Raw genomic sequence first — 57,671 nt, forward strand, 5'->3', positions numbered from 1 at the left:
CGCCCCCCCGCCGCGGCGGCGGTTTGGGGGGGGGGTGGGGGGGGGGGGGGGGGGGGGGCCCCCCCCCCCCCCCCCCCCCGCGGCTCAGGGGTGGGTCAGGCGGCGGTGCAGGTGGTCGCGGACGGGGAGTTGACCGTCAGGCCCTGGGAGGTGACCGTGACGTTGCCGTCGCCGCTGGTGCTGGTGCTGACCAGCACGCAGTAGGTGCCGGTGGTCGTGCCGCTGCCGGCGGTGACGACGTTGCCGGGGCTGAGCTTGCCGGTGGTGACCGTGACCGGCGTGGCCGCGGTGGTGGCCACGGTCCAGGTGCCACCAGCGGTCGCGCCGCTGACGGACAGGGCGGACGAGCCGTCGACGTAGTAGGCGGCCAGCTCCTTGGAGATGACGCTGGCGTCGGACTTGGCCGACGTGAGGCGCGCCTTGGCGCGCTGCGACAGGAACACCGGCACTGCGATCGCCGCGAGGATGCCGATGATGATCATGACGACGAGGAGCTCGATCAGGGTGAAGCCCTGGTCCTTCTCCTCCATGGACTTGCGGATGCGAGCCATCATGGCCGGCTCCCCCTTCTCGAGACCTGGACCCGCGGCACCCGCGAGCCTCCTTGCCCTTCCGGTATCGACAGCGCGGTGGGGGGCTTGACGCGCGGGGAGGGTGCTCACCCGGACGGCGCAGGGCGCCCACCACGCACGGTGAGCGCCCTGCGGTTCCGGTCGCGCAGCGTCAGTTGATGAGCGTGAACACCGAGAAGATGGGCATGTAGAGCGCGATGATCATGGCGCCGATGACGCTGCCGAGGACGGCGATCATGAGCGGCTCGATGAGGCTCGTCAGCGCGTCAGCGGTCGCCTCGACCTCCTGGTCGTAGAACTGCGAGACCTTCTCGAGCATGGTGTCGAGCGCCCCGGTGTCCTCGCCCACGGCCAGCATCTGCGCCACCATCGGCGGGAAGACCGCGTGGGAGGTCAGGGGTCCGGCCATGGAGTCGCCGCGCCGCACGCTCTCCTGCAGCGCCACCCCGGCGCGCTCGAGGACGACGTTGCCCGCCGTGGAGCCGACGATCTCCAGGGCCTGGAGGATGGGCACCCCCGAGCGCATCATCATCCCGAGGTTGCGGGTGAACCTCGACAGCGCGATCTTGGTGAAGAGGGGCCCGAAGACCGGCACCCGCAGCTTCAGCGGGTCGACGACGGCGCGCAGGCGGGCGTGGTGGCGGTAGCGGCCCCAGGCGGCGGCACCCACCACCGCGAGCACCAGCAGCCCCGGTGCGGTGAACCGCAGCCCGTCGGAGAGCACCACGAGGATCCGGGTCGGCAGGGGCAGCTCGCCGCCGAGGCTGGAGAACATGTCCGCGAAGATCGGGACGATGAAGAGCAGCATCCCCACCACCGCGACGATCGCGATGACGAAGACGACCACCGGGTAGGTCATCGCCGACTTGATCTTGGCGCGGAGCTTGACCTCGGCCTCGAAGTTGTCGGCCACCTGCAGCAGGACGGCCTCCAGGAAGCCGCCGACCTCGCCGGCGCGGGTCATGTTGACCATGAGCGGGGGGAAGGCCCGCGGGTGCTTGGCCATGGCCACCGACAGCGACGAGCCGCCCTGCACGTCGGTGGTGACGGTGGCGAGCACCTTGGCCAGGGCCTTGTTCTGCGTCTGCTCGGCGAGGATGGTCAGCGCCCGCAGCAGCGACAAGCCTGAGCTGATCATGGTGGCGAACTGCCGGGACATCACCGCGAGGTCCTTGAGGGGCACGCGGTCGCTGCCGGGCATCCGGATCTCGCGGTTGAGGCCCACTCCCGCCTGCTTGATGCTCAGCGGCGCGGACCCCTGCGCCCGCAGCCGGCTGACCAGCGCGGACTCGTCGGCGGCCTCCATCTTGCCGCTGACGAGCTTGCCGCTGGCGTCGCGGACGGTGTACTCGAACAGCGTCGAGGTGGCCATCAGAACGACCTGACCAGGCGGGCGAAGTCCTCGGGGCTGTGCGCCTTGTCGGCCGCCTCGGCGCGCGTGACCCGCCCGCGGCGCACGAGGTCGGCCAGGTGCTGGTCGAGGGTGTGCATGCCGTGGGCGCCGCCGGCCTGCATCGCCGAGTAGATCTGGTGGGTCTTGCCCTCGCGGATGAGGTTGCGGATCGCGGGGGTCGCGATCATCACCTCGGTGGCGACGGCGCGGCCCTTGCCGTCGGCGGTCTTGCACAGCGTCTGGCAGACCACGCCCTGGATCGCCCCGGCCAGCTGCGCGCGGACCTGCTCCTGCTGCTCGGCGGGGAAGACGTCGACGATGCGGTCGATGGTCTGGGCGGCGTCCTGGGTATGCAGGGTGGCGAAGACCAGGTGGCCGGTCTCGGCGGCGGTCAGGGCCACCGAGATGGTCTCGAGGTCGCGCAGCTCGCCGACGAGGATGATGTCGGGGTCCTGGCGCAGGACGTGCTTGAGGGCCGCGGCGAAGGAGTGGGTGTCCTCGCCCACCTCGCGCTGGTTGACCAGGCACTTCTTGTGCCGGTGGAGGAACTCGATGGGGTCCTCGACGGTCATGATGTGGTCGCTGCGGGTGGAGTTGGCCAGGTCGACCAGCGCCGCCAGGGTCGTGGACTTGCCCGAGCCGGTGGGGCCGGTCACCAGCACCAGGCCGCGCGGCAGGCCCGCGAAGTGCGCCACCGCCGGCGGGATGCCGAGGGCGTCCAGCGGCTTGATCTCCGCTGGGATGACGCGGAAGGCCGCGCCCAGCGACTCGCGCTGGCGGTAGACGTTGACGCGGAAGCGGCCCCGGCCGGGCACGGAGTGGGCGAAGTCGAGCTCGAGGTCCTCCTCGAAGCGCACCCGCTGCTTCTGGGTGAGCATCCCGTACAGGCTGCGCTGCAGGACCGCGCCGCTGAGGACCTCGAAGCCCTGCAGCGGGCGCAGCCCGCCGTGCAGGCGGACCGTGGGCGGCGCCCCGGCCGTCAGGTGCAGGTCGGAGGCGCCGGAGTCGAGCATCGCCAGGAGGACGGCGGTGATGTCGAGGGTGGCGCCCTCGTCGACCGCGCCGCCGGTGCGGGCCACGCGGGCGTCGTCGTGCGCGCCGGAGGGGGGCAGCTGGGAGGGCACCCCGGGGTGCCCGGCCCCGGGGGGCGGCAGCAGCGGGTCGTCCTGCAGCAGGGAGGACGGCTCCCACGGCGCCGCGGGGGTCGCCGGGTCGTCGGCCGCGCTCCAGGTCACCCCGAAGTCGTCGTCCGCACCGCTCCAGCTGCCCATGCGGCCCTCCCGCTCACGCACCGAGGGCGCAGCCCTCCCGTCCTGCGTCCCATCGGCGCGCCGGGCGGTGGGCTTGAGGGGCTCGAGGGCGTCGTCGGGAGCGGGCGGGGCGCCGGCTCAGCGGCTGACGAGGGCGTGGGGGGACGGTGAGCCGCCGCCGCGGCAGCGGTCGTCACCGGCGGCGTCGCCGTCGGCGTCGGCGTCGTCGGCGGCGGCCATGGCCGCCTCACCGGCGGCGCGCAGGACGTCCAGCGGCGCGGTGCGGCCGGTCATGAGCTCGACCTGGCGCTCGGCCTGGTGCACGAGCATGGCGAAGCCGCCCACCGCGGGCGCCCCGGCGGCCGCCCAGGCGCGGGCGAGGGCGGTCGGCCACGGCGCGTACACGACGTCGAGCAGCGCCCCCGCCGGCGCCCGGCCACCGGCCGCGTCCGCCGCGAGGGCCGCGGCGACGGCGTCGGCGGCACCGGCCGGCGCGGTGGAGACGACCACGTCGCAGCCGGCGAGCTCGCGGGCCACCGCCGCGGCGTCGGTCCAGGGCCGCAGGTGCACCTGCACGCCGAGGCGGTGCCCGACCTCGACCAGGGCCCTGGCGCGCCCCACGGAGCGGACCACGGCCAGCGGCTCGGGGACGCCCAGCTGCGCGAGGGCCGCCACGGCCGAGGCCGCCGTGGCCCCGCCGCCCAGCACCGCCGCCGTCCGGGCGCGCGCGACGCCGGCCTCGCCGAGGGCGGCGACCACGCCGTGCACGTCGGTGTTCTCCCCGCGCCAGGCCCCGGGGGCCCCGGGCTGCGGCACCAGGGTGTTGACGGCGCCCACCGCCAGCGCGAGCTCGGAGGCGCTGGCGACCAGCGGCAGCACCGCCTGCTTCAGCGGCATGGTCAGCGAGACGCCGGCCCACCGCCCGTCCAGCGCGGCGACCGCCGCCGGCAGCGCCTCGGTGCCGACCTCGCGCCGCTCGTAGGTCCAGTCCAGCCCGAGCTCGCGGTAGGCGGCCCGGTGCAGCGCCGGGGACAGGGAGTGGGCGATCGGCGAGCCCCAGACGGCGGCCTTCACGCTCAGCCCTGGGGGTTGGCGCGCAGCCAGGCCTGGAACTCGGCGACGTTGCGCTGGTGCTCGGCGTAGGTGGCGGCGAACTTCGTCTCCCCCGTGCTGGGGTCGGTCACCACGAAGTAGAGCCAGTCGCCGGCGGCGGGCTGCAGCGCAGCCCGCATGGCGTCCTCCCCGGGGGAGGAGATCGGCCCCGGCGGCAGCCCGGGGTAGAGGTAGGTGTTGTACGGCGAGGTGTTCGCGCGGTCCTCGGCGGTGGTGGTCAGCCCGGTCTTGCCGGTGGCGTAGTTCACCGTGGTGTCGAACTGCAGCGGCTGCCCCGCGGCCACGCGGTTCTCGATCACCCGGGCGACCTTGGCCATGTCCTCGGCGTTGGCGCCCTCCTTCTGCACCAGGCTCGCCTCGGTCATGAGGCGGTGGCGCTCGGCCGGGTCGGCGGGGAAGCCGACGTCGTCCATGGCCCGCTGGGTGCGCTGCACCATCGCCTGCATCTGCTCCAGGGCGGTGGTGCCGGGGTCGAAGGTGTAGGTCGCGGGGAACAGGTAGCCCTCCACGGCGCCCTGCGCGTCAGCGGGCAGGCCGAGCTGGGGGTCCTGGGCGGCGCCCTCGTAGTCGCTGGCGGGCAGGCCGGTGGCCTCCGACAGGCGCTGGTAGATCTGGGAGGCGGTGTAGCCCTCGGGCACCTGCACCCGGAAGGAGGTGCGCGCCTCGGGGTCGAGCAGCATCGCGATGGCCGCCGCCCCCGACATCTCCTGGCGCAGCTCGTAGGTGCCGGGCTGGATGCTCGAGGCGCGGGGCTCGTCCGCGGCCGCCGCGACGAACGCCCCCGGCGTCTTCACCACGCCGGCCTCGGCCAGCACGGAGGCGATGGTGCGGCCCGAGGCGCCCGCGGGGATGGTGACCGTCACCGCTCCGCTGCCGGCGCCCTCGTAGTCGCCGCTGTCGGTGACGGAGGCGACCAGGGACCTGACCTGGCCGCCGACCAGCACCGCCGAGGCGCCGAAGAGGACGGCGCACACGGCCAGCACGGCCAGCGCGACCCGCCGGCGGCGCTGGCGGCGGCGGTCGCGGTCACCGCGCTCGGCGTGCCGCTTCGAGGACCTCGAGCCCCCGCCCGCGCCGTCCCCGGAGGACGAGCGGGACTCCGGGGTCCCCGGCAGGTCCTCCAGCGACAAGCCAGCCATCGACGCGCACAGCCCCTTCCCCCCGCCTCCGGCCTCAGCCGGGAGCGGGCCCGGGGTCGACGGTCGACCCCGGTGGCCGGCCCGAGGCGCGCTCCGCGTCCAGGGCCGTCTGCAGGATGAGCACCGCCGCGACCTGGTCGACCACCTCGCGGTGGCGACGGCCGGGCCGCCCGGAGGCCGCCAGCGCCTGGTGGGCGCTGACAGTGCTCAACCGCTCGTCCACGAGCCGCACCGGCACCGGCGCGACCCTGCCTGCCAGGTCAGCAGCGTAGTCACGGACGGCCGCCGCCGCTGGTCCTTCCCGTCCCGACAGCGACACCGGCAGGCCGACGACGACCTCCACGGCCTCCCTGTCAGCGACCTCCGTGACGATGCGTCGCAGGTCAGAGCCCTGCGTGCGGTCCCGCCGCAGCGTCTCCACCGGGGAGGCGACGAGGCCGGACGGGTCGCACGCGGCGAGCCCGACGCGCACCGACCCGACGTCCACGCCGAGCCGGACGCCCCTCCTCACGAGCGCCTCACGAGCGCCTCACGCCGCGCCGACCGCCTGGGCGACGGCGGAGCGCACGGCGTCGAGGGCGGCGGGCAGGGCCTGCGCGTCGGTGCCGCCGCCCTGGGCGACGTCGTCCTTGCCCCCGCCGCCGCCGCCGAGCGCGGTGGCGGCCACGCGCACCAGGGCGCCCGCCCTGAGCCCGGCGGCGCGGGCCGCGGGGCTGGTGGCGATGACGACGACGGGGCGGCCCTTGGCCACGCCGCCCACGGCGACGACCGCGGCGGACTCCCCCAGGCGCCCGCGCACGTCGAGCGCGAGGGTGCGCAGGTCGTCGGCGGAGGCCACCTCCCCGGCGCCGGTGGCCACCAGCCGCACCGCGTCGGCGGCGGAGCCGCCCACCAGCTCCGCTCCCGCGGCGAGCGCGCCAGCACCGGCCAGCACCTCCTTGGCGCGGGCGGCGGCGATGGTGCGGTCGGCCTCCCTGAGCTGGTCCAGCAGGGCGGAGACGCGGTCGGGCAGCTCCTCGGAGCGCACCTTGAGCAGGCCGGTCAGCTGGCTCACCAGCGCGGACTCGCGGGCGAGGTGGGCGTGCGCGTCGGGCCCGACCAGGGCCTCCACGCGACGCGTGCCGGAGCCGATGGACTGCTCCCCGAGCAGCGCGACGACGCCCAGCTGCCCGGTGCGCTCCACGTGGGTGCCGCCGCACAGCTCCTTGGACCACTCCCCGATGCCGACCATGCGCACGCGGTCGCCGTACTTGTCCCCGAAGAAGGCCAGCGCTCCGGCGCGGCGCGCCGACTCCGGGTCGGTGACCGTGGTGGTCACGGGCAGGTCGTCGGCGAGGAAGGTGTTCACCTCGGCCTCGACGTCGGACAGCTGCGCCGGCGAGGGCGCCGACAGCGCCGTGTAGTCGAAGCGCAGGCGGCCCGGGGCGTTCTCCGAGCCGGCCTGGCGGGTCCCGTCCGGGCCCAGGGCGTCGCGCAGGCCCTGGTGGACCAGGTGCGTGGCGGTGTGGGCGCGGGCCACGGCCAGGCGGCGCCCGGCGTCGACCACGGCCTCGACCGGGTCGCCGACGGCCACCTCACCGGACACGACGGTCGCGTGGTGGACGTTGAGGCCCGGGATCGGCCGCTGCACGTCGCTGACCTCGACCACGGCGCGGGTGCCGGTCGGGCCGGTGACCGTGAGCCGCCCGCGGTCGGCCAGCTGGCCGCCGCTCTCGGCGTAGAAGGGCGTCCTGTCGAGCACCAGCTCGACGTCGTCGCCGGCCAGGGCCACCGGCACGCTGGCGCCGTCGCGCAGGAGCCCCACCACGCGGCCCTCCGCGGACAGCACCTCGTAGCCGAGGAAGTCCACGTCGCGGCCCAGGGCGTCGGCGACCTCGCGGTAGCCGGCGGTGTCCGTGCGGCCGGCGCGCTTGGCGCGCGCGTCCTCGCGGGCGCGGGTGCGCTGCTCGGTCATGAGGCGGCGGAAGCCGTCGGCGTCCACGTCGACGCCCTGCTCGGCGGCCATCTCCAGGGTGAGGTCGATGGGGAAGCCGAAGGTGTCGTGCAGCTCGAAGGCGCGCTCGCCCGAGAGCCGGGGCGCGGACCCGCTGGCCGCGGAGCTCTTCTTCGCCTGCGACACCGCGGTGTCGAGGATCGTCGTGCCGGCCGCGAGGGTGCGCCGGAAGGCGTCCTCCTCGGCGTAGGCGACGGCGCTGGTGCGGCCGAAGCCGTCGCGCAGCTCGGGGTAGGCCGGGGCCATGGCCTCCATGGAGACCGGCAGCAGCTCGGGCAGCGTGGGCGCGTCGACGCCGAGCAGGCGCATGGCGCGCACCGCGCGGCGGATGATGCGGCGCAGCACGTAGCCGCCGGCCTCGTTGGACGGCGTGACGCCGTCGCCCATGAGCATGAGGCCGGACCTGACGTGGTCGGCCACCACGCGCAGGCGGACGTCGGCCTCGTGGTCGGCGCCGTAGCGCACGCCGGCGAGGTCGGCGGCGCGGTGCAGCACCGGGGCCACCTGGTCGATCTCGTAGAGGTTGTCGACGCCCTGCAGCAGGTAGGCCACGCGCTCCAGGCCCATGCCGGTGTCGATGTTCTGCTTGGGCAGCGGCCCGGTGACCGTGAACTCCTCCTTGGAGCGCACGTCGGCCAGCTGGTGCTGCATGAAGACCAGGTTCCAGATCTCCAGGTAGCGGTCCTCGTCGACGACGGGACCGCCCTCGCGGCCGAACTCCGGGCCGCGGTCGACGTAGATCTCGCTGCACGGGCCGCCGGGGCCCGGGGCGCCGGTGTGCCAGTAGTTGTCCTTGCGGCCGCGGCGCTGGATGCGCTCGGCCGGCAGGCCCGCGACGCGCCGCCACAGGGCGTGCGCCTCGTCGTCGTCCTCGTAGACGGTGACCCAGATCTTCTCGGGGTCGAACCCGTACCCGCCGGCGGACTGCGGGGAGGTGACCAGCTCCCACGCGTAGGTGATCGCCCCCTCCTTGAAGTAGTCGCCGAAGGAGAAGTTGCCGTTCATCTGGAAGAACGTGCCGTGGCGCGTGGTCTTGCCGACCTCGTCGATGTCCAGGGTGCGCACGCACTTCTGCACGCTGGTGGCGCGGCTGTACGGCGGCGTCTGCTGGCCGGTGAGGTAGGGGATGAACGGCACCATGCCGGCCACCGTGAACAGCAGGGCCGGGTCGGGGCTGATCAGCGAGGCGCTGGGCACCACGGTGTGGCCGCGGGCCTCGAAGAAGTCGAGCCAGCGCCGGCGGATCTCGGCGGTCTCCACGGGTCCCCTCCTGGGGTGGTCTGTGCGAGGTCGGGGTGCGGGGGGTGCAGCGCGCGGGCGGGCGTCAGCCGGCGTGCTGCCCGCGGCGGGGCGCGGTCGGGTTCTCGAGCAGGTCGCGGACGGTGGCCTCGTCGATGGTGCCGGTGTCCACGCCCAGGGCGATGCGCAGCTGCTCCTCGCGCTCGGCGGCGCCGGAGCGCACGTCGGCCGCGAAGTCGCGCAGGCCGTCGGCGAAGCCGGACCAGCCGCCCTCGGACGTGCTCACCGTGCGGACGGCCTGCACCGCGCCCACCGCGGCGGCGACCGCGCCGAGCCCCACGAGCACCAGCTTGCCCACGGCTCAGGCCCCCTGGCGGGCGGCGGCCCGCCGGCCGGCGCGGCGACCGGCCACGGCCTGGCGCACCCCGTAGGTGAAGGCGGCGGCGCGGACCACCGGCGAGCCGAGGGTGGCCGCGAACAGCGCCGTCAGCGCCGAGACGTTGGTGCTCACCTGGGCGGCGTTGGTCGTGATCGTGTCGATCTTCTCCATCTGCTCGTTCGCCTGGCCCACCGTGGTGGTCACCTCGGCGATGAGCGGGACGGTGGAGTCCGACACCCCCTTGATCGCGGTGCGGGCCTCGTCGAGCACCTGCCCCAGCTTGAGGATCGGGCGCGCGAGCAGCGCGACCAGGACGACGAAGGCGAGGGCCGCGACGAGCCCCGCGACATCTCCGACGGACAAGGGGACTCCTGAGCTCTGAGGCGGCCGGCGATCGGCAGGTGCCCGGCGACCCTACCGCGCACCTCCGAGCGGGTGGCCGGGCCGACCTGCCGCTCAAGGTCCCCCGCCCCGCGCACCGATGTCCGGCAGGTGCACCTTCTGGCCGCCGAGCAGTCACCCCGGCTGCGCGCGCGAGTGGTCGCCGCGGTCGCCGCGGCCATCGTCTGCCTGCACCTGGGACACCTCGCGGTGGCCGCCGGTGCGCACGTCAGCATCCGCAGCGGCGTGGTCGTCGCCAGCGCCGCGGTGTGGGCGGTGGTCCTGCTCGTCGCGGTGGCCGCCCCCCGCGGCCTCAGCTCAGCGGCTGCAGCTGCGCTGCACGTCGTCGGGGCGGTGGCGGTCACCGCCGACGCGGTGTGGTCCGAGTCCCCCGGCCACGACGTCATCGTGACCGCCGGCCTGGTCAGCCTCGCCATCAGCGCCGGGGCCCTCAGCTCCGCGCGCGCCTCGGTGGTGGCAGGTTCCGCGCTGATGCTGTGCCAGGGCACCCTCGTCCTCAGCCAGCAGGGCACCGGCCCGCTGGGCTGGTACGTGGCGGTCTCGACGGTGGCGGTGACGGCCGCGGCCTGCTGGGTGTCGGCCTCCGCGCGGGAGGCCTGGCGATCGGCGCTCGCCGACGAGGCCACCAGGGCCCTGTCCGATCCCCTGACGGGTCTGCTCAACCGGCGGGGGATGGTCGCGCACTTCCCCGCGCTGCGGGCGGCGGCGCCCTCCGGTGACCGCGTGGCAGTGGTGCTGCTCGACGTCGACGCGTTCAAGGCCGTCAACGACGCCCTCGGTCACGACGCCGGTGACCAGGTGCTGGTGGCGGTCGCGGAAGTGCTGCGGGGCGCCGTCCGCGGCGGGGACCTGGCCGTGCGCCTCGGCGGTGAGGAGATGGCCTGGGTCGGCGCGTGGCCGACCGCCGAGGACGCGACGGCCGCCGCCGAGCGCCTGCGCGCTGCCGTCGCCTCCGCGCGGGTGCCCGGTGTCGAGGCGGTCACCGTCAGCGCCGGCGTGGCCGTCGCCGGTCCCGAGCCGAGCGCCTCGGCGCCGACCACCGACGCCGACCTGCTGTCGCGGCTGCTGGTGCGGGCGGACCGTGCCATGTACGCGGCCAAGGCCGCGGGACGGGACAGGGTGGAGGTCGCCGCCGCCACCGAGGGCGTGAGTGCCGCCGCACCGACCGCGGCCGCCTCGGTGCACGGAGCGGCCGCAGGCCTCGCGGGCGCCTGACGGTCGCCGGACCCGCACCACGGCAGAGCCCCCGCCCCGCAGGTGCGGGACGGGGGCTCCACGGTGGCCGCCTGCGCGGTCGGCGCCGGCGGCGCGCAGGATCAGCGGGCGTAGAACTCCACGACGCGGGAGACCTCGCAGGTCACGGGGACCTCCTCGCGGGTGGGGCGGCGCGCCAGGCGCACCTTGAGGTCGGCCAGCTGCACCTCGAGGTAGCCGGGCAGCGTGGGCAGCACGTCGCGGTGGGCGCCGGCGGCGGCCACCTGGAACGGCGTGGTCTGCGCGCTCTTGGCGTGCACCGAGATGATCTGGCCCGGGCTCACGCGGTAGGACGGGCGGTCCACGCGCTGGCCGTCGACCAGGATGTGGCGGTGCACGACCAGCTGGCGGGCCTGGGCGATGGTGCGGGCCAGGCCCGAGCGCAGGACGAGGGCGTCCAGGCGCATCTCGAGCAGCTCGATCAGCACGTCACCGGTGCGGCCCTGCGAGCGGCGGGCCTCCTCGAAGGTGTTGCGCAGCTGCGCCTCGCGGATGCCGTACTGCGCGCGCAGCAGCTGCTTCTGGCGCAGGCCCAGGGAGTACTCGGACTCGGTGCGGCGGCGGGCGCGGCCGTGCTCGCCCGGCGGGTAGGGGCGGACCTCGAAGTAGCGCGCGGCCTTCGGCGTGAGCGGCACCCCGAGGGCGCGGGACAGGCGGACCTGGCGGCGGTTGCGGTTGGAGTGGGACACGAGCGGGTGACTCCGATCTCGGGGCGGGCACTCGCGGTCGGCGACCCCACCTCTCGGACCGGGTGGGACGACCAGCGAACGACGGCGGCCTCCCCCCGAGCGGCGGCTGCCGGACCGGGGTGACCACGAGGCGCGGGCGACAGAGCGCGCTGCACCAGCGGACAAGACTACCGCAGGTCTACCGGCCCCTGAGCAGCGCGCGGATCCGCTGGAGGCGCTCGCCGATGCCCCGCTCGGCACCGCGGTCGGTGGGCCGGTAGTACTCGCGGTCGGCGAGGTCGTCGGGGGCGTACTGCTGGGAGGCGACCGCGTGCGGGGCCTCGTGGGCGTAGACGTACCCCCGGCCGTGACCGATCTTCTGGGCCCCTGCGTAGTGGGCGTCACGCAGGTGCGGTGGCACCGGCCCGCCGCGACCGGAGCGGACGTCGGCGACGGCGGCGTCGATCCCCAGGTAGGCGGCGTTGCTCTTGGGGGCGGTGGCCAGGTGCACGACGGCCTGCGCCAGCACGATCCGCGCCTCGGGCATGCCGATGAGCTGCACCGCCTGGGCGGCGGCCACCGCCGTCTGCAGGGCGCTGGGGTCGGCCATGCCGACGTCCTCGCTGGCCGAGATGACCAGCCGGCGGGCCACGAAGCGCGGGTCCTCCCCCGCCTCGAGCATGCGGGCGAGGTAGTGCAGGGCGGCGTCGACGTCGGAGCCGCGCAGGCTCTTGATCAGCGCGCTGGCGACGTCGTAGTGCTGGTCGCCGCCGCGGTCGTACCTGACGGCGGCGATGTCGACGGCGCGCTCGGCCGCCGCGAGGTCGACCCGGGCCGGCTCGCCGTCCGCGCCTGCTGCGGCGTCCAGCGCGAGCCCGGCCGCCGCCTCCAGCGCCGTCAGCGCCCGGCGGGCGTCACCGCCGGCCAGGCGCACGAGGTGGGCCAGGGCGTCGTCGTCGAGGGCCACCTGGCCGGCCAGGCCGCGCTGGTCGGCCACCGCCCGCAGCAGCAGGGCGCGCACGTCGTCGTCGGTGAGCGGTGCCAGGCGCAGCAGCAGAGAGCGGCTGAGCAGCGGTGAGACCACCGAGAAGCTGGGGTTCTCCGTGGTGGCGGCGATGAGCACCACCCAGCGCTCCTCCACGCCGGGCAGCAGCGCGTCCTGCTGGGCCTTGGTGAACCGGTGGATCTCGTCGAGGAAGAGGACGGTCCGCCGGTCGTGGAGGTCGCGGGCGGTCTTGGCGGCGTCGAGGACGCGGCGCACGTCCTTGACGCCCGCGGTGACGGCGCTGAGCTCCTCGAAGCGCCACCCCGTTCCGCGTGCCACCACGTGCGCCAGGGTCGTCTTGCCCGTCCCCGGCGGGCCCCACAGGAGCACCGACGCCGGACCGGCGCGGCCGTCACCGCCCTCCACGAGGCGGCGCAGCGGCGCGCCGGGGGTGAGCAGGTGCTGCTGGCCGGCCACCTCGTCGAGGGTGCGGGGGCGCATCCGCACGGCAAGCGGGGCGCGCACGGAGCGCGCCGACGGCGCAGCCCCGCGCCCGCCGGCGCCGTCCTCGTCGTCGTCCTCCCCGAGGCCGCCGCTGAACAGGTCGGCCGTCATCTCAGCGGACGTGCTCCTTCAGGAACGCCACGGCGGCGGACCAGGCGGCCGTCGCCGAGGCCTCGTCGTAGGAGGGGCGCTCGTCGTTGACGAAGGCGTGGTCGGCCTCGTAGAAGCGGACGTCGGCCTGGACGCCCGACTGCTGGCGGATCTTCGCGGCGGTGGCCTCGACGGCCTCGCGGGTGATCCGGTCGCGGGTGGCGTAGTGGCCCTGCACGGCGGCGCGCAAGCCGGAGTAGTCGGTGGCCTCGACGTCGGGCAGGCCGTAGAACGGCACGGCTGCGCTGACGCGCTCGCCCTGCTGCGCGGCGAGGGTCAGCACGAAGGCCCCGCCCATGCAGAAGCCGACGACGCCGACGGTGCTCGAGGTGACCTCGGGCATGTCGAGCAGGTGGTCGACGGCGCCGGCCAGGTCGCGCGCCGCGCGGTCGACGGGGAGCTCCTGCACGAGGCGCGCCGCCTCGGCGCCGTCGTGGGTGGTGGCGCCCCCGTACAGGTCGGGCGCCAGCGCCACGAAGCCCTCCGCCGCGAAGCGCCGGGTCAGGTCCGCGATGTGCGGGGTGAGGCCCCACCACTCCTGGACGACCACGAGGCCCGGACCGGAGCCGGCTCCGTCGGGTCCGGGCAGCTGCAGGTAGCCGTGGGCCGTGCCGTCACCGCTGGGGAACTCGACGTTCTGCTCGCTCACGCCGCCCATCCCAGCACGCCCCGCCGACGGCGCGCTCGGCACGATACGGACGTAGCGTGAGGTGGTGACGCAGCATGCGGCCCCGTCGCCGTCCGTCCTCCACACCCCTCCCGCCGACCTGCCCACCACGCTGGGGGCCCTGCGCAGCAGCGGGCTCCCCCAGGCGCAGCCCCGCTCGGTCAAGGCCGAGCTGCGCGAGAACCTCCTGGCGCGCATGCGCTCCGGGCAGGACCGCTTCCCCGGCGTCGTCGGCTTCGACGACACCGTGCTGCCCGAGGTGGAGCGCGCGCTGCTCGCCGGGCACGACCTCGTGCTCCTCGGCGAGCGCGGCCAGGGCAAGACCCGCCTCATCCGCTCCCTGGTCGCCCTCCTGGACGAGTGGACCCCCGTCATCGAGGGCTCCGAGCTGGGCGAGCACCCCCTGGAGCCGATCACGCCGGCCTCCGTGCGCCGCGTCGCCGAGCTCGGCGACGACCTGCCGGTCACCTGGCGGCACCGCTCCGAGCGCTACGCCGAGAAGCTCGCGACGCCGGACACCTCCGTCGGCGACCTGATCGGCGACGTCGACCCCGTCCGCATCGCCGAGGGCCGCACGCTGGGCGACCCCGACACCATCCACTACGGCCTCGTGCCCCGCACCCACCGCGGGATCTTCGCCGTCAACGAGCTGCCCGACCTCGCCGAGCGCATCCAGGTCTCGCTGCTCAACGTGCTCGAGGAGCGCGACGTGCAGGTGCGCGGCTACACGCTGCGGCTGCCGCTCGACGTCCTCGTGGTGGCCAGCGCCAACCCCGAGGACTACACCAACCGCGGCCGCATCATCACGCCGCTGAAGGACAGGTTCGGGGCGGAGGTGCGCACGCACTACCCCCTCGACGTCGACCTCGAGGTGCAGCTGGTCGCCCAGGAGGCCCGGCTGGTGGCCGACGTGCCGCGCCACCTGCTGGAGGTCGTGGCCCGCTTCACGCGGGCGGTGCGCGAGTCGCCCGCCGTCGACGCCCGCTCGGGCGTCTCGGCCCGCTTCGCCGTCGCAGCGGCCGAGACGCTGTCGGGCGCGGCCCTGCGGCGCGCGGCGCTCACCGGCGACGAGCCGGTGGCCCGCGTCGGTGACGCCTACGGCGTCGTGCCCACGCTGCGCGGCAAGGTGGAGTTCGAGTCCGGCGAGGAGGGCCGCGAGGAGGAGGTGCTCGTGCACCTGCTGCGCACGGCCGTCGCGGAGGTCTTCCGCGCGCGACTGGGCGGTGCGGACCTGTCGGGCTTCACCTCCCTGGTCGCCGAGGGCGGCACGGTCTTCACCGGGGAGCTGGTGAGCAGCGCCGAGCTGCTGGAGCAGGTCGGCCGCGTCGACGGGCTGGCCAAGGTCCTCTCCCGGCTCGGCCTGCCGGAGGCCCCGACCCCCGGGCAGGCCGCGGCGGGGGTGGAGATGGTCCTGGAGGGCCTGCACCTCACGCGCCGGCTGGCCAAGGACGTCGAGGCCAGCAGCGACGGCCACGGCGACCGCGCCGTCTACGGCGGCTGACAGACCCACCAGGACGACGACGACGCGCCACGGCCCGCTCGAGCGGCTGCGCGGTGCCGGGTTCATCTCCAGGACCTTCCAGAGTCGGCCCTGACTCGCAGGTCCTTTCACCGACAGAGAGTTCGGGCCAACTTTGGAAGCACTTCCACCACGGCCGGCCGGGCTGGCGAGGTGGGTGGACGAGGGAGGGCAGCGCGATGAGCAGGGCCTACCGGTACGGCGCGTGGGACGGCGGGGCGGACCCGCTCGCCCCTCCCTACGACGTGCGCGCCGCCGTCGACGCCATCGGGCGCGACGTCATGCAGGGCCGCTCGCTCCAGGAGGCCCTGCGCGACCTGCTGCGGAACGGGCTGGAGGACGAGCGGGGGCGCCGGGAGGGCCTCGACGCCCTGCGCGAGCGGGTGCGGCGCCGCCGCGAGCAGCTGCGCTCCTCCGGGGACCTGTCCGGGTCGCTGCAGCAGGCGCGCGAGAAGCTCGAGCAGGCGCTGACCACCGAGCGCGCGGCGCTGGACCAGAAGGCCGCCGAGGCTGCCGAGCGCGAGTCGGCCGGTGAGGAGGGCGCCGGCGCCGACGCGACCGAGGCGGCCCTCGCCCACGCCCAGCTCGACGCGCTCCCCCGCCGCACCGCCGCGGCCGTGCGGGAGCTCGCCGACTACGAGTGGACCTCGACGGCCGCGCAGCAGACCTACCAGGAGCTCCTCGACGACCTGCGCCAGCAGGCGCTGCGCGCGCAGATCCCCGGGCTCGGGCAGGTGGGCCAGCAGGGCGAGGGCGGCGAAGGGGGTCAGCAGGGCCAGTCGATGGAGGGCGTCAAGGAGCTCCTCGGGGACCTCAACGCCCTCCTCGCGGCGCACGAGCGCGGCGACGACACCACTGACCAGTTCGCCGAGTTCATGGCGAAGCACGGCGAGGCCTTCCCCGAGGACCCGAAGGACGTCGACGAGCTGCTCGACGCCCTCGCCCAGCGCGCCGCAGCCATGCAGCGGCTCATGCGCTCGCTGTCCAAGGAGGAGCGCAGCCAGCTGCAGCAGCTCATGGCGCAGGCCATGGCCGACGCCGGGCTGGAGGCCGAGGTCAGCGCGCTCAACCAGCACCTGCAGGACCTGCGCCCCGGCGCCTTCGTGCGCGGCCGGGGGCGGGAGTCCTTCAACGGCTCACAGCCGCTCGGGATGGACGACGCCACCGGCGCCCTGGCAGAGCTGGCGGACCTCGACGACCTCGACGACCAGCTCGCGATGGACGGTCCGGGACAGGGACTGGACGACGTCGACGTCGAGGCGGTCGAGCGCCAGCTCGGCACCGGTGCGGCGAACCAGCTGCGGCGCTTGGCCGAACTGGAGCGTGAGCTCAAGCGGCAGGGCTGGCTGACCGGCCCGGCGAGCCAGCTGCAGCTGTCGCCCAAGGCGCTGCGACGGCTCGGCCAGACCGCGCTGCGCCGCGTCTTCGCCGACCTGGAGTCGACCCGCAGGGGCAGCCACGACGAGCGCTCCGCCGGTGCGGCCGGCGAGGCCACGGGCACGTGGCGCGAGTGGCAGTTCGGCGACGAGCAGCCGCTGGACGCCGTCGCCACGGTGCGCCGGGCCGTGATGCGCTCCGCGGCGACGCGCTCGCCGTCGTCGTCCTCCGAGAGGCGCGGGGTGCGGCTGCTGCCGGAGGACTTCGCGGTGGCCGAGACCGAGCGGCGCTCCAGCGCGGCGGTGGCGCTGTGCGTGGACCTGTCGTGGTCGATGTACGCCGAGGATCGCTGGGCGCCGATGAAGCAGACCGCCATGGCGCTGGCGCACCTCGTGGCGACGCAGCACCCCCACGACGCGTTCGAGATCATCGGCTTCGACAGGACGGCGCGGACCATGTCCACCGCGGAGCTGGCGGCCGTCGAGCCGGCGTGGATCCAAGGGACCAACCTCCAGCACGCGCTGGCGCTGGCGCGCCGTCACGTCTCGCGGCACCCGGACGCCCAGCCGGTGGTCCTGGTGGTCACCGACGGTGAGCCGACCGCGCACCTCGACGACGGCGGCGAGGCGTGGTTCGACTGGCCGACGTCCCCGGAGACGCTGCGCCGCACCGTCGCGGAGGTCGACGCGATGACGCGCTCCCGCGTGGCGATCAACACGTTCCTGCTGGGCGAGGACCCGGGGCTGCGGCGCTTCGCCGACGCGATGGCGCGGCGCAACGGCGGGCGGGTGTTCGCGCCGTCGCTGGACCGGCTCGGGGAGTTCGTGGTGTCGGACTACCTGCGCACGAGGAACGGCGGCTCAGGCGGCCGGTCGAGCAGTGCGTCCCGGAGCCGCCGCGCCTCCTGACCCTCGTGATCATGGGCGATCGGCCCCAAGTCCAGGTGGCCGATCGCCCATGATCACGGACGGGGAGGGGGTCAGGGCGCGGGGGGCGCCTTCGGCTCGGGCTTCTTCGGGGGGCCGTCGATGCCGGCCTCGGCGCGCTGCGCCGCCGTGATCGGCGCCGGGGCCGCGGTCAGCGGGTCGTAGCCGCCACCGGACTTGGGGAAGGCGATGACCTCGCGGATCGAGTCCGAGCGGGTCAGCAGCGCGACGATGCGGTCCCACCCGAAGGCGATGCCCCCGTGCGGCGGGGCGCCGTAGCCGAACGCGTCCAGGAGGAAGCCGAACTTCTCCTGCGCGTCCTCCGGGGAGATGCCCATGACGCGGAACACCCGCTCCTGGACGTCGCGGCGGTGGATGCGGATGCTGCCGCCGCCGATCTCGTTGCCGTTGCAGACGATGTCGTAGGCGTACGCCAGCGCCTCTCCCGGCGCCTCGGGCGAGCTGTCGAAGGTGTCGAGGTGCTCGGGCTTGGGCGAGGTGAAGGCGTGGTGCACCGCCGTCCACGCGCCGGCGCCGACGGCGACGTCGCCGGCGGCCACGGCGGCCTCGGCCGGCTCGAACAGCGGCGCATCGACCACCCAGACGAACGCCCACTGCGACTCGTCGACGAGCCCGCACCGGCGGCCGATCTCCAGGCGGGTGGCGCCGAGCAGCGAGCGGGCTCCCGAGGCGGGGCCGGCGGCGAAGAACACGCAGTCGCCCGGGACGGCTCCGACCTTGGCGGCCAGGCCCGCGCGCTCGGTCTCGGACAGGTTCTTGGCCACCGGGCCCGACAGCTCCCCGTCCTCGCCCACCAGCACGTAGGCCAGGCCGCGGTGCCCGCGCTGCTTGGCGAACTCCTGCCAGGCGTCGAGCTGCTTGCGGGGCTGCGAGGCGCCGCCGGGCATGACCACGGCACCGACGTACGGCGCCTGGAACACGCGGAAGGGTGTCTCGGCGAAGTAGGAGGTGCAGTCGACGAGCTCCACCCCGAAGCGCAGGTCGGGCTTGTCCGAGCCGTAGCGGGCCATCGCGTCGCGGTAGGTCATCCGCGGGATCGGCGTGTCGAGGGTGTGCCCGATGAGCGACCACAGGCCGACGAGCACCTTCTCGGCCAGCGCGATGACGTCGTCCTGCTCGACGAAGGCCATCTCGACGTCGAGCTGGGTGAACTCCGGCTGCCGGTCGGCGCGGAAGTCCTCGTCGCGGTAGCAGCGGGCGATCTGGAAGTACTTCTCGACCCCGGCGACCATGAGCAGCTGCTTGAACAGCTGCGGGCTCTGCGGCAGGGCGTACCAGGAGCCGGGCGCGAGGCGCGCGGGCACGAGGAAGTCGCGGGCGCCCTCGGGGGTGGAGCGCGTCAGCGTGGGCGTCTCCACCTCCGTGAACCCGTCGGCGAGGAGCACGTCGCGGGCCACGCGGTTGGCCTCGCTGCGCAGCTTCAGGGCGGCGGCGGGGGCGGGCCGGCGCAGGTCGAGGTAGCGGTGGCGCAGGCGCACCTCCTCACCGGGGGCGTTCACCTGCTCGCCAGCTGCCTCGATCGGGAAGGGCAGCGGCGCGGCCTCGTTCAGGACGGTCAGCTGCTCGGCGACCACCTCGACGTCGCCGGTGGGCAGCGCGGGGTTCTCGTTGCCGACCGGGCGCAGGCGCACGGCGCCGGTGACCTGCACGACGAACTCGCTGCGCAGCGCGTGCGCGCCGGAGGAGGCCAGCAGCTCGTCGCGGACCACCACCTGCACCACGCCGGAGGCGTCGCGCAGGTCGAGGAAGGCCACACCGCCGTGGTCTCGGCGTCGGCCCACCCACCCGGCGAGGGTGACCTGCTCGCCGTCGTGGGCGGCGCGCAGGGTTCCTGCGGAGTGGCTGCGGAGCACGCGGTGTACCGACCTTCCAGTCTGGGGAGTCGCTCAGGGCAGAGCCCCGGCGAGCCTAGTCGCCGCCGCGGCGCGCCGTCAGGCGCGGACTCCGGCGGCGGACCGCACCGGGCCCGGTGGTCAGCGACGGCGTGCCGCTGGCCGCTGGGCCTGCGCCGCGACCACGGCCAGGCCGAGCCCGGTGGTGAAGGCCAGCACGTGGCCGGCGCCCGTGAAGTCGGGGTCGGCGCGGAGCAGCACCGCCAGCGCCGCGAGGGCCGCGGCCACGTAGAGCCAGCGCCACCAGCGCGGCAGGCAGGCCGCGAGCAGGCCCGCCACCCCCGCCAGCGCGTAGCTCACCCCGACGTCCGGGGCGGTGGTGACGCTGCGCGACACGACGCCCTGCCGCACTCCCGCGGCGAGGAACGTGGCGACCACGAGCGTCGCGCCGACGTGGCCGAACAGGGCCGCGACCGCGGTGGACAGGCGCCCGATCCGGCGGCTGCACACGGTCATGACCACCACGAGGGGCACGAGCAGCAGGACCTCGCCGGAGCTCTGCACCACGAAGGCGCTCAGCAGCAGCACCGCGGCGGGGTCGTGGCGGAGGTTCTCGATGTTGGTGCTGGCCGCGAGCACCGCCCGCTGGTGGACGGCCTCCGGCAGGAGCGCCAGGACGACGGCCACCGCCAGCACCAGGCCGGCGTAGACCAGCGCCAGCTCGCTCCCCCGCGCCCAGCGCGCCCACCGGGGCCACCCGTGTCGGGGCGCGCCCGCCGGCGGGGACGGACCGGCAGCGCCGTCCTCCCCCGCCGACAGGACGCCCGGGCCGCTCACGGCCCTGTCACGGGGTGGTCACCAGCTCGCGTGCACGTGCTCGCGGATGCGCTCGTCGTAGATGCGCTCGAAGGCGGCCAGCACGTCGTCACCCAGGGGCGCCACCGAGGCGGCCGCGGCGTTGGCGCTCGCCTGGCCGGGGTTGCGCGCACCCGGGATGGCCGCCGTCACGCCGGTCTGGTCGAGGATCCACCGCAGCGCCAGCTGCGCCGTGGTGACGCCGTCACCGGCCTCGGAGGCCAGCGCCGCCACCTCGCGGGCAGCAGCCACCCCCACGTCGTAGGGCACGCCGGAGAAGGTCTCGCCCTTGTCGAACTGCTCGCCGTTGCGGTTGAAGCTCCGGTGGTCGTCCTCGCCGAACTGCGTGCTCTCGTCGTACTTGCCGGTGAGCAGCCCGGACGCCAGCGGCACGCGCGCGAGGATCCCCACGCCCGCCTCGGCGGCCGCGGGCAGCACGCGCTCGAGCGGCTTGCGGCGGAAGGCGTTGAGGATGATCTGCACGCTGGCCACGCCCGGCCGCGCGATGGCGGTCAGCGCCTCCTCCACCGTCTCCACCGAGACGCCGTACGCGGCGATCGCACCGTCGGCGACGAGCTGGTCGAGGGCGTCGAAGACGGCGTCGTCGGAGTAGACCGGCGTCGGCGGGCAGTGCAGCTGGACCAGGTCGAGCCGGTCGACGCCGAGGTTCTTCCGCGAGCGGTCCGTCCACGCCCGGAAGTTCGCGGCGGTGTACGCCGCCGGCTCGTGGGGGTCCGCCCGGCGGCCGCACTTGGTGGCCACGAAGGGCCGGTCGGCCTCGGGCAGCTCGCGCAGGAAGGCCCCGATGAGCTGCTCGCTGCGACCGTCGCCGTAGACGTCGGCGGTGTCGAACAGGGTGGTGCCGCTCTCCAGCGCCGCGTGCAGCGTCGCGGTGGCGTCGGCGTCGCTGACGTCGCCCCAGCCGCCGCCGATCTGCCAGCACCCCAGCCCGACCACGCCGACCTGCGCCCCCGTGCGCCCGAGCGTCCTCGTCTCCATGTCCGTCATGCTCCGCACGCTAGTTGGCCGCCGCTGTGAGCGCTCTCAGAGGGCCCTGGGGACGTCGCCTCCTCCCCGGCCACGATCACGCAGCTGCGCGCCACAACACCGCGGGGTCACCGGCGCGCCAGGCTCCGCGCTGTGGACATGAAGCTCGAGCTGGTGCCGCTGCCCGTCTCCGACGTCGACGCCGCCAAGGCCTTCTACGCCGGCCGCCTCGGCTTCAGCGTCGACGTCGACGTCACCCCCGCACCGGGCGTCCGCGTCGTGCAGGTGACGCCGCCCGGGTCGGCCTGCTCGATCGGGTTCGGCACCGGTCTGCCCGTGTACGAGGGCCAGCCCGGCTCGGTGCGCGGCCTGCACCTCGTCGTCGCCGACGTCGAGGCCGCCCGGGCCGAGCTGCTTGGCCGCGGGGTGGAGGTCGGAGAGGTCATCGACGCCGGCGGGGGCGTGCTCTACGCCGGCCTGCAGGACCCGGACGGCAACTCCCTGGTGCTCCAGCAGATGCCCTGGCGCACCGGCGACGCCTTCTGAGGGCTGACCGAGTCACCCCGATCCCCTAGGACCCCCAGGACCCCCAGGACCGGGGTCCCTCGCGCCGCGGTGACGCACCGGTGCCGTCTGCTGCACGTTCCGGACCTGGCCCTTGTCGGGGCCCTGCCACCCGCGACCCGCTGAGAAGGGCCGACTCCGGAAGGTCCACGCCGCCCGGCCGCCCGGGCGCGAGCCCCGGGTCAGCGGGCGGTGGGGACCGCGGGAGCGGCGACCTCGTCGACGGGGGCGGCGAACTGCGCCTCGTACAGGCGCGCGTACGCGCCGCCCGCCGCCAGCAGCTCGGCGTGCGTGCCCTGCTCCACCAGCCGGCCCGCCTCCATGACGAGGATGAGGTCGGCGTCACGGATGGTCGAGAGGCGGTGGGCGATGACGAACGCCGTCCTGTCCCGCCGCAGCTCGGCCATCGCCCGCTGCACGAGCAGCTCGGTGCGGGTGTCCACCGAGCTGGTGGCCTCGTCGAGGATGAGGAGCTTCGGCCGGCGCAGGAAGGCGCGGGCGATGGTCAGCAGCTGCCGCTCCCCCGCGGAGAGGTTGGAGGCCTCGTCGTCGATGACGGTGTCGTACCCGGCCGGCAGCGACCTCACGAACCTGTCCGCGAGCGCGTCGCGGGCGGCCTGCTCGACCTCGGCCTCGGTCGCGTCGGGGCGTCCGTAGCGGATGTTGTCGCGGATGGTGCCGCCGAACAGCCACGTGTCCTGCAGGACCATGCCCGTGGCGGCCCGCAGGGCGGAGCGGGGCAGGTCGCGCACGTCGACGCCGTCGAGCAGGATGCGGCCGCCGTCGACCTCGTAGAAGCGCATGACGAGGTTGACCAGCGTCGTCTTGCCGGCGCCGGTGGGCCCGACGATGGCCACGGTCTGGCCGGGCTCGGCGACCAGGGAGAGGTCCTCGATGAGCGGCGTGGACGGGTCGTAGCTGAACCGGACGTGCTCGAGCTCGAGCCGGCCGGGCCCGTCGACCACGGCGGCCCCCGCGTCCGCGGAGCCGGCGCGGTCCGGGGTCTGCTCCTCGGCGTCGAGCAGCTCGAAGACCCGCTCGGCGCTGGCCACGCCGGACTGCAGGAGGTTGGCCATCGACCCCAGCTGCGCGAGGGGCTGGGTGAACTGGCGCGAGTACTGGACGAAGGCCTGCACGTCGCCGATGCGCATCTGCCCGCCGGCGACCATGAGGCCGCCCACGACGGCGATGCCCACGTAGACGAGGTTCCCCACGAACGTCAGCGCCGGCATGATCAGCCCGGAGACGAACTGCGCGCCGAAGGCGGCGTCGTGCAGCTGGCCGTTGGTCACCGCGAAGCGGTCGGCCACCTCCCGGCGCCGCCCGAAGACCTTGACCAGGGCGTGCCCGGTGAAAGCCTCCTCGACCTGGGCGTTCAGCTCCCCGGTGCGCGCCCACTGCGCCGCGAAGAGCCCCTGGGAGCGCTTGGCGATGAGGCCCGTGACCACCACGGTCAGCGGGATCGTCACCAGCGCCACGAGCGCGAGGACCGGCGAGATCCACACCATCATGACGACCACGCCGACCACGGTCAGCAGGGACGTCACGAGCTGGCTCAGGGTCTGCTGGACCGTCTGGGAGACGTTGTCGATGTCGTTGGTGACGCGGCTGAGCAGCTCGCCGCGCGGCGTGCGGTCCAGGTGCGACAGCGGCAGCGCGTTGATCTTGCGCTCGACGTCCTCGCGCAGGCGGTGGACGGTCCGCTGGGTGACGCCGGCCAGCACGTACCCCTGCAGCCAGCCGAGCACGGCCGAGGCCAGGTACAGCCCGAGGACGAGCAGCAGCAGGGCGCCCAGCCTGGGGAAGTCGACGCCCTGGCCGGGGGTGAAGTCGACGGTGCGCAGGAAGTCGACCTCGGAGGCGCTCCCCGTGGCCGCCAGCTGGGCGAGCACCGCCTCGCGAGTGGTCCCGGCCGGGAAGCGCGCGCCGACGGCTCCGGCCACCACGACGTCGGTGGCCGTCCCGAGCAGCTTCGGGCCGGCCACGGCGAGGGCCACCGAGGCCGCGCCGACGACGACGACGAGCGCGATCCACGCCCGCTCCGGCCGCAGGCGGCCCAGGAGGCGCCTCGTGCTGGGCCAGAAGTCCTTGGACTTCTCGGTGGGCATCGCCATGCCCATGGGCCCGCCGCCGCCCATGGGCCCCCGGCGCTGGGGAGGGACCGGCCGCGCCGACGCTGAGGAGCTCATGCGACGGCCTCCGCGGCGGAGAGCTGGCTGGTGACGATCTCGGAGTACTCCGGGGAGGTCTCGAGGAGCTCGGCGTGCGTCCCGCGGGCGACCACCCTGCCGTGCTCGAGCACGAGGATCTGGTCGGCCGAGACGACCGTCGCCACGCGCTGGGCGACGACGACGCGCGTCGCCCCCCGCACGCCGTCGGCGGCGTCGAGCGCGGCGCGCAGCCGGGCGTCGGTGGCGGTGTCCAGGGCGCTGAACGCGTCGTCGAAGACGTAGACGGCCGGTCTCTTCACCAGGGCGCGGGCGATGGCGAGGCGCTGGCGCTGCCCGCCGGAGACGCTCGTGCCGCCCTGGGTGACGGGCTCGGCGAGCTGGCCGGGCATCGCGCGCACGAAGTCGGCGGCCTGCGCGACCTCGAGGGCCTCCCACAGCTCGGCGTCGGTGGCGTCGGGGCGCCCGAAGCGCAGGTTGGAGGCGATGGTGCCGGCGAACAGCAGTGCTCGCTGCGGCACCAGCCCGATGCGGTCCCACAGCACGTCCGGGTCGAGCCGGCGCACGTCCACGCCGTCCACGAGCACCTGCCCGCCGGTGGCGTCGAAGAGGCGGGGCAGCAGGTTGACCAGCGTCGTCTTGCCGCCTCCGGTGGACCCGACCACCGCCGTCGTCGTCCCCGGGGCGGCGGTGAAGGAGACCTCGTGCAGCACCGGCTCCTCGGCGCCGGGGTAGCAGAACGTGGCGGCGCGCAGCTCGACGGTGCCGCGCAGCGCGGGGTCGAGGTCGGCCTCGCGGACGGCCTCGGCCGCGGACGGCGGCACGACGGACGGCTGGGCCTCGAGCACCTCGCCGATGCGGTCGGCGGAGACGGCGGCGCGCGGCAGGAGGAACGCCAGCATCGTCGTCATCATCACGGCCATGAGGATCTGCACCAGGTAGCTGAGGAACGCCGTGAGCTGCCCGACCTGCAGGTCGCCGTCGGCGATGCGGTGGGCGCCGAACCACACCACGGCCACGCTCGAGGCGTTCATGACGAGCATGACGGTGGGGAACATGAGCGCCATCAGCCGCCCGGCCCGCAGCGCGGTAGCGGTCAGGTCGGAGCTGGCAGCGGCGAAGCGCTGCTCCTCCACCGGCTCGCGCACGAAGGCGCGCACCACGCGGACGCCGGTCAGCTGCTCGCGCAGCACCCGGTTCACGGCGTCGAGGCGGACCTGCATGAGCCGGAACTGCGGCACCATCCGCGCGACGATCGCGCCCACCGCCCCGAGCAGCACCGGGACGGCGACGACGAGCACCCACGCCATGCCGACGTCCTGCTGCAGCGCCAGCACCACGCCCCCGACGGCGGTGATGGGGCTGGCGACGAGCAGGGTCGCGCCCATGAGCACGAGCATCTGCACCTGCTGGACGTCGTTGGTGGTGCGCGTGATGAGGCTGGCCGCGCCGAAGCGCCCCACCTCCCGCTCGGACAGCGCCGCCACGTGCTCGAAGACGGCCGCGCGCACGTCGCGCCCGAAGCCCGTGGCCGCCCGTGCGCCGAGCCACACGGCGACGACGGTGGTCACCACCTGCCCGAGCGCCACCAGGAGCATCCACAGGCCCGTGACCAGCACGTATCGGGTGTTCCCGGTGACCACGCCGCGGTCGATGATGTCGGCGTTGAGCGTCGGCAGGTACAGCGACGCGAGGGTCTGGGCGGTCTGGAAGACGACCACCCCCACCAGCAGCGGCCAGTACGGCTCGAGGTAGCGCCGCAGGAGCCTGACGAGCACCGAGCACCTCCACGGACGTCGGGGACGGGCCCGGCACCTCGGCCCGTTGCCCCGGCGAACGAGGCTAGGGCGCGGCCCTGACCGCCGCCAGGAGTTTCCGCTGTGGGCGACCGCCCACCCCTCCGCGATCGTGGTCCCCCGCGAGCGGGAGGTGCCCCCAGATCGGCCACCTCGCAGTGTCGGGTCGAGCCGCAGCGTCAGGCCGTCGAGGCCGGATCCGGCCTTGGCGGCCTGACAGTGCGCGAGAGCCTGACGGTGACGGCCCGGAGGTCACCGGGTCGCGGCCAGGACACGGGGGCGCCCGCGGCCTAGCCTCGTGGTGACGGCGCGGTCTGGAGCCCGGCGGACCCCGCGCCGCTGCCGGCAGGAGCGACCCCGTGACCCCCGACGAGCCCGCCACCGCGACCTTCATCGGCAACGCCACCGTGCTGCTGCGGTGGGGGCCGTTCACGCTGCTGACCGACCCCAACTTCCTGCACCGCGGAGAGCTGGCCTGGCTCGGCCACGGGCTGGTGAGCCGGCGGCTCACCGAGCCGGCGCTCGGCGTGGACGACCTCCCGGACCTCGACGCGGTGCTGCTCTCCCACCTGCACGGCGACCACTGGGACCGCCGCGCCCGCCGCGGCCTGGACCGGGGCCTGCCGGTCATCACGACGCCGCACGCGGCGCGCCGGCTGCAGGGCCGTGCCGGCTTCCGCCGCGCCGAGGGCCTGCGCACCGGGGAGCAGCGGGTGCTCACCAAGGAGGGGGTCACCGCCGCGGTGACCTCGCTGCCAGGGGCGCACGCCACGGGCGCCCTGGCCCGGCTCCTGCCGCCGGTGATGGGCTCCCTGGTGGAGCTCGCGGGCCCGGACGGGCGCGTCCAGGTGAGGGTCTACGTCACCGGCGACACGCTGCTGGTCGACGCGGTGCGCGCCCTGGCCGCCCGGCTGCGGGAGGGCGACGGGGTCGACGCGGCGCTGGTGCACCTGGGCGGCACCACGCTGCCCGGCGGGGCCGTGGTGACCCTGGGCGCCGAGGACGGCGCCGAGCTGGTCGACCTGGTGCGCCCCCGCCGCGTCGTCCCGGTCCACCACAGCGACTACGGCGTCTTCAGGTCTCCCCTGGCCGCCTTCGACGCGGCGGTGGAGCGCCGCGGCCTGCGCCACCTCGTGCAGCACGTGGCCCCCGGCGGCACGGTCGTCCTGCCCGGACGCCGCTGACCGCGGCCGGCGGGCCGCTACGGTCGGCCCGTGGAGCTGGGCGGGCACGCAGGGACGCTGCTGGCGGTGGCCGGCGGCCTCGTCGCGGCGCTGGTCGTGTGCTGGCTGGTGCTGGTCGCCGTCCTGTGGCGGGTCTCGCGGGGGCGCACCGGCTGGCGCGAGGCGCTGCGCCTGCTGCCCGACCTGCTGCGCCTGGTGCGCCGCCTGGCGGCCGACCGCAGCCTGCCGCGCGGCGTGCGCGTGCGGCTGTGGCTGCTGCTGGGCTACCTCGCGCTGCCGTTCGACCTCGTCCCCGACGTCCTGCCGGTGATCGGCTGGGCCGACGACGTCGTCGCCGTCGCCCTCGTGCTGCGCTCGGTGGTGCGCCGCGCCGGCCCGCAGGCCCTGGAGCGGCACTGGCCGGGCAGCCCCGAGGGGCTCGCGGCCGTGCGCGCCGTCTGCGGCCTGTCCCCCGCCTGATCAGGCGTCGACCACCAGAGCGCCCGCCGCCCAGCGCTCGACCACGAGCGCGGCGACCTCCTCCGGGCGCGGCGGCGGGTCGCGCAGCACGTGCCGCTCCGGCAGGCCGCCCACGGCCGCGGAGAACTCCCCGTGCATGCGCGCCGTGGCCTCCGCGTCGGTGAAGCCGTGCCCGGTGCGCGAGGCCACCTGCCGCGAGGTGCGCTCCAGGTCGGGGAGGAGGACGGCGAGGTGCAGCTCCCCCGGCACGCGAAGCCCCTGCCGGGCGGCCGAGGCGGCGAAGGCCGGCAGGAACCACGGCCCCACCACCCCGTCGTAGACCACCGGGCAGCCACCGGCCGCGAGCGCCCCGGCGGCCGCGGCAGCGGCGGTGGTGGTGGTGGTGTTCTGGGCGTGCGCCTCGGGCAGCCAGGGCGGCACGGCCCCGCGCGCCCAGAAGGCGAAGAAGGCGTCACCGGGCACGAGGGCCGCCACGTCGAGGCCGGCGACCACCAGCGCGGCGACGGTGCTCTTGCCCGCCCCGGGCGGTCCGCTGGTCACCAGGAGGTCCGCCACCCGCCGCACCCTGCCGCACGGCGGGCGGGGTCCACCAGGCGTGCGTAGCGTCGTGCCCCCAGGCGACCGGGACACCAGGAGGAGACCGTGGCGGGACCAGAGGACCTGCGGGGCGGGGCCGGGCAGCTGCCCGGCGAGCCCGCCGACCGGGCGGGACAGCGGGTGGAGCGCGGCGACGGCATCGACGCGCGCACCGGCGGGACGTACGCCGACGAGGTCGACGTCGCCCAGGAGCGGGCTGACGCCTTCCTGGACGGCCAGGACGACGCGACCGGCGGCGAACCGCGCCGGTGACGCCCTAGGCGCCCACGACGACCGACGGGCGCAGGTCGGCCTCGGGCGGCAGCCAGCTGGCCGGGTCGGCCGCCACCTGCTCGCCGGAGCGGATGTCCTTGACCTCGTGCGACCCGTCGTCCTGGGGGAACCAGACGAACGGCACGCCGCGGCGGTCCGCGAAGCGGATCTGCCTGCCGAACTTCGCCGCCGTCGGCGAGACCTCCGTGGGCACGCCGCGGGCGCGCAGCTGCTGGGCCACGCGGTCGGCCTCCCGGCGTCGCGCCTCGTCGGCGACGGCGACGACGACGGCCGTCGGGGTCGGGCGGCTGGCGCGCACCTCACCGCGCTGCAGCAGCGGGGTGATCGCCCGCGTGACGCCGAGGCTGATGCCGACACCGGGGTAGACGTCGCGGCCGTCGTCGGCCAGGGCGTCGTAGCGCCCGCCCGAGCAGATCGACCCCAGCGACTCCCAGCCGCGCATGCGCGTCTCGTAGACGGTGCCGGTGTAGTAGTCCAGGCCGCGGGCCACCGAGAGGTCGGCCACCACGGCCACGCGGTCAGCGGGCAGGTCGTCCACGGCGGTGAGCACCGCCAGCAGCTCCTCCACGCCCTGGTCGAGCAGCTCGTGGGTGACGCCGAGGGCCCGCACCGCCTGGACCAGGTCGCCGGCGCCGGCGCGCACCTGCGCCAGGCCGAGCGCGCCGTCGGCCTGGGCCTGCGTCAGCCCCGCCTGCGCGAGCAGGTCCGCGACGCCGCGGGCGCCGACCTTGTCGAGCTTGTCGACGGCGCGCATCGTCGCCCCGATCGAGCCGGTGAGGACGTCTCCCTCCAGACCGAGCCCCCGGTAGAAGCCCTCCACCAGGCGCCGGTTGTTGACCTGCAGGGTCACGCCCGGCAGCGGCAGGCGGGCCAGGGCCTCCCCCATGACGCGCGCCATGTCGGCGTCGTGGTGGACGGCGAGGGTGCCGCGGTCGACCACGTCGATGTCGGCCTGGGTGAACTCGCGGTAGCGGCCCTCCTGCGGGCGCTCGCCGCGCCAGACCTTCTGCACCTGGTAGCGGCGGAAGGGGAACTGCAGGTGGCCGGCGTTCTCGGTGACGTAGCGCGCGAAGGGCACGGTGAGGTCGAAGTGGAGCGCCAGGTCGTCGCCCCGCTCCCCCGCCCCGCCCGCGTCCGCGGCGGTGTCCGCGAGGCGGCGGACGCCGTAGACCTCCTTGTCGATCTCCCCCTTGCGCAGCAGCACCGACAGCGGCTCCACCGCGCGGGTCTCGATGCTGGAGAAGCCGTGCAGCTCGAACACCTCGCGCAGCACGTCGAGCACGTGCTGCTCGACCAGGCGGGCCTGGGGCAGCAGCTCGGGGAAGCCGGACAGCGGGGTGGGGCGGGCCACGGGGGTCTCCAGACTCAGCGGGGGCAGGTGTCAGCGCGGCAGGAACGGGTTGGTCGCGCGCTCGCGGCCGATGGTGGTGACGGGCCCGTGGCCGGGCAGCACGAGCCGCTCGTCGGGCATCGGGAGCACCACCTCGCGCAGGGAGCGCTCCATGGCGGCGGGGTCGCCGCCGGGCAGGTCGCAGCGGCCGATGCTCCCGGCGAAGAGCACGTCGCCGGCGAGCAGGGTCGACGTCGTCGTCCCCACCACCCGCTCGGCGCCCGCGAGCGCGCCGGAGAGCACGTCGGGCACCCCCTCCAGGCTCAGCACGGCCGAGCCCTCGGTGTGGCCGGGGGCGTGCTGCACGCGCAGGGAGAGCCCGGCGACCTCGAGCACCTGGTCGGCGACGAGCTCGCGGACGTCGTCCGGCTCCTCCCAGCGCGCCGAGGGGCCGAACTGCTGCTCGAGCATCGCCCGCAGCGGTGCCGACAGGCTCGCGAGGGGGTCGGTGAGGCGGTAGCGGTCCTCGCCGTGCACCAGCGCGGGGACCCCACCGCTGCCGCTGGCGCCGGAGCGGCAGACGGGGGTCACCGACCACACGTGGTCGGCGTGCCCGTGGGTCAGGACGACGGCGGCGGGCCGCAGCCGGTGCTCGGCCAGCTCCGCGCGCAGCCGGTCCAGCACGTCGAAGCCGGGGTCGACCACCACGCACTCGGCGCCCGGGCCGGTCGCGAGCACCCAGCAGTTGGTGCCCATGACGGTGTCCGGGATCGCAGCGGCCAGCACGCGGGGAGCCTAGCCAGCCCCCCGCGCGGGGCCGCGCCGTAGACTCCCCCGGGCCCGTTCGTCCAGCGGGATCGCAGACGACCCGGCTCACGACGAGGCCGCAGGAGGTGGGGGCGGCGTGACACCCAGCAAGAGCGAGCGCGAGCGCGACTACGAGCGGCGCCGCCACGAGGCCTGGCAGCGCCGTCAGGCGGCCCGGGCCGCGGAGCGCCGGCGTCGCCGGAACACCGCCCTGGCGGCGGCCCTCGTGCTGGTCGTGGTGGCGGGCATCGCCGCCGTGGCCTTCTCCAGCTTCCGCCCCTCCGCCGACCCGGTGGCCGGCGGCGACGGCGCCAGCCCGGCGGTGAGCGCCTCGCTGCCGGCTGACGCCTGCCCGCCGCCCACCTCGTCGCCCACGGTGACGCCCTCGGAGGGCGGCACCGCGCCGGACCCGTCGGTGGCGCAGGCCCGGACGTGGACGGGCACCATCGACACCTCGTGCGGGCCGATCGGCGTGGAGCTCGACGGCGCCGCAGCCCCGCAGGCCGTCGCCTCCTTCGTCACGCTCGCGCAGCAGGGCTTCTTCGGCGGGACGCCGTGCCACCGCCTGACGACGGCGGGCATCTACGTGCTGCAGTGCGGTGACCCCACCGGCACCGGCACGGGTGGCCCCGGCTACACCTTCGGGCCGGTGGAGAACGCCCCGTCGGACGACGTCTACCCGGCGGGCACCATCGCCATGGCCCGCCAGGGCGGCAACGGTGACAGCCAGGGCAGCCAGTTCTTCCTCGTGTACCAGGACTCGACCATCCCGTCGGACTCGGCGGGCGGCTACACGGTCTTCGGCCGCATCACCAGCGGCCTGGACGTCGTGCAGCGGGTGGCCGACGCCGGCGTCGGAGGGACCTCCTCCGGCAGTACTGATGGAACCCCGACCACCCCGATCAGCATCGAGCAGGTGACCCTCCAGTGAGCGACCAGACGACCCCCACCCCCGCCGCAGGCGAGGAGGCCGGAGACGCCGTGACCGAGCCCACCACCACCGCCGAGCGCACCGAGGTGAGCGAGGTCCCCGGCTCGACCGGGTCCGGCGAGGTGGCCGACGTGGCAGAGGCCCTCCGCGAGGCGGCGGACCGCGAGGACGCCGAGGCGGCGTCGTCCGACCCGACGGCCGACGCGCCGGCCGAGGCCGCACCCGGCACCACCGAGGACGCCGACGCACCCGCCGAGGCTCCTGAGGCCCCCGCCCAGGTCGCTGAAGCACCCGCCGAGGGCGCTGAGGCACCCGCCGGGGCGACGGCCGACGGCGCTCCCGCCGAGACGGCCGACCAGCCCGCTGCCGCCGGCGAGGCCGCCGCCCCCGCCGCACCGGCGACGCCCGGGCCCGGGACGGCCCGCCCCCGCCCGGCCCCCAAGCCGCGCCGCGCACCCCGCCCGCACGCGCCGACCACCCGGCCTGCCGTCCGCCCGCCGTCGGACCCGACGCCGTGGGGCCGGATGGACGCCGAGGGCGTCGTCTGGGTCCGCACCGCCGAGGGCGAGCGCCAGGTCGGCACCGTCGTCGACGCCTCCGAGGCGGACGCGCTCGCGCACTACGGCCGCGAGTTCGACGTCCTCGTGGCCCAGGTCGACATCGCCGAGCAGCGCCTCATGTCCGCCGAGGTGGCGCCGGGGGAGGTCGTCGGCCAGCTGCGCGCCCTGCGCAGCTCCCTGGCCGACGTGCAGGCCGTGGGCGACCTCGAGGGCCTGGCCCAGCGCACCCGCGACCTGGAGGCCGTCGCTGCCGCGCGCCGCGAGGAGGCCGACGCCGCGCGCGCCGCCGCCCGCGAGGCGGGGCTCGCGGCGCGCACGGCGATCGTGGAGGAGGCCGAGCAGATCGCGGCCACCGACCCCGAGCGCATGCAGTGGCGCCCCAGCGGAGACCGGCTGCGCGAGCTGCTCGACGCCTGGAAGGACGCCCAGCGCGCCCAGCGCCTGGACAAGAAGTCCGAGGACGAGCTGTGGAAGCGCTTCAGCGCCGCCCGCACGAGCTTCGACAGGGCCCGCCGCACCTACTTCTCGGCCCTGGAGGACCGCAACTCCGAGGCCAAGCAGGCCAAGGAGCGCATCGTCACCGAGGCGGAGGAGCTGTCGACCTCCACCGCGTGGGGGCCCACGTCCACCGCCTACCGCCAGCTCATGGACCGGTGGAAGGCCGCGCCCCGCGGGTCGCGCAAGGACGACGACGCGCTGTGGGCGCGCTTCCGCGCGGCGCAGGACGCCTTCTTCGCGGCCCGCACCGCGGCCAACGAGGCCGAGGACGAGTCCTTCCGCGGCAACCTCGTGGTCAAGGAGGAGCTGCTGGTCGAGGCCGAGAAGCTCGTGCCCGTCACCGACCACCGCTCCGCCCGCCGCGCCCTGCGCGGGATCCAGGAGCGCTGGGACGCCGCCGGCAAGGTGCCGCGCGCCGACCTCCAGCGCGTCGAGAAGCGCCTGCGCGCGGTGGAGCAGGCGGTCAGCGACGCCGAGCGGGCCACCTGGAAGCGCACCAACCCCGAGGTCAAGGCCCGCGCCGACAGCGCCGTGGAGCAGCTGGAGCGCGCGGTCGCCGGCCTGGAGGCCGACCTCGAGGCCGCCCGCGCCAAGGGCGACGCCCGCGCCGAGGAGCAGGCGCGCGCCGCGCTGGAGGCGCGGCGCCTGTGGCTGGACGCCGCGCGCCGCACCGCGCAGGAGGCCTCCGGCTGACGCGTCGCGCCGTCCACGGGCAGCGGGCCGCCGGGCGCGCGGCCTGTGGACGGCGCCAGCGCGGCGGCGCGCCGTCCGGGCAGGCTGGGCGGGTGGTCTCCCCCGCGCTGTCCTGGCTGCTGGGCCCGCCCGCGCCCGGTGGCTGCCCGGCGCCAGCGCTGCCGGGGCTGGCGCCCAGCGACCTAGCGGCCCTCGTGGCCGAGGGCGTCCTGGTCGCCGTGGCCGACGGCCACCTGCCCGCCGACACCGCCGCCTCCCCGACCGCCCGCGCCGCCTTCCTGGCCGAGCGCCTGGAGCCCGGTGACGTCGTCGCCGGCGCGGCGTCGCTGTGGCTGCGGGGAGCGGTCGACGCGCTCGTCGTCGTCGACGTCGTCGTCGGCGCCGCCCGCTCCGGCGGGTCGCGGCGCGACCCCGCCTGGCGGCGCACCCGCACCGCGCGCCTGCCCGCCTCCCACGTGGAGGTGGTGTGCGGCGTCGCGGTGACCACCCTGGACCGCACGGCCACCGACGTCGCCCTGTGGCACCCCGCCCACGAGGCGGCCCCGCTGCTGCGGGCGGCGGTCGCCGCCGGGGCGGACCCGGCCTCGGCGCTGGAGCTGCTGGCGGCGGGCCGCCGCCCCGGGCAGCGCGCCGGACGCCGCCAGCTGCGGCGGCTGCCGGGTGCGCGCCGCCCTGCGGAGGCGGTGGTGGCGCTGGCGTCAGGCCTGCCGGCTGCCCGTGACGCGGTAGGCGTCGAAGACGCCGTCGACCCTGCGCACCGCGTTGATCACGTGGCCGAGGTGGGTGGCGTCGGCCATCTCGAAGGTGAACCTCGAGACGGCCACCCGGTCGCGGGAGGTGGTGACCTGCGCGGAGAGGATGTTGACGTGGCTGTCGGAGAGCACCCGCGTCACGTCCGAGAGCAGGCGGGACCTGTCCAGGGCCTCGACCTGGATCTGGACGAGGAAGACGCTGGCGGAGCTGACGTCCCACTCGACCTCGACGATCCGGTCGGGCTCGGCGCGCAGGCCCACCACGTTGCCGCAGTCCTCCCGGTGCACCGAGACGCCGGCGCCGCGGGTCACGAAGCCGACGATCGGGTCACCGGGCACGGGCGTGCAGCAGCGGGCGAGCTTGACCCACACGTCGTCGACGCCCTTGACCACCACGCCCGGGTCACCGGTGCGCGGGCGGCGCACGGCCGGTGAGGGGGTGGTCACCTCGGCCAGGTCCTCGGTGGCGCCCTCCTCCCCGCCCAGGGCGGTGACGAGCCTCTCCACGACGGACTGGGCCGAGACGTGGCCCTCGCCCACGGCGGCGTACAGGGCGGAGACGTCGGCGTAGCGCATCTCGCTGGCCAGGCCGACCATCGCCTCGTGGCTCATGAGCCGCTGGATCGGCAGGTGCTGCTTGCGCATCGCCTTGGCGATGGCGTCCTTGCCCTGCTCGATGGCCTCCTCGCGGCGCTCCTTGGAGAACCAGGCGCGGATCTTGTTGCGGGCGCGGGGGCTCTTGACGAAGGTCAGCCAGTCGCGGCTGGGCCCGGCGCCCTCCACGCGGGAGGTGAAGATCTCCACGACGTCGCCGTTGTCGAGCTGGCTCTCCAGCGGCACGAGGCGCCCGTTGACGCGCGCGCCCATGGTGCGGTGCCCGACCTCGGTGTGGACGGCGTAGGCGAAGTCGACCGGCGTGGAGCCCGCGGGCAGGCCCATGACCTCGCCCTTGGGCGTGAAGACGAAGACCTCCTGCGCGTTGATCTCGAAGCGCAGGCTGTCGAGGAACTCCCCCGGGTCGGCCGTCTCGGACTGCCAGTCGACCAGCTGGCGCAGCCAGGACATGTCCTCGAGGTTGCCCTTGCCGGTCGGGCCGACCCCGCGGACGGCGGCGTCCTTGTACTTCCAGTGCGCGGCCACGCCGTACTCGGCGCGGCGGTGCATGTCGTGCGTGCGGATCTGGATCTCCACGGCCTTGCCCTCGGGCCCCACGACCGTCGTGTGCAGCGACTGGTACATGTTGAACTTGGGCATGGCGATGTAGTCCTTGAACCGGCCCGGCACCGGGTTCCAGCGGGCGTGCAGAGCCCCGAGGACGGCGTAGCAGTCGCGGACCGTGTCGACCAGCACGCGCAGGCCGACGAGGTCGTAGATGTCCGTGAAGTCGTGACCCCTGACGATCATCTTCTGGTAGACGGAGTAGTAGTGCTTGGGCCGGCCGGAGACCGTGGCGCGGATCTTGGCGGCGCGCAGGTCGGCGCTGACCTGCTCGCGGACCGTGGCCAGGTACTCCTCGCGCGCGGGGGTGCGCTCGGCGACGAGGCGCACGACCTCCTCGTGCATGCGCGGGTAGAGGGTGGCGAAGGAGAGGTCCTCCAGCTCCCACTTGATGGTGTTCATGCCCAGGCGGTGGGCCAGCGGGGCGTAGATCTCCAGGGTCTCGCGGGCCTTCTTCTCCGCCGAGGCCGCCGGGACGAACTTCCACGTGCGGGCGTTGTGGAGCCGGTCCGCCAGCTTGATGACCAGCACCCGGATGTCCTTGGCCATCGCCACGACCATCTTGCGCACGGTCTCGGCCTGGGCGGCGTCGCCGTAGGTGACCTTGTCGAGCTTGGTGACGCCGTCGACGAGGTCGGCGACCTCGTCGCCGAACTCCCGGCGCAGCTCGGCCAGGGCGTAGCCGGTGTCCTCGACGGTGTCGTGCAGGAGCGCCGCCGCGAGCGTGGGAGGGGTCATGCCCAGCTCGGCGAGGATGGTCGCCACGGCCACGGGGTGGGTGATGTAGGGGTCGCCGCTCTTGCGGCGCTGGCCGCGGTGGGCCTTCTCGGCCACGGCGTAGGCCCGTTCGAGCACCCCGGTGTCAGCGCGCGGGTGGTTGGCGCGCACCGCCGTGAGCAGCGGCTCCAGGGCCGCCGGGGTGGTCGGCTGCCGGGTGCCCAGGCGGGCCAGGCGGCGGCGGATGCCGTTGCCGGGGGGCGGGCCCTCGGCGTCGCCCGGTGACGGTGCCGGCGGGGCGGGGGCCGGGGCGGGGACCGCCGGGGGCGCGGTGGTCGGGGCCCCGCCGGGGCCCGCGGCCGGGGCGGCGCCGCCTGCGCTCACGGCTGACGACGACTGCGCTGTCTGGTCCACCACACCTCCCGGGCCCGCTGGGTGCGCCGAGTCTACGGCGAGGGGTGCAACGCCCCCGGGCTCCGTCTCAGTCCCGCCCCCCACGGACCGCGACCGGGCGCCCGACTGCGGTTCGAGGGGGCCCCTCAACCGCAACCGGGCGCCCGGTTGCTGCTCGAGCGGGCCCTGGACCGCAACCGAGCGCCCCGTTGCGGTTCGTCCTCCCCTCGCACTTTCCGCGGCAAGTGCGGGTGAGGAGTGGCTGGGAGGCGCACTTTCCGCGGCACGTGCGGGTGAGGAGTGGCTGGGAGGCGCACTTTCCGCTGCGGGTGCGGGTGAGGAGGGCGACGACGACGGGCCTCACGTGGCCGGGTCACGACGCCCGGGGCGGCGCCGCGGCGGGGACGCCGGGGGCCCGAGCTACGGCGTCTGCAGCACCGAGGTGACCGGCGCCCCGCCGAGCGCGCGGGCGAGCGCGGCGCGCCCGTCGAGCGCGGCGATCTCCAGCAGGAAGACCGCGCCCGCGACCTCACCGCCGAGACGCCCGACGAGCGTGCAGGCGGCGGCGGCGGTCCCGCCGGTGGCCAGCACGTCGTCGATGACGAGCACCCGCGCACCCGCGGGGACGGCGTCCTCGTGGGCCTCGATGGACGCCTCCCCGTACTCCAGGGAGTAGTCCTGCCTGACGGTGCGCCAGGGCAGCTTGCCGGCCTTGCGCAGCGGGACGAAGCCCGCGCCCAGCGCCAGGGCGAGCGGCGCACCGAGCACGAACCCCCGTGCCTCGACCCCGGCGACGAGGTCGACCCGGCCGCCCGGCAGCGCCCGCGCCGCCTCCGCCAGGGCCCCGGTGGCCCGCGCCAGCGCGGCGGCGTCGGCGAGCAGGGGCGTGATGTCCCAGAAGGTGATGCCGGGCGCCGGGTGGTCCGGCACCGCGCGCAGCAGCGGCAGCAGACCGGCTGCGCCGTCGTCGGGTGCCGCGGCCCGGTGGGTGGCGCGGTGCTCGGTGCTCATCGGCTGCTCCTCGACGGTCTCACCGGCGGCGGCCACCGGGGCGGCGCGGCTGGCTGCGCTGCCCCCCGGACGGGCCGCGGGCGGCCCGGGCGCCGGACGGGCGCTCGAGCACCGCGGTGCTCGTGCCCCCGCCACCGCCCTCGGCCGACGTCGCCGCCGCTCCCGCGGCCACCGCAGGGGTGGAGCCCGTGGTGGGCACGGCGGCGCCGCTGCGGCGGGCCAGCACCCGCTCGCGCTGGCGGGCGATGTCGGGCTCGCGCTCGCGCAGCTGCACGTACAGCGGCGGCGCGAGGAACACCGAGGAGTAGGTGCCGGCCAGGATGCCGACGAACAGCGCCAGGGAGATGTCGCGCAGCGTGCCCGCCCCGAGCAGCAGGGCTCCGATGAAGAGGATGGAGGCCACCGGCAGCAGCGCCACCACGGAGGTGTTGATCGAACGCACGAGCGTCTGGTTGACCGCGAGGTTGGCGGCCTCGGCGAAGGTCCTCGAGCTGCTCGAGAGCACGTGCTCGGTGTTCTCCCGGAGCTTGTCGAACACCACCACGGTGTCGTAGAGGGAGTACCCGAGGATGGTCAGGAAGCCGATGACCGTCGCCGGGGTGACCTCGAAGCCCGACAGGGAGTAGACCCCCGCGGTGATGACCACGTCGTGGACGAGCGCCACCAGCGCCGCCACGGACATCTTCCAGGTGCGGAAGTACAGCGCCAGGACCACCGTGACGAGCACGATGAAGATCCCCAGGCCGGTGAGGGCGTTGGTCGTGACGTCGCGGCCCCAGCTGGGGCCCACGAAGGAGTCGGTCACGTTGGCGCGCGACACGCCGTAGCCCTGCGCCAGGGCGTCGGCGACGGCGTCGGTCTGCTGCTCGGTGAGCTGCTCGGTCTGCACGCGCACGGCGTCGTCGCCGACGGTGGAGATGCGCGGCGGCTCGCCGGTGGGCACCACGGAGCGCACCGCGGCCTCGGCCGGGGCCTGCTCGGTGGTGGCCACGTCGGAGATGCGGAACTCCGACCCGCCGCGGAACTCGATGCCCGCGTTCAAGCCGCGCGTGAGCAGCAGCACCACGGACACGCCGACGACGAGGAGGGCGACCAGGTACCAGGTGCGGCGGGTGCGCATGACGTCGATGCCGCGCCTGCCGGAGTACAGGTCGTTGCCGAGACGGGAGAAGGACGGCATGTCAGCGCTCCTCGGTCGTGGTGCCGGAGGCGCCTGGGCCGCCAGGCCCGCCGCTGTCGTCACCGGCGCTGCGGCGGCGGGCGGCCTCGGCGGCGCGCCGCTCGGCGATGGTCGCCCGGCCGCCGGAGCCGGAGGTCACCGGCTCGCGGCGCTGCGCGCCCTGCTCCTCGGGTGCGTCCAGGCCGCTGCCCGCCGCCTGCTCCTCGGGGGCGCTGCCCCGGGAGCGCTGGGAGCGCGGCGTCCTCTCGACGGGGGTGCGCACCCGTCCGCGGCCGGCGTAGGCGGGCGCGCGCCCGAGCCGCTCGGCGTCGAAGCCGGACAGGCGGTGGCCGGTGGCGAAGAACCGGCGGCGGGCGAGCAGCACCAGCACCGGGTGCGTGAAGAGCACCACGACGAGCAGGTCGATGACGGTCGTCAGGCCCAGGATGAAGGCGAAGCCCTTCACACCGCCGACGGCCAGGACGTACAGCACCGCCGCGGCCAGGAAGTTCACGACGTCGGAGATGATGATCGTCCGGCGCGCCCGCGCCCAGCCCGTCTCGACCGCCGAGGTCAGCGACCTGCCCTCGCGGACCTCGTCGCGGACGCGCTCGAAGAAGACGATGAAGGAGTCGGCGGTGATGCCGATCGAGACGATGAAGCCGGCGACGCCGGCCAGGCTCAGGCGGTAGCCCTGGTACCAGCCCAGGAGCACCGTGAGCAGGTAGGAGATGCCGGCGGCCAGCACCAGGCTGGCCACGGTGACCAGCCCGAGCGCCCGGTACTGCGCCAGGGAGTACAGCACCACGAGCACCAGGCCGATGGCGCCGGCGAGCAGGCCGCGCTCGAGCTGCTCGGAGCCCAGCACCGCGGAGATCCTGTCGACGCTCTGCGTCTCGAAGGAGATCGGCAGCGCGCCGAACTTCAGCTGGTTCGCCAGCGTGGTGGCCGAGTCCTGCGTGAAGGAGCCGCTGATCTCGGCGTTGCCGTCGGTGATGGGGCTGTTGACGGCCGGGGCGGAGACCACGGTGCCGTCCAGCACGATGGCGAACTGGTTCTGCGGGCTCTGCAGCCCGAACAGCCGGGTGGTGGTGGCGCCGAAGGCCTCAGCGCCGCGGCTGTCGAAGCTGAGGTTGACCACCCACTCGTTGGTCGTGGCGCCGGTGCTGGTGGTGCGCAGCCCCGCCGTCGCGTCGTCGATGTCGGTGCCCTCGACCTCGACCGGGCCGAGGATGTACTTGGCAGCGCCGTCGGTGTCGCAGGTGACGACCGGGCCGTCGGCGACGTCGTCGAGCTGCTGGCCCACCGCCACGGGGTTGGAGCAGTCGAGCGCCTGGAACTGCGCGTACAGCTCCGGGGTGATCTGCGCGAGGTCGCTGGGGCTGGTCGGGCTGGGCGCCGGCGTGGCGGCAGCAGCCGGGTCGGTCGCGGCAGCAGCCGGGTCGGTCGCGGCAGCAGCCGGGTCGGTGGGAGCCGGTGCGGCACCGGACAGCAGCGCGCCGGGCAGGCGGCTGCCCTGCGTGCCGTCGGTGGCGGGTGCGCCGGTCACGGACTCCGTGGCGGCGGGGGCGGCCGGGCTGGCCGCCGGGTCTGCTCCATCGGTGGGGGCCGCGTCGGTCGCACCGGGGGTCGCCCCGTCGGTCGGAGCCGCGTCGGTGGGGGCCGCGTCGGTCGCACCGGGCGTCGCCCCGTCCGTGGGTGCGGGGGCGGCGGCGCCGGCGGCCTGCACGAAGAGCACGGGGCGGAAGCGCATCTGCGCCGACTGGGAGACCAGCTCGACGGCACCGGCCTGCTCGGCGGGGTCGCCGGGGAGGCTGACGACGATGTTGTTGCCGCCGCTGCTGGTGATCTCGGCCTCGGTGAGGCCCGAGGAGTCGACGCGCTGGCGGATGATCGTGATCGCGTCGGCGATGGTCTGCGGCGTGATCTCGTCGGCGCTCTCACCGCCCCGCAGCTGCGGGGTCAGGATGATCTGCGTGCCGCCGGCCAGGTCGAGGGCCAGCTTGGGCGTCCAGGTGGCGTTGCTGAACTGCACCGCCGACGCGAGGCCGGCGACGAGGACGACGACCACGGTCGTCAGCCAGAGCAGGGAGCGCCGGGCGCGGGACGTGGAGGAGCGGGAGCGTGCCAACGGGGTCTCTTCCGGACGGAGGCCGGCCCGGGGGTCGGCGGTGGGCGGCGCGGGCGCCGCGCGGGATCAGCGGTCGCGGCGCTCCGGCGCCTCGGCGGAGGTGCCCGCGGCGCCGGGGGCGGTGCCACCGTCGGCCGGCGGCAGCGCCGAGGGCTCGGTGGTCGAGGTGGTGGTCGACGAGGTGCTCGTGGTGCTGAGGGTCCCCGCGCCACCGGTGGCGCCGTCGCCGGCGACGGCGGTCGTGGGCTCGACGACGCGGGCGACCGCCGCGCGGGCCCACGTCATCCTCACGCCGGGCGCCGGCTCGAGGTCGACGGTGGTGTCACCGACCTCGACGACCGTGCCGTACAGGCCCGAGGCCGTCATGACGCGCTGGCCGACGGCCAGGGAGGCCTGCAGGTCGGAGACCGCCCGCTGCTGCTTGCGTCCGCGCAGGACGAGCCAGAGCAGCAGGGCGATCGGGATGAGCAGGATCACGGCGTCCATCGGCAGCGACCCTACCTGCCGTCGCTGGGCCCATCCGGCGTTCGGCCAGAGTGCTCCGGCGAGCGGCCGCTGCCCGGCTCGCCCAACTCCAGCTGACCGGGCAGCCCGCCCGGGCGGGCCACGGGCGGCTCCAGGCCCAGGTGGCGCCACGCGGCGTCGGTGGCCACGCGCCCCCGCGGCGTGCGCCCGATCATGCCCTCGCGCACGAGGAAGGGCTCGACCACGGTCTCGACCGTCTCGGCCTCCTCACCCACGGAGACGGCCAGCGTGGACAGCCCGACGGGGCCGCCGCCGAAGGTGCGGCACAGCGCGCGCAGCACGGCCCTGTCGATGCGGTCCAGGCCGAGCGGGTCGACCTCGTAGACCTCCAGCGCGGCGCGCGCCGACGCCTCGTCGACCACGGCGGTGCCACCGCTGGCCCCGCTGCCCCTCACCAGCGACCAGTCGCGCACCCGGCGCAGCAGCCGGTTGGCGATGCGCGGCGTGCCGCGCGAGCGCCGCGCGACCTCGGCAGCCCCCTCGCTGGTCAGCGCCACCCCGAGGAGGGAGGCGGAGCGGTGCAGCACCCGCTGCAGCTCGGCAGCGGAGTAGAAGTCGAGGTGGGCGGTGAAGCCGAACCTGTCGCGCAGCGGCGCCGGCAGCAGCCCGGCCCGGGTGGTGGCGCCGACCAGGGTGAAGGGGGGCAGGTCGAGCGGGATGGCCGTCGCGCCCGGGCCCTTGCCGACGACGACGTCGACGCGGAAGTCCTCCATGGCCACGTACAGCAGCTCCTCGGCGGGGCGGGCGATGCGGTGCACCTCGTCGACGAAGAGGACGTCGCCCTCCTCCAGGGAGGTGAGCACCGCGGCGAGGTCACCGGCGTGCTGGATGGCGGGGCCCGAGGTGATGCGCAGGTTGGTGCCCAGCTCCGCCGCGATGATCATGGACAGGGTGGTCTTGCCGAGCCCGGGGGGCCCGGACAGCAGGACGTGGTCGGGCGCGCGACCGCGGGCGCGGGCTGACTCGAGCACGATCGAGAGCTGGTCGCGCACCACCTGCTGCCCCACGAAGTCCTGCAGGCGCTTGGGGCGCAGGGCGCTCTCGGCCGCGCGCTCGGTCTCGTCCGCGCCCGGCTCGACCAGGCGGACGCCGAGGGCCCCCTCGTCGGGGGCGGGTCCCTGGCCCGACAGCTCGCGCGAGGCGTCGGCCATCAGTGCCGCCCCAGGTGGCGCAGCGCCGCGCGCAGCGTGCCGGCCAGGTCACCGGCGTCCTCGGCGCCTCCCCCGGCGCCCGGGCCGTCGGCCGCGGGGGCGGTCACGGCGGCGACCGCGTCCTCGGCCTGCTTGGCGCTGAAGCCGAAGCCGACCAGGGCCTCGACCACCGGGGAGGGCGCCGGCCTGGCGGCTGCCGGGGCCGGGGCGGCGGCCGCGCCGCGGCCGGGGCGCGGAGCGGGCACCTCGCCGCTGGGCGCGCCGATGCGGTCGGCCAGGTCGAGCACCATCCGCTGCGCGCCCTTCTGCCCGATGCCGGGCACGCGCTTGAGGGCCACGAGGTCCTCCGCCGCCACGGCGACGCGCAGCTCCTCCGGGGAGTGCACGGCCAGCACGGCCAGCGCCAGGCGGGGCCCCACGCCGGTCACCGACTGCAGGACCTCGAAGACCTCCCGCTCGTCGGCCTCGGCGAAGCCGAACAGCGTCAGGGAGTCCTCCCGGACGACGAGGCTGGTGTGCAGCAGGGCCTCCGCGCCGCGGCGCAGGTCGGCGAGGGTGCGGGGGGTGGTGTGCACGAGCATGCCGACCCCCCCGACCTCCACGACCACGCCGTCCAGGCGCAGGGACAGCACCGTGCCGCGCACCGACGCGATCACGACTGGGCCACCGAGGACGTCACCGGTGCAGCCTCGCACGCACCACCGACAGGGCTCCGGGACCCACCGGTCGCGGCCGGCCCGGCCGCGGGCGCGTCGTGAGCGCACCCCACGGTCCGTGACACGGCGTCATCGACCGTCACCCGGACGGGCGTGCGGCGTGCGAGGCTGGTCGCGTGCGCGTCATGGGGGTCGACCCGGGCCTCACCCGCTGCGGGTGGGGCGTGGTCGACGGGCTGCCCGGGCGCCGCGCGAAGCTGGTGGCCGTGGGCGTGGTGCGCACCGAGCCCGAGCTGCCGCTGGCGCAGCGGCTGCTGCAGGTCGCGGACGGGCTGACCGCCGTCCTGCGGGAGTGCCTGCCGGACGCGGTGGCCGTGGAGCGGGTCTTCGCCCGCAACGACGTCTCGACGATCATGGGGACGGCGCAGGCCAGCGGCATCGCCATGATGCTGGCGGCCCAGCACGGCCTCCCGGTGGCCACCCACACGCCGAGCGAGGTCAAGGCCGCCGTCACGGGCAACGGCCGCGCCGACAAGGCGCAGGTCACGCTGATGGTCACGCGGATCCTCGGGCTCGCGCAGGCCCCCAGGCCGGCCGACGCCGCGGACGGGCTGGCGCTGGCGGTCTGCCACCTGTGGCGCGGGGGCCCGACGGCCCTGGCCGCCGGCCAGGACACCGCCTACCACGCCGACCCGCTGGCCTCCGTGGCCGGCTCGGCCGGGGCCCCGACGGCCGCGCAGACGGCGTGGGCCCGCGCCGCCGCAGCGGCACGGGCCCAGCCGAAGGAGTGGAAGGTCCCCGCGAAGACGCGGTGACGCCTCAGGCGTCCTCGAGGACGCCGTCCGGCACGTCGAGGTTGGCGTAGACGTTCTGCACGTCGTCGAGGTCGTCGAGCGCGTCGATGAGCTTGAGCACCGAGCGGGCCTGGTCGCCGTCGAGCGGCACCTGCATCGAGGGCACGAACTGCGCCTCTGCGGAGTCGTACTCGATGCCGGCCTCCTGCAGCGCGGTGCGCACGGCCACGAGGTCGGTCGCTTCGGAGACCACCTCGAAGGAGTCGCCCACGCGGTTGACCTCCTCGGCGCCGGCGTCCAGGACGGCGCCGAGCACCTCGTCCTCGTCGTGGCCCTCGGCGGGGACCTCCACGACGCCCTTGCGGGAGAACAGGTAGGCCACGCTGCCCGGGTCGGCCATGGTGCCGCCGTTGCGGGTGAACGCCACGCGCACGTCGGAGGCCGCGCGGTTGCGGTTGTCCGTCAGGCACTCGACCAGCACGGCCACGCCGTGGGCGGCGTACCCCTCGTACATGATCGTCTGGTAGTCGGCCCCGCCGGTCTCCTGGCCGGAACCGCGCTTGACCGCCCTGTCGATGTTGTCGTTGGGCACCGAGTTCTTCTTCGCCTTCTGGATGGCGTCGTAGAGCGTCGGGTTGCCGGCCGGGTCGCCGCCGCCGGTGCGGGCCGCGACCTCGATGTTCTTGATGAGCTTGGCGAAGGCCGAGCTGCGCTTGGCGTCCTTGACGGCCTTCTGGTGCTTGGTGGTCGCCCACTTGGAGTGGCCCGACATCGCACACCTCCTCGGGGCTCGCTGGTCAGGTCAGGTCAGCCGCCCATCCTACCGAGCGCCCGCACCCGCGCTCACTGCCGAGCGGCCTCCTGGACCATCCGCACGAACAGGGCGTGCACGCGGTGGTCACCGGTGATCTCGGGGTGGAAGGAGGTCGCGAGCAGGCGCCCGGACCTCACGGCGACCACCCTGTCGCCCGTCCCGGCGGTGCGGGTGCGCGCCAGCACCTCCACGCCGGGCCCCACCTGCTCCACCCAGGGAGCGCGGATGAAGGCCGCGCGCACCGGGCCGCCCTCGACCCCGGTGACGTCGAGGTCCTCCTCGAAGGACTCCACCTGCCGCCCGAACGCGTTGCGCCGGACCAGCACGTCCAGCCCGCCGAAGGTCTGCTGGCCCTCGATGCCGTCGACCAGGCGGTCGGCCAGCATGATCAGCCCCGCGCACGAGCCGTAGGCGGGCATCCCGGCGGCGATGCGCTCGCGCAGCAGGTCGTGCAGCTCGAAGCGGCGCGCCAGCTTGTCGATGGTGGTCGACTCCCCGCCAGGCAGCACCAGCGCGTCGACGGCGCGCAGCTCGCTGGGCCGCCGCACCGGCACGGCCCGCGCCCCGACGGCCTCCAGCGCCCTGGCGTGCTCGCGCACGTCTCCCTGCAGCGCCAGCACCCCGACCAGCGGCTGGTCCCCCGCGGCCGTGCCACCCGCCGGCGCGGTGGCGGAGGAGGTGCTCGGGGCGGCGGGGCGGGCGCTCCCCTGGTCGGGGGCGGCGGGGGCGGTGCTCACCCCTCCATGGTCCCAGCCCGGCAGGATGGGGCGGTGACCGCTGCAGCCGCCCCGACCACGGCGCGGGCCCGCCCCGCTCCGCCGGCCGACCTCGCCCGCCGCGCCGCCGAGCTCGAGGCCGCCGACGCCCTGGGCGACCTGCGCGGCAGGTTCGACCTGCCGGACGACGGCTCGGTCTACCTCGTCGGCAACAGCCTGGGGGCGCTGCCCCGCGCGGTGGCCCCCGCCGTCGCCGACGCCGTGCAGCGCCAGTGGGGGCGCTCGCGGGTGGGCGCCTGGAACACCGAGGGTTGGTGGACCGCTCCGCAGCGCGTGGGTGACCGCATCGGCGCGCTCCTGGGGGCGGCCCCCGGCCAGGTGGTGGTCGGTGACTGCACCAGCGTGCAGCTGCACAAGGTCCACCTGGCCGCGGCCGCCGAGGCGCGGCGGCGCGGCGGCCCCGACGGCGGTGACCGGAGCGGGGGCCGGCGGGTCGTCGTCGCCGACCCGGGCTCCTTCCCCACCGACCTCTACGTGCTCGCCTCCGACGCCCGCCTCGCGGGGCTGGAGGTCGTGCTGGCACCGCCGCAGCAGGTGCCGGCCGTGCTCGCCGCGCGGGGCGAGGAGGTCGCCCTGGTCGCCCTCAGCCAGGTCGACTACCGCACCGGGGAGCTGTGGGACCTGCCCGGCCTGACCCGCGCCGCCCACGACGCCGGCGCGCTGGTGCTGTGGGACCTGTGCCACTCCGCCGGGGTGGTGCCCGCCGGCCTCGACGAGCACGACGTCGACTACGCCGTCGGGTGCAGCTACAAGTTCCTCAACGGCGGCCCGGGCGCCCCGGCGTGGGTCTACGTGCCCCACCGCCTGCAGGCCGGCTTCGCCAACCCCGTGCCGGGCTGGAACTCGGCGGCGCGGCCCTTCGCGATGACCGGGGACTTCTCCCCCGCCGCCGACGTCGCCGTCGCGCGGACGGGGACCCCGCAGGTGATCAGCCTGCTCGCCCTGGAGGCGGCCCTGACCGCCTTCGACGGCGTCGACGTCAGCGCGGTGCGCGCCAGGTCGCTGTCGCTGACCGGCTTCGCCCTGGAGGCGCTCGACGCCCTCGTGCCCGAGGTCGAGGTCGTGACCCCCCGTGAGCCCGACCGGCGCGGCAGCGCGCTGGCGCTGCGGCACCCGAGGGCCTGGGGCCTGGCGCGGGCGCTGCACGCCCGCGGCGTCGAGGGCGACTTCCGCGCGCCCGACGTCGTGCGCTGGGGCGTGGCCCCGCTGTACCTCACCCACGCCGACGTGCTGGCCGCCGTCGTCGCGCTGCGGGCGGTGCTGGACGCCGGGGAGCACGAGGCGGCCGAGCGCTCCGAGCGGCCGACCGTCACGTGAGCGAGCCGGCCTGGCTCCCCCCGGAGGAGGAGCCGTGGGCGCTCTCGCTGGTGGTCCGGGTCGAGCGGGACGCGCCGCCCGCGCACACCGACGTGCTCGTGGCCGCCGCTCGCGCCGTCGTCGCCCTGCTGGTCGACGAGCGCACCACCGCGCCCGAGGGCGCCTTCCACGACGCGGTGGCCCGCTGGCGCGGCCAGCGGATCCGCAAGATCGGGCGCCGCGCCCGCGGGTCCCGCTGGGAGCGGACGGCGGAGCTCGAGCACGTCGAGGCCCGCGCGGGCTCCGGTCCGGGGGTGGCGCGGGTGCGGGCCTTCGCGCCGCACCCGCGCGACGCCGCCCCGAAGGTGCTCCGGGACCTGCAGGTCGGCGGCCTGGAGCTCACCGACCCCGACGCCCCCGAGCGTGATCGCGGAGAGGTCGGGCCGGTGCTGACCGTCCGGCTGGCCCCGGGGGGTGCCGATGAGCACCGGCAAGGCGGTCGCGCAGGTCGGGCACGCGGCGCAGCTCGCCCTCGAGCGCCTCGACCGGGCCACGGTCGCTGCGTGGCTGGCCGGTGCGGAGCCGGACGTGGCGACCGGCCTCGCCGTCGCCGTCGTCCGCGGCGCGCCGGTGCTGCCGCCGTCGCGGCGGGTGGACGTCCGCGACGCCGGCTACACCGAGGTGGCTCCCGGCACCGTCACCGTGAGCGCCGGCTTCGAGGGCTGAGCGAGCGGCCGGCGGACATCAGGAGCCCTGCCTGGCGTCGGGGCCGGGCGGGCTCCACCGGCGGGCCTCGCGGGGCTCGCGCCGCCGCGTCGCCGCCCGGCAGCGCGGGCAGACCCGCTTGACGTGCTCACCGGTCCGCGCGGACAGCAGGTCCTCCCAGGACACGTGCGGGAAGCGCTCCAGCTGCGAGCGGGACAGGGCCAGGCCGCAGACCGTCTGGTTGGTGCCGGGCTCCCAGGCGTGGGCCTCCCCGCCAGGCGCGCGCACGCCGTCGGCGTCCGTCCACCGGCTGGAGGCGGCCACTGCGGCTGCTCGTGCGCGCACGGCGGTCCCCTACCCCGCAGCGCGCGCGCCACCCGCCGGCGCGGACGGGTCGCCCGCGCTCGCAGGCGCGCAGCAGGACGGGACCGGCCCGGACGACGACGGCCGGCGTCCCCTCGCGGGGACGCCGGCCGTCGTCGTGCCGCTCGCCGCAGCCGGTGCGGGGAGCCTCAGGTCACCAGCCGCGCTGCGCCAGGCGGTGCGGCTCGGGGATCGCCTCGACGTTGAGGCCCACCATGGCCTCGCCGAGGCCGCGGGAGACCTTGGCGATGACGTCCGGGTCGTCGTGGAAGGTGGTGGCCTGCACGATCGCCTCGGCGCGCTGCTGCGGGTTGCCCGACTTGAAGATGCCCGAGCCCACGAAGACGCCGTCGGCGCCCAGCTGCATCATCATCGCGGCGTCGGCCGGGGTGGCGATCCCGCCGGCGGTGAAGAGCACCACGGGCAGGCGCCCGGCCCGGGCGACCTCGACGACGAGGTCGTACGGGGCCTGCAGCTCCTTGGCGGCCACGTAGAGCTCGTCCGTGCTCAGCGAGGTGAGCCGGAGGATCTCGGCGCGGATGGTGCGCATGTGCGTGGTGGCGTTGGAGACGTCACCGGTGCCGGCCTCGCCCTTGGAGCGGATCATGGCCGCTCCCTCGGTGATCCGCCGCAGGGCCTCGCCGAGGTTGGTGGCGCCGCAGACGAAGGGCACCGTGAACTGCCACTTGTCGATGTGGTGGGTGTAGTCGGCGGGGGTGAGCACCTCGGACTCGTCGACGTAGTCGACGCCCAGGCTCTGCAGCACCTGTGCCTCGACGAAGTGGCCGATGCGGGCCTTGGCCATGACGGGGATGGAGATCTCGGCCTGGATGGCGTCGATGAGGTCGGGGTCGCTCATGCGCGCCACGCCGCCCTGCGCGCGGATGTCCGCGGGCACCCGCTCCAGGGCCATGACGGCCACGGCGCCGGCGTCCTCGGCGATGCGCGCCTGCTCGGCGGTGACGACGTCCATGATCACACCGCCCTTGAGCATCTCGGCCATGCCCCGCTTCACGCGGGAGGTGCCGACCTGGGGCGCGTCGCTGCTGACGGGGGTCGAGGAGGAGGACTCGGACATGGGCCCATGGTACGGCGGCGCGTCGGGCGCGACGCACCGCCGCCCGCCCGCCCGGACGGCCACCAGCGGCCCCTGACCTGCGGCGCAGCGGCCCGCGCGGCGCTGGTCAGTCACCGATGTGGCGCAGCGCACCGTCCCAGCCGCCCAGCAGCTCCCCCACCAGGGCGACCAGGTCGCGGGGGTACACGGTGGCGCCGGCCGCCTGCGCGGCGGCGAGCTCCGGCAGGCCCCACCAGCGCAGCTCGTCCAGGACGTCGCCCTCCAGGGCGGTCCACCCGCTGGTGGAGACCCCGCGCGCCCGCGCGCCGGGCACCACGGCGAGGTAGAACAGCTCGTCCTGGCGGCAGGTGCGCGCCAGGAAGTCGAAGACGGCGCTGCGCTCGCCCACGGGCCCCACCAGCTCCCTGGCCGGCACGTCCAGCCCGGTCTCCTCCCGCAGCTCGCGCGCTGCGGCCTCCCGCGGGTCCTCCGCCGGGCCGATCCCCCCGCCCACGGTGAACCACCAGGAGCGCTCGGGCTGGTCGGCGTCGTGGCCGCGCACGAGCAGCAGCCGGGGCTCCTCGCCGGCGCCGCCGCCCGGGTCGACGAGCAGCACCCGGGCGCCCCGGCGGAACCACAGGCCGTCCGCGCCCAGCACCCACTCGTCGGGCTCAGCGGGCTCTGCCACGCGCGTCAGCCTGTCAGCCGCTGCGCCGGGCCGGCCTGCCGGGGAGGTCCCGGCGGGCGGCGCGGCGCGAGGACGGGCGGCTCGTCGTCGACGTCGAAGGTGCGCGGCAGCGGTGCCCGGCCGGCCAGGTGCGCCCACCGCTCCACCCGCCGGCCGCGGGTGCGCCGCGCGGCCACCACCGCGTCGTTGGCGAAGCGCCGCGCCAGCACCACCCGCTCGCAGGCGGTGGCCAGGTCGGCCAGCAGCTCCTCGACCACGGCCTCGCGCCGGTCGTGCAGCACCTGCACCGCCCCCGGGGTCAGCACGGCGCGCAGCGCGCGCGTGAGGTCGGACTCCACCACCTCGCGCTCCAGCTCCTCCAGCGGGGCCGTGGCCTCGGCGGCCGCCGAGGCCAGCAGCAGCGCGCTGGCCGGGTCGAGCGCGCCGCTGGCGGCCAGCGCCTCCGCGGCGGCGGCCCGCCGCAGCAGCGCCGCGTCCAGGGCGGCGCGCGTGGTCTCCACCCGCACGTGCATGCGGTCCAGGCGCGCCGCCCTCGCCGTCAGCCACCAGGCCAGGCCCCCCAGGACGACGACGGCGGCGAGCACCGCGGCCAGCACGAGCACCGCCTGCTCGCTCACGGCGACACCTCACCCGCGGCTGCTCCGCGCCACTGGGAGAGGAGCCTGGCGGCGGCGGGGTCGTCGCCGGGCCCGCCCAGCGCGGCGGTCGCGCCGGGGACGCCGCTGAGCACGGTCTCGTACACGGTGAGCACCCGGTGGGCCACGACCGACCAGTCGTAGCGGCGCACGGCCGCCGAGGCCGCGGCCGCCAGGGCGCGGCGCCGCCCGGCGTCGCCGAGCAGCGCCGAGGCCGCGGCGGCCAGGGCCTCGGGGTCGTCCACCGGCACGAGCTCGCCCAGGGCGCCGCCGTCGAGCACGCGGCGGAAGGCCGGCAGCGCGCTGGCCAGCACGGGGGTGCCGGCGCTCATGGCCTCCACCAGCACGATGCCGAAGCTCTCCCCCGCCGTCTGGGGCGCCACGTACAGGTCCGCCGAGGCCAGCAGCGAGGCCTTGTCGGCCTCGGACACCGGTCCGAGCAGCTCCAGCGCCCCGGCGTGCTCGCCCGCCAGCTCACGGGCCGCGCGGGGGTCGCCGCGCCCGGCCACGAGCACCCGCAGGCCGGGGTGGGCCGCGCGCAGCCCCGGCAGCGCCCGGGCGAGCACCCCGAAGCCCTTGCGGGGCTCCTCGAAGCGCCCCAGGAACACCAGCACGGGCGCCCCCGGGCGCCCGCGCCACCGCTCGCGCACGGGCGCCGCGGCGTACCGGTCCACGTGCACGCCGTTGGGCACGACCACGGCGTCGCCGCCCAGGTGCTCAACCACGCGGCGGCGCGCGTCCTCGCTGACGGCGATGCGGGCGGAGAGCTTCTCCAGCCCGGGGCGCACCAGCGGCAGCGCCGCCTGCAGGGCCCGCGAGCGCAGGGAGGCGGTGTGGAAGGTGGCCACCAGCGGCGCCTCGGCGGTGAGCATGGCGATCAGGGCGATGCTCGGGGTGACGGGCTCGTGCAGGTGCACGACGTCGAAGCGGCCCTCCGCCAGCCAGCGGCGCACCCGCAGCCCGACGACGGGCCCGAAGCTCACGCGGGCCACCGAGCCGTTGTAGGAGACCGGGACGGCTCCGCCGGCGGAGACCAGCCACGGCGGCGTCGCCGGGGTGGGCCCGCCGGCCGGGTCGGGTGCGGAGACCGGGGCGAGCACGGAGACCTCGTGGCCGTGGCCGAGCAGGACCTCGGCGAGGTCGGCGACGTGGGCCTGCACGCCCCCGGGGACGTCGAAGGAGTAGGGGCAGACCAGCCCGACCCTCACGGCGCCGCCTCCGTGAAGACGCGCTGCAGCACGTGCCAGTCGGCCGGGTGCTCCCTGACGGCGGCGCCGAGCACGTCCACGCACGCCTGCGTCATGGCCGCGGTCTGGGCGCGCCGGTCGGGCCGCTGGCCCTCAGCGGCCGGGGGCGGCGCCGGCACCCGCGGGTGGACGACGGCGACGGCGGTCCAGGAGCGCCAGCGGCTGCGCCGCCCGGGGCCCGGCTCGTAGTGGACCGAGACGGGGAACAGCGGCGCACCGGTGGTCAGCGCCAGCGCCGCGGGGCCGGCGGCGGCCCGGGAGGGGTGGCCGAGCAGCTGCACCGGGACCCCGCTGCCGGACAGGTCCCGGTCGGCCAGCAGCGGCACGAAGGCGCCGCCGCGCAGGGAGCGGACCAGCGAGGCGAAGCTCGCGCCGCCACCGCCGCGCTCCACGGCCAGCACGCTCAGGCCGAGCCGCTCGCGCAGGGCCACGAAGGCCTCGAAGACCTCGGCGGGCTCCAGGCGCTCGGCGACGGTGACCACCGGGGAGCTCCAGGTGCTCGCGGCCCAGGCGCCGACCTGGTCCCAGGAGCCGCTGTGCCCGAGGAAGGCCACGGCCCCCCGGCCGGCCTCCAGCGAGGCGACCAGCTCGGCCAGGCCCGGGCCCTCCACGCGGGTGCGCTCGCGCAGCTGCCGCGGGGTCCAGGTGTGCAGGCGGAAGGCGTCGGCCCAGTAGCGGGCGTAGGAGCGCATCGCCTCGGCCACCAGCCGGCGCAGGGCGGGGCCGGAGGCGCCGGTGGCCCGGGCGAGGTTGCCCTCCAGGCGGCGCACGCCCGCCCCGCGGCGGCGGGCGGTGAGGTCGGCGCCCAGCGAGGCCGCGGCGCGCACGAGCCCCTCGGGCAGCCGCGGGACGACGGCGAAGGCCGCCCGGTACCCCAGGGCCGAGGGGTCAGGAGCGGGCACGGGCCGGCTCGTCACCCAGCAGCAGCTGGCGGCGGACCAGGGCCAGGCGCTGCCCGACGGTCACGCCGCTGGCCACCGCGAGCAGCCCCAGCACCACGACGAGCACCGCGTGCGGCAGGCCGAGCCCGACCAGGGCGGTGACGACGAGCGTGACCACCAGGCGCTCGCTGCGCTCGGCGACGCCGACGTCGGCGCGCGCGCCGGCGGCCTCGGCGCGGGCCCGGGCGTAGGAGACCACGAAGCCGAGGGCGAGGTTGGCCAGCGCGAGCACGGCCAGCCCGCGCGCCCAGGTGGTGCCGGCGCCGGCGCCGGTGGCGTAGAGCACCAGGCCGCCGAAGACGGCGGCGTCGCCGAACCTGTCCAGGGTGGAGTCGAGGAAGCCGCCCCAGGCGCTGGTGCGCCCCGACATCCGCGCCATCGTGCCGTCGACGGCGTCGGAGAAGACGAAGCAGGTGATGGCGATCGTGCCCCAGAACAGCTGGCCCTGCGGGTAGGCCACCAGCGCGCTGAGCACCACCCCGAGCGTGCCGACCACCGTGACGGCGTCGGGGCTGACGCCGCGGCGCAGCAGGAAGGCGGCCAGCGGCGTCAGGACGCGCGCCAGCCAGGCCCGGGCGTAGCGGTTGAGCATCTCGCCAGCAGGCTAGCGGGCGGGGCGGCCCGGCCGGGGGCTCACGCCCCCGGCGGTGGTCTCAGCGCGGAGCCGGCGGGCTCGTCAGCCCCGGCTCGCCCGCGCTCGTCCAGGCCGCGGCGAGCTTGGCGCGGGTGTCGGCGAGCAGCTCCGGCAGGGCCTTGGTGCGCCCGACGACCGGCAGGAAGTTCGCGTCGCCGGTCCACCGCGGCACCACGTGCTGGTGCAGGTGCGCCGCGATGCCCGCTCCCCCGGCCTCGCCCTGGTTGACCCCGATGTTGAAGCCCGAGGGGCTGCTGGCGCGCGAGAGCACCCTCAGGGCGCTCTGCGTGAGGGTCGCGACCTCGGCGGTCTCCTCCGGCGTGAGGTCGACGTAGCCGGCCACGTGCCGGTAGGGGCAGACCATGAGGTGCCCGGGGTTGTACGGGTAGAGGTTGAGCACCACGAAGCACAGCTCGCCGCGGGCGACCACGAGCGCGTCGTCGTCGTCCAGCGAGGGCGCGCGGCAGAACGGGCAGCCGCTGCCGGCGGCCGCGCTGGGCGGCTTGTTCTCCCCGCCGATGTAGGCCATGCGGTGGGGGGTCCACAGGCGCTCGAAGCCGTCGGCCTCGCGAGCGAAGCCGGCCGGGTCCTCCGCGCCGTCCGGCAGGTCGCCGGGGACGGGCTCGCTCACACCTGGACCCGGGAGCGCACGGCCTCGACGATGCGCTCGACGGCCTCCGCGACCGGCACGGCGTTGTCCTGGCGCCCGTCGCGGTAGCGGAAGGAGACCGCACCGACCTCGACGTCGTCGCCGCCCGCGATGAGCACGAACGGCACCTTGGCCTTGGAGTGGGTGCGGATCTTCTTCTGCATGCGGTCGTCGCTGTCGTCCACCTCGGCGCGGATCCCCTGCGCCCTCAGCTGGGCGACGACGTCGTGCAGGTGCGGGGCGAAGTCCTCCGCGACCGGCACGCCGACCACCTGCACGGGCGCCAGCCACGGGGGGAAGGCGCCGGCGTAGTGCTCGACGAGCACGCCGAAGAACCGCTCCAGCGACCCGAACTTCGCCGAGTGGATCATCACGGGCTGCTGGTGGGAGCCGTCGGCAGCGGTGTACTGCAGGCCGAAGCGGGCCGGCTGGTTGAAGTCGTACTGGATGGTCGACATCTGCCAGGTGCGGCCGATGGCGTCGCGGGCCTGCACGGAGATCTTCGGGCCGTAGAAGGCGGCGCCGCCCGGGTCGGGCACGAGCTCCAGCCCGGTGCGCTCCGCGCACCCGCGCAGCACCTCGGTGGCCTGCTCCCACTCCTCGTCAGAGCCGATGAACTTGTCACCGGTGCCGCGGGTGGACAGCTCCAGGTAGTAGTCGTCCAGGCCGAAGTCGCGCAGCAGCCCCAGCACGAAGCCCAGCAGCTTCTCCACCTCCGCGGGCGCCTGCTCGGGGGTGCAGTAGCTGTGGGAGTCGTCCTGCGTCAGGCCGCGCACGCGGGTCAGGCCGTGCACCACGCCGGACTTCTCGTAGCGGTACACCGACCCGAACTCGAAGAAGCGCAGCGGCAGCTCGCGGTAGGACCGCCCGCGCGCGGAGAAGATCAGGTTGTGCATCGGGCAGTTCATGGCCTTGAGGTAGTACTGCGCGTTCTCGAGCTCCATCGGCGGGAACATCGTGTCCGCGTAGTACGGCAGGTGGCCCGAGGTCTCGAAGAGGTGCTGCTTGGAGATGTGGGGCGTGCCGACGTAGTCGAAGCCCTCCTCCACGTGCCGGCGGCGGACGTAGTCCTCCATCTCCCGCTTGATGACGCCGCCGCGGGGGTGGAACACCGCCAGGCCGGAGCCGATCTCGTCGGGGAAGGAGAACAGGTCCAGCTCGGCGCCCAGGCGGCGGTGGTCGCGCCGCTCGGCCTCGGCGAGGCGCTCCAGGTGGGCGCGCAGCTCGTCCTTGGTCGGCCAGGCGGTGCCGTAGACGCGCTGCAGCTGGGTGTTGGCCTGGTCGCCGCGCCAGTAGGCGGCGGCGGTGCGGGTGAGCTGCCAGCCGTTGGCCAGCAGGCGGGTGCTCGGCACGTGAGGGCCGCGGCACAGGTCCTTCCAGGCGACCTCGCCGCCGCGGCGGACGTTGTCGTAGATGGTGAGCTCTCCGGCGCCGACCTCGACGGAGGCGCCCTCGGCCACCTCGTCACCGGCCTCGGGGCTGCCGGTGCCGCCCTTGAGGCCGATGAGCTCGAGCTTGTAGGGCTCGGCGGCCAGCTCGGCGCGGGCCTCGGCGTCGGTGACCACGCGCCGGCGGAAGGTCTGGCCCTCCTTGACGATGCGCTGCATCTCCTTCTCGAGGGCCTTGAGGTTCTCGGGGGTGAACGGCACCTCGACGTCGAAGTCGTAGTAGAAGCCGTCGCGCACGGGCGGGCCGATGCCGAGCTTGGACTGCGGGTGCAGCGACTGCACCGCCTGCGCGAGCACGTGGGCGGTGGAGTGGCGCAGCACGTCGAGCCCGTCGGGGCTGCCCACCTCGACCGCCTCGACGACGTCGCCGTCGGCCAGCTCGGTGCTCAGGTCCCGCAGCTCGGCCCCCGACCCGCTGTCGATGCGCGCCACGACGACGTCGCGGCGCCCCTCGTACAGCTCGGCGGCCGTGGTGCCCGTCGCGACCTCGCGCTCGGCACCGTCGACCACCACGCGCAGGACACCAGGCTCAGGCACGGCCAGGACTCTACGGCGCAGGCGGTCCCGGCCGACGGGCAGGACCGGAGGGGTCGAGCAGGACGACGGCGTCCCCGAGCCGCACCTCGCCGGGCTCCAGCACCGCCGCGTACACCCCCAGGCAGCGCCGGGGGGTGCGGGTGACCTCCAGCAGCGGGCCGGTGGCCCCCAGCCGCAGGAGCCGCCCGGTCCAGCCGCGCTCGTCCCCGGGCCGGGCGCGCGCCGGGTCGAGCCGGACGACGACGTTGGCGCGCTCCCCCGGGTCGCAGCCCGCGGGGGCGTCGGGGGCGCTGGCGGCGCCGGCGGAGACGAGGTGGACCGCCGCGCCGTCGCGGTGGGCCGCTCCGCCCTCGGCGAGGTGGTCCAGCAGGCGGGCGCCCGGCCCCGCCAGCTGCGCCGGCCAGCCGTCGGCCAGGGGCGCCCCGGGGCTCGCGCCCCCGGCGGGCGCCGACGGGCGCACGCGCAGCGCGCCGCCGCCCCCGCCGCCGACCCCGCCGTCGTCCTCGTCGACCCAGGCCGCGAGGCCGGCGAGCTGCGGCAGGGCGCGCGCGGTCAGAGGCGCGCCGGCGCCGTCAACCAGCTGCCAGCGCCTGTCGTGGCGCAGCCCCGCGGACTCGACCCGCACCGCGCCCGGCAGCTCACCGCCGGCGGAGCGCAGCGGGAAGCGCCGCAGCAGGGCGACCACGCCGACCGGGGTGCCGGTGGCTGCAGGACCCACGGACGACCTCCCAGGACGCAGCGACGGGCCGCCCCTGGTCGGGACGGCCCGTCGGACCCGGTGGGCGATACTGGGATCGAACCAGTGACCTCCTCGGTGTGAACGAGGCGCTCTACCGCTGAGCCAATCGCCCGGGTGCGGAGAACACACTACAGGGCGCCGGCCGCCGGCCCGTCACGGGCCCGCCCCCGGGGCGCCACCGGGCCGCCACCCGGGGGACGGTCAGCGCTCGACGCCGGGCAGGCGGTCCAGCAGCGCCACGGCCGCCGCGGGCAGCACCTCGGGCGGCCCGACGACCACGAGGAAGAGCCACGCACCGCCCAGCGCCGCAGCGAGGGCCGCGCCCGACCCGGTCAGGCGCAGCCACAGGGGCTGGCGCGCGGCCCACCTCGTGAACCGGTGGACGGTCAGGCGCGCCCGCTTGAGCAGGCGGTGCGCCCAGACGAACTCGCTGGCCAGCACGGCCAGCCCCGCCAGGACCAGCGGAATGCCCCCCGGCCCCGGGAGCCAGCCCGTGGCCGCGCCGAGCAGGATGAGGAAGACGCCCACGAAGGCCACCACGGCGCGGTAGACGCGGTGCTTCTTCGGGTCGGCGCGCACCCGCGCGCGCCACTCCCAGCGGTCGCGCCGCTCGCGCCGCGTGGCTCCGGCACCTCCGCGCGACGAGCCGGTGCGCCCGCGACCTGCGGCGGGAGGGCCTGACAGGGGCTGCGGTGAGGGGGCCGGGGCGTCGTCGGGTGCGGGAGGTACCGGCGGCGCAGGCTGCACCCGCCTAGGGTACGTCTCGTACGACACGCCGCCCGGGGGTGTTTGACCCGTCCGGGACGGGGGAACATCGAGGGTGCACGGCCCCGCAGGGCCGGGCACCGCCGGCTCCGGCCGCCGCTCACCGGGGAGGACCACCGTGCCCAAGGGCTCAGCTCACGTCGACGCCGAGGTCGAGCTGCGCCTCGTCGTCCCCGAGTCGGGCAAGGTGCCGGTCTCCGTGGAGTTCGGCTACGGCCTGCACGACCCCTTCGCCGTCACCGCGTCCTTCCGCGGCGACGGCGGCTCCATCGAGTGGGTCTTCGCCCGCGACCTCCTGCGCGAGGGCCTGCGCCGCCCCACCGGTGAGGGCGACGTGCAGGTGTGGCCCGGGGAGGTCGACGGCCAAGAGGTCGTGCTGGTGTCCCTGAGCAGCCCCGACGGGCACGCCGTGCTGGAGGCTGACGCCTCCGACCTGCGCGACTTCCTCGACCGCACCCACGCCCTCGTGCCCCCCGGGGCCGAGAGCCGCCACGTCCACGTCGACGACGAGCTCGCCGAGCTCCTGGGCCGCGCCGTGTAGCTCGAGACCCAGCTCCCGCTCGGACGGAGGAGGGCGCCACCCCGGTGACGGGGCGGCGCCCTCCTCGCGTCCGCCCACCGCGGACCTGCGCCGTGCCGCCGGCGGGCTGCAGCCGGCCGGGGACACGAAGACCCCGGCCGCAGTGCGGTCCGGGGTCTGAGGTGGTGGGCGATACTGGGTTCGAACCAGTGACCTCTTCCGTGTCAAGGAAGCGCGCTACCACTGCGCCAATCGCCCGCGCGAC

At 75.9% G+C, this 57,671-nt stretch carries 54 protein-coding genes and 2 tRNA genes; 13 read left to right on the plus strand and 43 right to left on the minus strand.

Annotated features, from left to right (window positions below; translation table 11 throughout):
• Positions 1-95: 95 nt before the first annotated feature.
• From ACUN9U_RS14660 to ACUN9U_RS14700, 9 genes are all read right to left on the minus strand, one after another.
• Positions 96-554, minus strand: a complete 459-nt coding sequence (locus ACUN9U_RS14660) for a type II secretion system protein (protein WP_445485749.1) — start codon at positions 552-554, stop codon at positions 96-98.
• Between the two features lie 169 nt (positions 555-723).
• The gene (locus ACUN9U_RS14665; protein WP_445485750.1) at positions 724-1,944 is read right to left on the minus strand and encodes a type II secretion system F family protein; all 1,221 of its coding nucleotides are present in this window, start codon (positions 1,942-1,944) and stop codon (positions 724-726) included.
• The gene (locus tag ACUN9U_RS14670) at positions 1,944-3,236 is read right to left on the minus strand and encodes a type IV pilus twitching motility protein PilT (RefSeq protein ID WP_445485751.1); all 1,293 of its coding nucleotides are present in this window, start codon (positions 3,234-3,236) and stop codon (positions 1,944-1,946) included. Before ACUN9U_RS14670 ends, ACUN9U_RS14665 begins: the two co-directional genes overlap by 1 nt.
• Positions 3,237-3,353: 117 nt before the next feature.
• A complete protein-coding gene (locus tag ACUN9U_RS14675; RefSeq protein WP_445485752.1) occupies positions 3,354-4,289 on the minus strand; it encodes a shikimate dehydrogenase in 936 nt (311 codons plus the stop codon).
• Between the two features lie 2 nt (positions 4,290-4,291).
• A complete protein-coding gene (mltG, locus tag ACUN9U_RS14680) occupies positions 4,292-5,458 on the minus strand; it encodes an endolytic transglycosylase MltG (protein ID WP_445485753.1) in 1,167 nt (388 codons plus the stop codon).
• 43 nt (positions 5,459-5,501) lie between these two features.
• Complete coding sequence (gene ruvX, locus ACUN9U_RS14685; RefSeq protein ID WP_445485754.1) at positions 5,502-5,978, minus strand: Holliday junction resolvase RuvX; 477 nt, start codon at positions 5,976-5,978, stop codon at positions 5,502-5,504.
• 18 nt (positions 5,979-5,996) lie between these two features.
• Positions 5,997-8,720: an alanine--tRNA ligase gene (gene alaS / locus ACUN9U_RS14690; RefSeq protein WP_445485755.1), complete on the minus strand. Its 2,724-nt coding sequence runs from the start codon at positions 8,718-8,720 to the stop codon at positions 5,997-5,999.
• A gap of 64 nt (positions 8,721-8,784) precedes the next feature.
• Positions 8,785-9,057, minus strand: a complete 273-nt coding sequence (locus ACUN9U_RS14695; RefSeq protein ID WP_445485756.1) for a hypothetical protein — start codon at positions 9,055-9,057, stop codon at positions 8,785-8,787.
• A 3-nt stretch (positions 9,058-9,060) separates the two neighbouring features.
• Entirely contained in the window at positions 9,061-9,441 is a 381-nt protein-coding gene (locus tag ACUN9U_RS14700) for a DUF948 domain-containing protein (protein ID WP_445485757.1), read from the minus strand.
• Between the two features lie 129 nt (positions 9,442-9,570).
• Between ACUN9U_RS14700 and ACUN9U_RS14705 the strand changes: the two genes are divergently transcribed.
• Complete coding sequence (locus tag ACUN9U_RS14705) at positions 9,571-10,695, plus strand: diguanylate cyclase (protein ID WP_445485758.1); 1,125 nt, start codon at positions 9,571-9,573, stop codon at positions 10,693-10,695.
• A gap of 101 nt (positions 10,696-10,796) precedes the next feature.
• Here ACUN9U_RS14705 and rpsD read toward each other — a convergent pair whose 3' ends face one another.
• From rpsD to ACUN9U_RS14720, 3 genes are all read right to left on the minus strand, one after another.
• Positions 10,797-11,423 (minus strand): 30S ribosomal protein S4, encoded by a 627-nt coding sequence (gene rpsD / locus ACUN9U_RS14710; protein WP_445485759.1) that lies wholly within the window; start codon positions 11,421-11,423, stop codon positions 10,797-10,799.
• A 178-nt stretch (positions 11,424-11,601) separates the two neighbouring features.
• A complete protein-coding gene (locus ACUN9U_RS14715) occupies positions 11,602-13,002 on the minus strand; it encodes a replication-associated recombination protein A (protein WP_445485760.1) in 1,401 nt (466 codons plus the stop codon).
• A 1-nt stretch (position 13,003) separates the two neighbouring features.
• Positions 13,004-13,699, minus strand: a complete 696-nt coding sequence (locus ACUN9U_RS14720) for a dienelactone hydrolase family protein (protein WP_445485761.1) — start codon at positions 13,697-13,699, stop codon at positions 13,004-13,006.
• A gap of 55 nt (positions 13,700-13,754) precedes the next feature.
• Here ACUN9U_RS14720 and ACUN9U_RS14725 point away from each other — a divergent pair, with 55 nt between their 5' ends.
• Entirely contained in the window at positions 13,755-15,209 is a 1,455-nt protein-coding gene (locus ACUN9U_RS14725; protein WP_445485762.1) for a sigma 54-interacting transcriptional regulator, read from the plus strand.
• A gap of 197 nt (positions 15,210-15,406) precedes the next feature.
• Complete coding sequence (locus ACUN9U_RS14730; RefSeq protein WP_445485763.1) at positions 15,407-17,512, plus strand: vWA domain-containing protein; 2,106 nt, start codon at positions 15,407-15,409, stop codon at positions 17,510-17,512.
• Positions 17,513-17,583: 71 nt separating this feature from the next.
• Here the strand turns inward: ACUN9U_RS14730 and aspS are convergent, their stop codons facing one another.
• The 3 genes from aspS to ACUN9U_RS14745 all read right to left on the minus strand — a co-directional run bounded on the left by aspS (position 17,584) and on the right by ACUN9U_RS14745 (position 21,237).
• Positions 17,584-19,404 (minus strand): aspartate--tRNA ligase, encoded by a 1,821-nt coding sequence (aspS, locus tag ACUN9U_RS14735; RefSeq protein ID WP_445485764.1) that lies wholly within the window; start codon positions 19,402-19,404, stop codon positions 17,584-17,586.
• A gap of 120 nt (positions 19,405-19,524) precedes the next feature.
• Positions 19,525-20,220 carry a rhomboid-like protein gene (locus ACUN9U_RS14740; RefSeq protein ID WP_445485765.1) on the minus strand — a complete coding sequence of 232 codons (696 nt, stop codon included), beginning with the start codon at positions 20,218-20,220 and terminating at the stop codon, positions 19,525-19,527.
• A gap of 18 nt (positions 20,221-20,238) precedes the next feature.
• On the minus strand, positions 20,239-21,237 hold the full coding sequence (locus tag ACUN9U_RS14745) for an aldo/keto reductase (RefSeq protein ID WP_445485811.1): 999 nt from the start codon (positions 21,235-21,237) through the stop codon (positions 20,239-20,241).
• 141 nt (positions 21,238-21,378) lie between these two features.
• On the opposite strand from ACUN9U_RS14745, the gene ACUN9U_RS14750 reads away from it, so the two are divergent.
• Positions 21,379-21,771 (plus strand): VOC family protein, encoded by a 393-nt coding sequence (locus tag ACUN9U_RS14750; RefSeq protein ID WP_445485766.1) that lies wholly within the window; start codon positions 21,379-21,381, stop codon positions 21,769-21,771.
• A 200-nt stretch (positions 21,772-21,971) separates the two neighbouring features.
• On the opposite strand, the gene ACUN9U_RS14755 is transcribed toward ACUN9U_RS14750, so the two are convergent.
• Both ACUN9U_RS14755 and ACUN9U_RS14760 read right to left on the minus strand, forming a co-directional pair.
• Positions 21,972-23,978, minus strand: a complete 2,007-nt coding sequence (locus ACUN9U_RS14755) for an ABC transporter ATP-binding protein (protein WP_445485767.1) — start codon at positions 23,976-23,978, stop codon at positions 21,972-21,974.
• Complete coding sequence (locus ACUN9U_RS14760) at positions 23,975-25,735, minus strand: ABC transporter ATP-binding protein (RefSeq protein WP_445485768.1); 1,761 nt, start codon at positions 25,733-25,735, stop codon at positions 23,975-23,977. The genes ACUN9U_RS14755 and ACUN9U_RS14760 overlap by 4 nt, the downstream gene beginning before the upstream one ends.
• A gap of 377 nt (positions 25,736-26,112) precedes the next feature.
• Between ACUN9U_RS14760 and ACUN9U_RS14765 the strand changes: the two genes are divergently transcribed.
• Positions 26,113-26,937: an MBL fold metallo-hydrolase gene (locus ACUN9U_RS14765; RefSeq protein WP_445485769.1), complete on the plus strand. Its 825-nt coding sequence runs from the start codon at positions 26,113-26,115 to the stop codon at positions 26,935-26,937.
• A gap of 30 nt (positions 26,938-26,967) precedes the next feature.
• Complete coding sequence (locus ACUN9U_RS14770; RefSeq protein WP_445485770.1) at positions 26,968-27,396, plus strand: YkvA family protein; 429 nt, start codon at positions 26,968-26,970, stop codon at positions 27,394-27,396.
• On the opposite strand, the gene ACUN9U_RS14775 is transcribed toward ACUN9U_RS14770, so the two are convergent.
• A complete protein-coding gene (locus tag ACUN9U_RS14775; RefSeq protein WP_445485771.1) occupies positions 27,397-27,951 on the minus strand; it encodes an AAA family ATPase in 555 nt (184 codons plus the stop codon).
• Positions 27,952-28,038: 87 nt separating this feature from the next.
• Here ACUN9U_RS14775 and ACUN9U_RS14780 point away from each other — a divergent pair, with 87 nt between their 5' ends.
• Entirely contained in the window at positions 28,039-28,245 is a 207-nt protein-coding gene (locus ACUN9U_RS14780; protein WP_445485772.1) for an antitoxin, read from the plus strand.
• 4 nt (positions 28,246-28,249) lie between these two features.
• Here the strand turns inward: ACUN9U_RS14780 and hisS are convergent, their stop codons facing one another.
• Complete coding sequence (hisS, locus tag ACUN9U_RS14785) at positions 28,250-29,617, minus strand: histidine--tRNA ligase (RefSeq protein ID WP_445485773.1); 1,368 nt, start codon at positions 29,615-29,617, stop codon at positions 28,250-28,252.
• A gap of 30 nt (positions 29,618-29,647) precedes the next feature.
• Positions 29,648-30,382 carry an MBL fold metallo-hydrolase gene (locus ACUN9U_RS14790; RefSeq protein WP_445485774.1) on the minus strand — a complete coding sequence of 245 codons (735 nt, stop codon included), beginning with the start codon at positions 30,380-30,382 and terminating at the stop codon, positions 29,648-29,650.
• Positions 30,383-30,500: 118 nt separating this feature from the next.
• On the opposite strand from ACUN9U_RS14790, the gene ACUN9U_RS14795 reads away from it, so the two are divergent.
• Positions 30,501-31,334, plus strand: a complete 834-nt coding sequence (locus tag ACUN9U_RS14795) for a peptidylprolyl isomerase (protein WP_445485775.1) — start codon at positions 30,501-30,503, stop codon at positions 31,332-31,334.
• On the plus strand, positions 31,331-33,085 hold the full coding sequence (locus ACUN9U_RS14800; protein ID WP_445485776.1) for a DUF349 domain-containing protein: 1,755 nt from the start codon (positions 31,331-31,333) through the stop codon (positions 33,083-33,085). Before ACUN9U_RS14795 ends, ACUN9U_RS14800 begins: the two co-directional genes overlap by 4 nt.
• A gap of 182 nt (positions 33,086-33,267) precedes the next feature.
• Here ACUN9U_RS14800 and ACUN9U_RS14805 read toward each other — a convergent pair whose 3' ends face one another.
• The 8 genes from ACUN9U_RS14805 to ruvA form a co-directional block, all read right to left on the minus strand.
• Positions 33,268-33,540 (minus strand): hypothetical protein, encoded by a 273-nt coding sequence (locus ACUN9U_RS14805; protein WP_445485777.1) that lies wholly within the window; start codon positions 33,538-33,540, stop codon positions 33,268-33,270.
• A 243-nt stretch (positions 33,541-33,783) separates the two neighbouring features.
• Positions 33,784-36,018: a RelA/SpoT family protein gene (locus ACUN9U_RS14810; protein ID WP_445485812.1), complete on the minus strand. Its 2,235-nt coding sequence runs from the start codon at positions 36,016-36,018 to the stop codon at positions 33,784-33,786.
• Between the two features lie 567 nt (positions 36,019-36,585).
• Entirely contained in the window at positions 36,586-37,176 is a 591-nt protein-coding gene (locus ACUN9U_RS14815; protein WP_445485778.1) for an adenine phosphoribosyltransferase, read from the minus strand.
• Between the two features lie 19 nt (positions 37,177-37,195).
• Complete coding sequence (secF, locus tag ACUN9U_RS14820) at positions 37,196-38,356, minus strand: protein translocase subunit SecF (protein ID WP_445485779.1); 1,161 nt, start codon at positions 38,354-38,356, stop codon at positions 37,196-37,198.
• A 1-nt stretch (position 38,357) separates the two neighbouring features.
• The gene (secD, locus tag ACUN9U_RS14825) at positions 38,358-40,466 is read right to left on the minus strand and encodes a protein translocase subunit SecD (RefSeq protein ID WP_445485780.1); all 2,109 of its coding nucleotides are present in this window, start codon (positions 40,464-40,466) and stop codon (positions 38,358-38,360) included.
• Positions 40,467-40,532: 66 nt separating this feature from the next.
• Positions 40,533-40,952: a preprotein translocase subunit YajC gene (gene yajC / locus ACUN9U_RS14830; protein WP_445485781.1), complete on the minus strand. Its 420-nt coding sequence runs from the start codon at positions 40,950-40,952 to the stop codon at positions 40,533-40,535.
• A gap of 11 nt (positions 40,953-40,963) precedes the next feature.
• Entirely contained in the window at positions 40,964-42,142 is a 1,179-nt protein-coding gene (gene ruvB, locus ACUN9U_RS14835) for a Holliday junction branch migration DNA helicase RuvB (protein WP_445485782.1), read from the minus strand.
• Entirely contained in the window at positions 42,142-42,798 is a 657-nt protein-coding gene (ruvA, locus tag ACUN9U_RS14840) for a Holliday junction branch migration protein RuvA (protein ID WP_445485783.1), read from the minus strand. The genes ruvB and ruvA overlap by 1 nt, the downstream gene beginning before the upstream one ends.
• 176 nt (positions 42,799-42,974) lie before the next feature.
• On the opposite strand from ruvA, the gene ruvC reads away from it, so the two are divergent.
• Positions 42,975-43,613, plus strand: coding sequence for a crossover junction endodeoxyribonuclease RuvC (gene ruvC, locus ACUN9U_RS14845; RefSeq protein ID WP_445485784.1), 639 nt, complete (start codon positions 42,975-42,977; stop codon positions 43,611-43,613).
• Positions 43,614-43,617: 4 nt separating this feature from the next.
• Here ruvC and ACUN9U_RS14850 read toward each other — a convergent pair whose 3' ends face one another.
• Together ACUN9U_RS14850 and pdxT are read right to left on the minus strand one after the other, a co-directional pair.
• Entirely contained in the window at positions 43,618-44,364 is a 747-nt protein-coding gene (locus ACUN9U_RS14850; RefSeq protein WP_445485785.1) for a YebC/PmpR family DNA-binding transcriptional regulator, read from the minus strand.
• Positions 44,365-44,435: 71 nt separating this feature from the next.
• Complete coding sequence (gene pdxT, locus ACUN9U_RS14855) at positions 44,436-45,035, minus strand: pyridoxal 5'-phosphate synthase glutaminase subunit PdxT (RefSeq protein WP_445485813.1); 600 nt, start codon at positions 45,033-45,035, stop codon at positions 44,436-44,438.
• A 141-nt stretch (positions 45,036-45,176) separates the two neighbouring features.
• On the opposite strand from pdxT, the gene kynU reads away from it, so the two are divergent.
• Both kynU and ACUN9U_RS14865 read left to right on the plus strand, forming a co-directional pair.
• Entirely contained in the window at positions 45,177-46,499 is a 1,323-nt protein-coding gene (kynU, locus tag ACUN9U_RS14860) for a kynureninase (RefSeq protein WP_445485786.1), read from the plus strand.
• Positions 46,500-46,958: 459 nt separating this feature from the next.
• On the plus strand, positions 46,959-47,204 hold the full coding sequence (locus ACUN9U_RS14865) for a hypothetical protein (RefSeq protein WP_445485787.1): 246 nt from the start codon (positions 46,959-46,961) through the stop codon (positions 47,202-47,204).
• 18 nt (positions 47,205-47,222) lie between these two features.
• On the opposite strand, the gene ACUN9U_RS14870 is transcribed toward ACUN9U_RS14865, so the two are convergent.
• The 12 genes from ACUN9U_RS14870 to ACUN9U_RS14925 form a co-directional block, all read right to left on the minus strand.
• On the minus strand, positions 47,223-47,528 hold the full coding sequence (locus ACUN9U_RS14870; RefSeq protein WP_445485788.1) for a hypothetical protein: 306 nt from the start codon (positions 47,526-47,528) through the stop codon (positions 47,223-47,225).
• 172 nt (positions 47,529-47,700) lie between these two features.
• Positions 47,701-48,624 (minus strand): pyridoxal 5'-phosphate synthase lyase subunit PdxS, encoded by a 924-nt coding sequence (gene pdxS, locus ACUN9U_RS14875; RefSeq protein ID WP_445485789.1) that lies wholly within the window; start codon positions 48,622-48,624, stop codon positions 47,701-47,703.
• 106 nt (positions 48,625-48,730) lie between these two features.
• Entirely contained in the window at positions 48,731-49,291 is a 561-nt protein-coding gene (locus ACUN9U_RS14880) for an NUDIX hydrolase (protein ID WP_445485790.1), read from the minus strand.
• 5 nt (positions 49,292-49,296) lie between these two features.
• Complete coding sequence (locus ACUN9U_RS14885) at positions 49,297-49,908, minus strand: hypothetical protein (protein WP_445485791.1); 612 nt, start codon at positions 49,906-49,908, stop codon at positions 49,297-49,299.
• The gene (locus tag ACUN9U_RS14890) at positions 49,905-51,134 is read right to left on the minus strand and encodes a glycosyltransferase family 4 protein (protein ID WP_445485792.1); all 1,230 of its coding nucleotides are present in this window, start codon (positions 51,132-51,134) and stop codon (positions 49,905-49,907) included. The genes ACUN9U_RS14885 and ACUN9U_RS14890 overlap by 4 nt, the downstream gene beginning before the upstream one ends.
• Positions 51,131-52,075, minus strand: coding sequence for a phosphatidylinositol mannoside acyltransferase (locus ACUN9U_RS14895; RefSeq protein WP_445485793.1), 945 nt, complete (start codon positions 52,073-52,075; stop codon positions 51,131-51,133). Before ACUN9U_RS14895 ends, ACUN9U_RS14890 begins: the two co-directional genes overlap by 4 nt.
• Positions 52,062-52,706: a phosphatidylinositol phosphate synthase gene (pgsA, locus tag ACUN9U_RS14900; RefSeq protein WP_445485794.1), complete on the minus strand. Its 645-nt coding sequence runs from the start codon at positions 52,704-52,706 to the stop codon at positions 52,062-52,064. The genes ACUN9U_RS14895 and pgsA overlap by 14 nt, the downstream gene beginning before the upstream one ends.
• Positions 52,707-52,767: 61 nt before the next feature.
• Positions 52,768-53,379, minus strand: coding sequence for an HIT family protein (locus tag ACUN9U_RS14905; RefSeq protein WP_445485795.1), 612 nt, complete (start codon positions 53,377-53,379; stop codon positions 52,768-52,770).
• The gene (thrS, locus tag ACUN9U_RS14910) at positions 53,376-55,382 is read right to left on the minus strand and encodes a threonine--tRNA ligase (RefSeq protein ID WP_445485796.1); all 2,007 of its coding nucleotides are present in this window, start codon (positions 55,380-55,382) and stop codon (positions 53,376-53,378) included. Before thrS ends, ACUN9U_RS14905 begins: the two co-directional genes overlap by 4 nt.
• Before the next feature lie 10 nt (positions 55,383-55,392).
• A complete protein-coding gene (locus ACUN9U_RS14915; protein ID WP_445485797.1) occupies positions 55,393-56,100 on the minus strand; it encodes an MOSC N-terminal beta barrel domain-containing protein in 708 nt (235 codons plus the stop codon).
• 61 nt (positions 56,101-56,161) lie between these two features.
• A tRNA-Val gene (locus ACUN9U_RS14920) sits at positions 56,162-56,233 on the minus strand.
• Positions 56,234-56,322: 89 nt separating this feature from the next.
• Positions 56,323-56,700, minus strand: a complete 378-nt coding sequence (locus ACUN9U_RS14925) for a PGPGW domain-containing protein (protein WP_445485798.1) — start codon at positions 56,698-56,700, stop codon at positions 56,323-56,325.
• Positions 56,701-57,004: 304 nt separating this feature from the next.
• On the opposite strand from ACUN9U_RS14925, the gene ACUN9U_RS14930 reads away from it, so the two are divergent.
• Positions 57,005-57,427, plus strand: coding sequence for an SsgA family sporulation/cell division regulator (locus ACUN9U_RS14930; protein WP_445485799.1), 423 nt, complete (start codon positions 57,005-57,007; stop codon positions 57,425-57,427).
• Positions 57,428-57,589: 162 nt separating this feature from the next.
• On the opposite strand, the gene ACUN9U_RS14935 is transcribed toward ACUN9U_RS14930, so the two are convergent.
• Positions 57,590-57,664, minus strand: a tRNA-Val gene (locus ACUN9U_RS14935).
• Positions 57,665-57,671 lie beyond the last annotated feature (7 nt).

The organism is Quadrisphaera sp. KR29, from assembly GCF_052644995.1.

Coding starts and splice junctions, on each gene's coding strand:
- ACUN9U_RS14660 (WP_445485749.1), bottom strand. CDS start 554: ATGATGGCTCGCATCCGCAAGTCCATGGAGGAGAAGGACCAGGGCTTC.
- ACUN9U_RS14665 (WP_445485750.1), bottom strand. CDS start 1,944: ATGGCCACCTCGACGCTGTTCGAGTACACCGTCCGCGACGCCAGCGGC.
- ACUN9U_RS14670 (WP_445485751.1), bottom strand. CDS start 3,236: ATGGGCAGCTGGAGCGGTGCGGACGACGACTTCGGGGTGACCTGGAGC.
- ACUN9U_RS14715 (WP_445485760.1), bottom strand. CDS start 13,002: ATGACGGCCGACCTGTTCAGCGGCGGCCTCGGGGAGGACGACGACGAG.
- ACUN9U_RS14720 (WP_445485761.1), bottom strand. CDS start 13,699: ATGGGCGGCGTGAGCGAGCAGAACGTCGAGTTCCCCAGCGGTGACGGC.
- ACUN9U_RS14730 (WP_445485763.1), top strand. CDS start 15,407: ATGAGCAGGGCCTACCGGTACGGCGCGTGGGACGGCGGGGCGGACCCG.
- ACUN9U_RS14745 (WP_445485811.1), bottom strand. CDS start 21,237: ATGGAGACGAGGACGCTCGGGCGCACGGGGGCGCAGGTCGGCGTGGTC.
- ACUN9U_RS14755 (WP_445485767.1), bottom strand. CDS start 23,978: ATGAGCTCCTCAGCGTCGGCGCGGCCGGTCCCTCCCCAGCGCCGGGGG.
- ACUN9U_RS14815 (WP_445485778.1), bottom strand. CDS start 37,176: ATGAGCACCGAGCACCGCGCCACCCACCGGGCCGCGGCACCCGACGAC.
- secF (WP_445485779.1), bottom strand. CDS start 38,356: ATGCCGTCCTTCTCCCGTCTCGGCAACGACCTGTACTCCGGCAGGCGC.
- yajC (WP_445485781.1), bottom strand. CDS start 40,952: ATGGACGCCGTGATCCTGCTCATCCCGATCGCCCTGCTGCTCTGGCTC.
- ruvB (WP_445485782.1), bottom strand. CDS start 42,142: ATGGCCGACGCCTCGCGCGAGCTGTCGGGCCAGGGACCCGCCCCCGAC.
- ACUN9U_RS14850 (WP_445485785.1), bottom strand. CDS start 44,364: ATGTCGGGCCACTCCAAGTGGGCGACCACCAAGCACCAGAAGGCCGTC.
- ACUN9U_RS14865 (WP_445485787.1), top strand. CDS start 46,959: ATGAGCACCGGCAAGGCGGTCGCGCAGGTCGGGCACGCGGCGCAGCTC.
- pdxS (WP_445485789.1), bottom strand. CDS start 48,624: ATGTCCGAGTCCTCCTCCTCGACCCCCGTCAGCAGCGACGCGCCCCAG.
- pgsA (WP_445485794.1), bottom strand. CDS start 52,706: ATGCTCAACCGCTACGCCCGGGCCTGGCTGGCGCGCGTCCTGACGCCG.